Source organism: Methylobacterium sp. Leaf465 (assembly GCF_001424705.1).
In the GTDB taxonomy this organism is placed as follows: Bacteria; Pseudomonadota; Alphaproteobacteria; order Rhizobiales; family Beijerinckiaceae; genus Methylobacterium.
This window is the reverse complement of the sequence record NZ_LMRA01000003.1, coordinates 1-56,102: the sequence shown is the minus strand read 5'-3', so window position 1 is coordinate 56,102 and position 56,102 is coordinate 1. Positions and strand designations below refer to the sequence as shown.

Genomic DNA, 56,102 nt, shown 5'->3' with positions numbered 1-56,102 from the left:
ACGCGTGGCGGCACCGACTATGGAATCGGGCGGACGCGGGCGCGGGGCTGCGCCCGAAGGCGGCAGGGTGCGACGCGCTCAGGCCGGGGGAGCGCCTCGGATGAGCGCCCGGACGCGGTCCGGCCCGGCGGTTCCGATGGTCGGCGATGCGAAGGTCATGGTGTCACGGTCCCGCGTCTTGGCAGGACGGATCGGACGCGGGCCGCACGCGCTGGCCGCATCTGCCGTCCGGTAGACCCCTCGGGCGTTACAACCGGATCGGAACCGCTGCGTTCCATAGTTTTCGCAGAGCCTCCGGTCCGGAACGGCGAACGTTGGCCAGGCTCACGCCTGCAGGCGGGCATGCGCGACGGGACCCTGACAGGTCAGCCGACGTCCCAGCTAGGCACCGTGCCGGTCTGAGCGCCCTTCCGCCGCGATCAGGAAACGCAATCGTTCCTTTTCGCGACCATCCTCAGCAGGCCGCGACGTTCACCGCGAGGCCGCCCAGCGAGGTCTCCTTGTACTTCGCCTGCATGTCGTGGCCGGTCTGGCGCATGGTCTCGATGACCTCGTCGAGGCTGACGCGGTGAATGCCATCGCCGCGCAGGGCCAGGGACGCGGCCACCACCGCCTTGTTGGCCCCGAAGGCGTTGCGCTCGATGCAGGGGATCTGCACCAGCCCGCCGATGGGATCGCAGGTCATGCCGAGATGGTGCTCCATCGCGATCTCGGCGGCGTTCTCCACCTGGGCCGGGCTGCCGCCGAGGAAGGCCGCGAGGCCCGCCGCTGCCATCGCGGCCGCCGAACCGACCTCCCCCTGGCAGCCGACCTCGGCGCCCGAGATCGACGCGCGGGTCTTGATCAGGCCGCCCACCGCCGCGGCCGTGAGCAGGAATTCCCGGGCGCGGGCCTCCGACCAGTCGGGGCAGAAGTCCCGGGCGTAGCGCAGGACGGCCGGCACGATCCCCGCCGCGCCGTTGGTGGGCGCCGTCACCACCCGTCCGCCCGCCGCGTTCTCCTCGTTCACCGCCAGCGCGTAGAGGCTGATCCAGTCCACGATCTCGTGGGCGGCGCGCGCATTGCGCAGGCGCCCGGCGGTGAGGTCCTCGTGCAGCCGCTTGGCCCGCCGGCGCACCTTGAGGCCGCCGGGCAACTCGCCGTCCTGGCGCAGACCCCGGTCGATGCAGGCGAACATCGCGTCGCGGATGTCGTCGAGGCCGGCCTCCACGGCATCGGGCGTGCGAGTGCCGCACTCGTTGGCGAACTGCACCTCGGCGATGGTCCGGCCCTCGGCGACACAGAGGGCGAGGAGGCCGGCGGCACTGGCATAGGGCAGGGGGCAATCCGCCTCCGCGCCCGCCCCCCCTTGCGCCTCCGCCTCCGTCACCACGAACCCGCCGCCGATCGAGTAATAGATCTCGCTGTCGCGGATCGCCCCGGCGGCATCGAGGGCGCGAAAGCGCAGGCCGTTGGTGTGCAGGGGCAGCACGTCGGTAAAGTTGAACGCGAGGTCCGCGGCCGGGTCGAAGGCCGGGCCCGCGGGGGCCAGCCGCTTCTCCGCACCGAGGGCCGCGACGAGGCCGGCCACCCCGTCCGGGTCGACGGATCGGGGGTCGTGGCCGAGGAGCCCGAGGAAGATCGCCGTGTCGGTGCCGTGCCCGCGTCCCGTCCAGGCCAGGGAGCCGAAGATCTCCGCCTGGATGCGGGCGAGCCCGGGCAACCCCGCGGTCCGGGCGCGGAAGCGGAGCGCGGCCAGCATCGGGCCGACGGTGTGCGAGCTCGACGGGCCGATCCCGATCTTGAAGAGGTCGAAGGCGCTGATCATCGGCTCTCGCGTTCCGGATGGGACCGACGCCCGGGCAGGAACGCCGCCACCGCTCTTCCACGCTGCGGGCGGGCGCCGGCCGGGAGGCGGCGCCCCGCCTGATACACCGCCGGGCCCGGGCCGCGCATCCTGAATTCGCGCCGCCGCCGACCCAGGGCGGCGCGGTGGAATCCCGGCGGATCAGGCCGCGGCGCGGTCGAAATCGGTCCGGTCGGCGGCCGAGGCCAGGAGCTCGGCGACCAGGGCGACGAGTTGATGCCCGTGATAGGGCGTGCGCAGGCGCAGGGCCCCCGGCTCCAGGGCCTCGCCGTCGAGCTGGCGCAGGGAGCGGGCGGTGTAGACGACGCCCACCGCCGGATCGAGACAGCGGGCCACGCCGGCGAGCGAAAGGCCGTCCACCGTGTCGCGCACGTCGGCATCGGTCACCAGCACGTCGACGCGGCGCTCGCCGGTCTGGGCGAGGAGCAGGCTCTCGACCTCGCCGGCCGTGCGCGCGCCGAGCACCGCGTAGCCCGACATCTCCAGGCAGCTCGTGGTGATGGAGCGGGTCAACTCGTCTCCGGCAAGGAGAACCACGAGCGGTTGGCGGAACGCGGGCATCATGCGTGAACTTCCTGGGTAAACCGATCTCGCGCGCTTCGGCTTTCAAGTGGACGGTGGTTCGACGGTAGGATCGATCAATTAACGCGTCCTTAAACGACCGGTTTCACGAGGCAATATCGATTTTCTCGACAAGCACACAAGTTCGGCAATTTGGAGGAAATGCCCGCCTTATCAGCATCGACCTGCCTGAAAAGATAGCGCCCCAAGCAGGTCGGCCGCATCGACTGGATTTTACACCCGATGGCCGCCTGGAATCAGGGCATCGCCGGGGTGAAAACCGGACGGCTCCGCTCTCCGCAGGCCTCCGCTTGCCCCAGACCCGGGCCGGGCGGGCAATCCCGCCTCGCGCTCGGGCCCACGACGCAAACCTTCGGCCAGCGCCCGCGATCGGGGAAGGAGCTTTTCCGTCCGGGCCGAAAAAAGCCGTTTGCTTCCTTTGACGCGCGATCAATACCAAGCAATCCTAAGAACAGAACGACGAACCCAAACACAGATCTGGGTAAGACCAGCATTCACGAGCATGTGAACGCTCTGGTTTTCGTATTCAGTCCGTCAACCGATCGACATCGGGTGCACTCCGTGCGCCCTGCCGGAACGCGCGGCCCGATCAACGCAGGGGTGGGAACATGGCCTTTCAAACGGGAACTCGCGACGGCAGCGAGCCGATCCGCTTCGCCTACTGGGTGCCCAACGTCTCGGGGGGCCTCGTCATCAGCAAGATCGCCCAGCGCACGAGCTGGGACGCGCCCTATAACCGACGCCTCGCGCAGATCGCGGAGGAGGCCGGGTTCGACTACGCCCTCACGCAGATCCGCTTCACGGCCGGCTACGGTGCCGAGTACCAGCACGAATCCGTCGCCTTCAGCCACGCCCTGCTGGCGGCCACCTCCCGGCTGAAGGTGATCGCCGCCCTCCTGCCCGGGCCCTGGAACCCGACGCTCGCCGCCAAGCAGATCGCCACCATCAGCCAGATCACGGAGGGGCGCATCGCCATCAACGTGGTCTCGGGCTGGTTCTCGGGCGAGTTCCGCGCCATCGGCGAGCCATGGCTCGACCATGACGAGCGCTACCGCCGCTCGGAGGAGTTCATCCGTGCCCTGCGGGGAATCTGGACCCAGGACAACTTCACCTTCCGGGGCGATTTCTACCGCTACAGCGACTACACCCTGAAGCCGAAACCCGCCGATCCGCAGCCCGAGATCTTCCAGGGCGGCTCGTCCCGGGCGGCGCGCGACATGGCGGCCCGCGTCTCGGACTGGTACTTCACCAACGGCAACACGCCCGAGGGCATCCGGGCCCAGGTCGACGACGTCCAAGCCAAGGCGCGCGCCAACGGCCACGCGGTGAAGGTGGGCGTCAACGCCTTCGTCATCGCCCGCGACACCGAGGAAGAGGCCCGCGCCGTCCTCCAGGAGATCATCGACCAGGCCGACCCGGACGCCGTGAAGGCCTTCGGGCACGAGGCGAAGAACGCCGGCAAGGCCTCGCCGGAGGGCGAGGGCAACTGGGCCAAATCGAGCTTCGCGGACCTCGTCCAGTACAACGACGGCTTCAAGACCAATCTGATCGGCACGCCGGATCAGATCGCCGAGCGCATCGTGGCGCTGAAGGCGGTCGGCGTCGACCTCGCCCTGCTGGCCTTCCTGCACTTCCAGGAGGAGGTCGCGTATTTCGGCGAACACGTCATTCCGCGCGTCCGCGCCCTGGAGGCGGCGCGCCGCGAACAGGCGCAGGCGGCCTGAGCCGAGCCGGTCCCCGAACGCGCCCCCTGATCCGGAGACACCCCATGAACATCGCCGTCAGTCCGCCCCCGCGGGACACCGATCGCTGGCCCGCCGGGGCACCCGGCCCCGAGCGCCCGGCCGCGCCGGCCCACGTCATCCGCGACGCGGCCGAGGCCCTGCGCGTCGCCCACGCCCTGGCGGCGACGTTCCGGGTCGGCGCCTCCGAGCGCGACCGCACGGGGCGCCGACCCCTGGCCGAGCTCGACGCGTTCTCGCAGAGCGGCCTGTGGTCCATCAACGTGCCGCGGGCCCATGGCGGGCCGGGGCTGTCCTACGGGACCTTGGCGCAGGTCATCGCCATCGTCTCGGCCGCCGACCCGTCGATTGGGCAGATCGCCCAGAACCACCTCGGCATCGTGGCGGCCATCGACACGGTCTCGGACGAGGCTCAGAAGGCCCTGCTGTTCGGCCTCGTCCTGGCCGGCACCCGGTTCGGCAACGCCTTCTCGGAGATCGGCACGCCGCGCGCCGCCGACTTCGAGACCCACTTCGTGGAGGATGGCGACCACGTGGTGGTGCACGGCACCAAGTTCTACGCCACCGGCGCGCTGCTGGCCCACCTCGTGCCCATCGTGGCCCTCGATGGCGAGGGCCGGGCCTGGTACGCCATTGCCGAGCGCAACGCGCCGGGACTCACGGTGATCGACGACTGGTCGAGCTTCGGCCAGCGCACCACCGCGAGCGGCACCGTGCGAATCGACGGCGTGCGCGTGCCGAAAACCCACCTGGTGCCGGCCTGGAAGGGCTACGCGCAGCCGAGCGCCGACGGGGCGATCTTCCAGATCATCCAGGCGGCCGTGGATGCGGGCATCGCCCGGGCGGCGCTCGCCGAGACCATCGACTTCGTGCGCACCAAGTCGCGCCCCTAGGTCGACAGCGGCCTGGCGCGCGCCTCCGACGACCCCCACACCATCCGCATCGTCGGCGACCTCACGATCCGCCTGCACGCCGCAGAGGCGCTGCTCGACCGGGCCGGCCTCGCCCTCGACGCCGCCGTGGCGGCGCCGGATGCCGAGACGGTGGCGGCCGCGCAGCTCGCGGTGGCGGAAGCCAAGGTGCTCACCACCGAGGTGGCGCTCGGCGCCAGCAACACCCTGTTCGAGCTCGCCGGCACCCGCGCGACACTGGCCGAGCACAATCTCGACCGGCACTGGCGCAACGCCCGCACCCACACGCTCCACGACCCCGTGCGCTGGAAATACGCGATCGTCGGCAACCACGCGCTCAATGGGGTGAACCCGCCCTTCCACGCGTGGAGCTGAGGCGGGACGCCGACACGCACCCTCCTCGACGACGCCCCCCCGACGCCCGATTCGGTGCGCCGGAGCGCGGACCGGGACGCGGGGTCCACCGGGTGTCCGGCCCCGCACGCATGGGACCCGCCGGCACCCCATCGCGGACATCGTCCGCTCCGGGGGCGGGGTCCCTCAGGCGGAGCGCCGCGCCGCGGCCCCTTCCTCCGGATCGGGCGTCTGCCCAAGGCGGGCCTCAAGGGCCTCCAGGGTCCGGTCCAGGAGCGGCGACAGGCCGGCGATCTCCGCGTCCGTCGGGAGGACGGCGCTGGAGCGAGCCCTGCTCTCGATCTCTCCCAGCACCAGGCCCAGGGCCCGGCCACCGATGTTCAGGCTCATCGACTTCAGGCTGTGCGCCGCGCGCGCGATCGCCTCGGCATCGCCGCGGCTTGCCGCCGCCCGGAGGTCCGCGAGGGCCTTGGGCGCGTGGTCCCGATAGAGGCCGAGCACGCGGGCACTGAAATCGCCGCCGGCCCGGGCCGCCATGTCGATCAACCCCGCGAGCACGTCCTCGTCCAAGAGGCCGTCCGCCTCCGGCTGGGGCGCGGCGTCGGGCGAGGGACGTCGCGGCGCGACCGCGGTCTCAGTCTCGGCCTCGGGCACGAGGAAGGCCGCCAGCGTGTCGGCGAGGGCCGCCAGGGTGAAGGGCTTGGCGAGCTTGGCATCCATGCCGGCCTCGCGCCACGCCTCGGCGCCGGCCCCCACCACGTGGGCCGTGAGGGCCACGATGGGCGTGCGGACGCGGCCCTGCGCGATGGCCTCGGCCCGAATGGCCTCGGCCGCCGCGTAGCCGTCGAGGACCGGCATGCTGCCGTCCATCAGGATGAGGTCGAACGCCCGGTCGCGACAGGCTTCGAGGGCCGCACGGCCGTCCTCGACCAGGGTGAGGGCGGTGACGCCGCAGCGAGCCAGGGCCTCGCGGGCGACCTCGCGGTTCACCGGGCTATCGTCGGCCAGGAGGATGCGCGCGGCGGGGAATTGCGGCAGGCGCGTGCGGGCGGACAGGCGGGGGCCGGAGACGAACGGCGTCCCGCCGGCCAGCGCGTCCAGGGCGCCGCGCCACTCCTCCTGGACGACCGGCCAGCCGAGGAGGTGGTCGGCCCAGCCCGCCTCCAGGACCGGCGCCGCGGCGGCATCGCCGAGGCGCGCCAGGGCCAGGACCCGGCCCGGCCCGCTCGGGCGACGGCCCAGGGCCAGGATCGTGGCCGCATCCGCGATCCAGTGCGCCGCCCCGGCCTCGGCGGCCTCCGCCGGAAGGCAGGTGAACCCGGCCTCGGCGAGGCGGAGCCCGAGGCACTCCCGCGTGGCGTCGCCCGACAGCGCGAGCACGATCCCGGCTCCGACCGCGTCGGTGCGCCGGACGAGGGTCGGCGCATCGGCGTCGCCCGCCTCCAGGGGCAGCTCGGCCCAGAAGGTCGAGCCGGCGCCGATCTCGCTCTCGACGCCCATGCGGCCGCCCATGGCGAGGGCGAGGCGATGGGCGATCGAGAGGCCGAGGCCAGTGCCGCCGAAGCGCCGGGTGGTCGACTGATCGGCCTGCGCGAAGGCCGAGAACAGGGTGCCGACCTTGTCGGCCGGGATGCCGACGCCGGTATCCCGGACGCTGAGGCGCAGCATGCCGGCCGCGCCGCGCTCCAGCCGCACCAGGACCGAGCCGGACGGGGTGAACTTCAGGGCATTGTTGACGAAGTTGCTGAGGATCTGGCCGAGGCGCACCGGATCGCCGATCACGTGGCGCGGCACGTCCGGCGCCACGTAGGCGGCAAGGTCGAGGCCGTTCTCGACGGCCTTCTCGGCGAAGAGCGAGACCACGGTGTCGACGACCTCGGACGGATCGACGGCGATCCGCTCCAGATCGAGCTTGCCCGCCTCCACCTTCGCGAAGTCGAGGATGTCGTTGATGATCGCCAGCAGGCTCTGCCCGGAGCGGGCGACCACCTCGGCGTAGCGCTGCTGCCGCTGCGGCAGGTCGGAGGCCGCCAGGAGTTCGGCCATCACCAGCATGCCGTTGAGCGGCGTGCGGATCTCGTGGCTCATGGTGGCCAGGAACGTCGACTTGGCGGCGTTGGCGGCCTCGGCCGCCTGCTTGGCCTCGTGCAGGTCGGCGGTCCGTTCCGCCACGTCGGCCTCCAGGCGCTGCATGTGCTGCGCCAGGCGGGCATCGCGCTCCCGCACGGTGTCGAGGAGCGCGTTGAACGAGCGCGCCAGCACGCCGACCTCGTCGTCGCGCGCGATCACCGCGCCTTGCGTGTAGTCCTGCTCGATGCGGACGCGGTCCATGGTGCCGGCGAGCGCCGCGATCGGCTGGGTGATCCCCCGCTGGATCGCGTAGGAGATCGCGAAGCCCAGGACCATGACGAGGCTCGAGATCAAGGCCGAGGTCCGGAGCAGCGCCAGCAGACGGTCGTTGAGGTCGGCCAGGTCGGAGACGAGGATGAGATTGCCCACCGTCCGGCCCGCCTCCTCGACGGTCACCGCCACCAGGGCGGTCCGGCTGCCGAGGAGGGCCAGGGGCGACTGCCCCTTCCGAAGGTCGAAATCGTCGGTGAGGCGGGCCGTGAGGCCCCGGTCCGCCAGGATCGAGCCGTCGGGCCGCTCGATGGCCGCATAGACCAGCTCGCTCCGCTCGGCCGCTCCGGGACTGCCGTCCGGGGTCTCGCCGTCGTTCGTCTCGCCGTTGAGGATCCTGGCGTCGCGGGTCTTGCCGATGGCGTTCAGGACGCGGGCCGCCGCCGCCTCGTCCCCGGCCGCCGTGGCCCCCGCGCTCGCCGCCGCGAGCACGTTGGCGATGGCGACGAGGGCATCCCGCTTGTCGTCGGCGTAGCGGTTCACCTCCTGCCAGAGCGAGAGCAGCGTTCCGGCCAGGAAGGCGATCGCCACGGAAGCGCACATCGCCAGGGCCAGGCGTCCGGCCAGGGTGCGCTGCCGACCCGGACGCCGGGCGGACGGACGGGTTTCGCGGGACGGGTCGGGCGCGTGCCGGGAATCGGTCATGGTCGCGCCAGCGTACCGGCTGTTGGTTGGAAGGGTCTTAATCGTCCACCGAGCGCACAGTCGCGTCACGGCCGGAACGGGCCCAGAGGCACGAATTCGGCCAACCCCATCCGCAACCAGTGCGAGCACCGAAAGTCCAGCAGCGCTCAGGCGCTGAACCTCTGCTTCCGGATTCGGTCATCGGGAGAGACGATCCCTCACAAACTCCCGGTGGTGCGGCGGCGAATGCGTCGATGCATTCAGGGCGGGAAACCTTTTAGGCTGGCTTGCCGGAATCTTAAGGGCTCGGCGCTAGACCAGGGCAGGGCTGCCGACGCCCCCTCGAACGCGTTCCGATCGGCCGCCCGATCCGTATGCCGCCCCTCCCCATGTGCGATCCCGCGAAACCCGAACCTGCAAATTCCGAACTCGCAAATGTCGAACTCGCAGGTCCTGATCGCGCGAGTCCTGAGCCCGCGAGTCCTGAGCTCGCAAATCCCGAGCTCGCAAATCCCGAGTTCGCAAGTCCCGAGCTCCCAAGTCCCGATCGCGTCGTCGCGGGTCCCGGCCGCTCACCCGGCGACGGAGGCGGGAGGCGCCTGCGCATCGTCCCGGCACGATCCGGTCCGCAGCGGTTCGGGCAGGATCAGTCGGGCGCCATGGCGGTCGAATTCGCCCTGGTCCTGTTTCCGCTCTGCATCCTGATCTTCTTCGTCCTCGAGAACGCGCTGGTGTTCTGGGTCACGTCCGCGCTGGACAACGGCCTCGATGCCTCGATGCGCCAGTTCTACGTCCAGTCCGGCGCCTCGGCGACCTCGCTCCTCGACGCCGTGCGCAGCGAGGTCTGCCGCCAGGTCAATCCGTTCGTCCGCTGCGAGAACCTGAAGATCGACATCGGAGTCTACGACAGCTTCACCCGGATCGACCGGACCAGCCCCATCGACCCCGCCTCGGGAACCTGGCGGGCGAATTTCGGCACCCAGCACGGCTGTCTCACGAAGGGCAGCGTGGTGGTGGTCCAGGCCGCCTTCGCGCAGCACACGTTCCAGAAGTTCGGCGTCGTGAAGACCCAGTTTCAGGACGGAAGCTGGCTCATCAACGCCACGTCCGTGCTGCAGCTGGAGGGTAATTCCACCGGCGGCAGCGGCTGTTGAGCCATGCTGGCCACGCGCCTCCGCTCCGCGATCGCGATCCGTCCGATGGGTGTGCGAGCCGCCGCGGGCTTCGCGCGGGCCGAGGACGGCGTCGCGATCGTCGAATTCGCCCTGATCGTCCCGGTGCTGCTGCTCATCTACTTCGGGACCGTGGAGATCACGAGCGTGATGCGCAACGTGCGCAAGGTCGACATCCTGTCCCGCACCATCGGCGACACGCTCTCCCAGCGCACGATGCCGACGGCGGATGAGGTGAACGACGTGTTCCAGGTGGGACCCATCGTGCTCGCTCCCTTCGATGGCACCGGGCTGCAGATGACGGTGAGCGCGGTCGGGGTGGTGGGCGACACCGAGACGGGCCCGCTGCAGATCTGTTCCAGCGTGGCCGCGGCGGGATCGCCGGTCCGCACCGCCGGGGCGCCGGCCCCCGTCGCCGTCGCCGACAGCCTGCAGCCGAAGGGGACGCGCCTGCTGCTCGTGGAGATCAGCGTCCCCTACAGGCCGGTGACCGGCTCCTCCCTGTTCAGCGATGGCGGCCCGGGCTTCGTCATCACCCGCAGGACCCTATGGCCGGTCCGGTACGGACGGCGCTACGCGAGCATGAGCCCCGAGGTCGTCCTGGGCAACGGCGCCTCCTGCCCGCCGCGCTGAGCGGCCGGCCCGGTCGAGCGCAGGAGCCGGGGGTCGGGAGCCGATGGCGCTCGACCTACTGCGTGAGCTGCGTGTCGGCCGAGCTCGGTCCGACGCCGGCCGGCACGGGCACGTCGGTGCTGCCGTAGCGGGCGTTCAGCATCAGGTTCGGGCCGTCATAGAGATTGATCGTGCGGGCGATGATCACCGTGTAGGCCGACTGGTCGGCCACCGGCTTCTTGGAATCGATGATCAGGCGTCCGAGGGGCAGGTAGATGGTCCCCAGGAGCGTGCGGGCGTTGTCGCTGATGATGCGGTACTCGCGCAGGGCGACGAACCCGCCGGGCGCGGGCTTGGGCTTGCCCTTGCCGCTGAGGGGCGGGGGCAGGGTGGCCGGAATGGTCGCGTTGCGGTCCTCGAAGAACAGCAGCCCCGCCAGGAGGCCGTCCTTCGGCGCGGTGAGGCTGACGACGCTCTTCTCATCGAAGAGCAGGCCGCCGCGCACCCCGGTGAAGTAGAAGCCCGTGTTGACGCCGCTCAGGCTGGCGCCCTTGTCGACGACGAGGGGGCCGTCCTTGAGGATGTAGATCCCGGGCTGCAGCGTTACGGTCGCGCCCTTGGTGAGGTGCAGGCCGCCGCAATAGGTGCCGGGCTGCAGGGTGACGATCCCGCTCACGACGTTGACGCCGTAGGTCGGGTCGTCGATGCCGTCGACGAATTTCTTCGGATCGACGAAGAACCCGAGGCTGACGCAGGAGCCCGGCGTCGGGCCCTGCCGGTCGATCAGGGGATCGCGCAGGGCGGGGCACCCGGTGGCCGGCGGCGGCGTGAAGTTGGCGCCCGACCCGGAATAGCCCCCGGCCGAGCAGGTGGAGAGGGCGGTGGCCACCGCCGCGTTCTCGCCCTGGATGCCCTCCGGGTTGGCGGAGTTCGAGTAGAGCGAGCAGTCGGTGGCGGTGATGCGGGCCGCGCTCTCCAGGTGGAAGGCGCCCATCGCCTGACGATCGAGGGCGAGCAGGCACAGCCGCGTGGTGCCGGCGAGCTTCGCCGTCGAGGTGACGCTCACCTCCAGGCTCGGGGTGTTGAGGAGCTTGCCGAAGGACAGGGCGACCTGCTCGGTGAGCGTGAGGCGGACACCGGAATGGTTGTTGAGCACCTCCGCCGTCACGGCCGGGGGCGCCGCGTTGCCGCTGCGGGCCTGGGCCAGGGCCATGGCCTTGGCGGTGCGGAGCGCCGCCGCGTCGTCGGCATTGGCGAGCTTGAACTAGTTGACGCCCGCGATGCTGCCGCTGTCGGCGGCACGCTGGAGCTCGGCCCGCCGCTTGACCAGGGAGGCGTAATCGATCGCCACGGCGCTCAGGCCGGTCAGGATCGGAAACAGGAGGGCGACCAGAACGAGGACGCCGCCACGTTGGTCCGTGCGGAAACCGGCAGCAAGCTGGGCGGTGTGGAGGGGAGTCATGCTGCTACGCTTACAAGGGACGGGTTACCGACCTCCTGAAACCGTCCCGGAAAAATCACCGTGTTCAGCCGAAGACGGGATCAAGGTTAAGGTCACGGAGTAGAATCCCGGAGTCTTCCTGAAGGTCGGCGCCGCGCCACGACCTGTCCGGTTCAGCGCGTACGAGATTTCAGGAAGGCTTCCACGCAGGCCGGATCGAAATGACGCCCGGCCTCAGCCTGGAGATGGGCCAACGCCTCCGCGTGCGACCACGCCGTCTTGTACGGCCGATCGGAGGTCAGGGCATCGTAGACGTCCGCCACGGCCACGATCCGTCCCGACAGGGGAATGGCCTCCCCGCGGAGGCCGGCCGGATAGCCGCCGCCGTCCCAGCGCTCGTGATGAGTGGCCGCAATCTCCGCCGCGAGGCGGACCAGGCGCGAGTCGCTGCCTTCGAGGATGCGACGACCGCGCTCGGCATGCGCCTCCATCGTCCGGCGCTCGTCCGCGGACAGGCGTCCGGGTTTCAGCAGGATGGAATCCGGAACGCTGAGCTTGCCGATATCGTGCATGGTGGAGGCCAGGCTGAGCTGTTCCACGTCCTCCGCGGCAAGGCCCAATCCCTCGGCGATCCGGGCCACATATTCGGCGACCCGCGCCACGTGGTTGCCGGTCTCCGAGTCGCGATGTTCGACGGCCTTCATCAGCAGGCTGATGATCTCACGCTCGCGGGCGACGATGAGGGCGGTGGCGGCCTTCACCTCGCGATCGAGCCAGGCTGCGCGGTCGATCTGCGCCAGGCGCGCCTGGTTGAGGGCCAGCAGATTCGAGACACGGGCGCGCACTTCGACCGGATCGAAGGGCTTGGCGAGGAAATCGGTAGCGCCGGCGGCCAGAGCGTCCCGGCGCAAGGCGCGCTGGTCCAGGCTCGTCACCATGATCACCGGCACGTGCTCGAAGCCCGGGATGTCGCGGGCGGCGCGGATGAACTCGATGCCGTTCATGCCCGGCATCTCGAAGTCGGAGATGGCAACGCCGATCGCGGCCGGATTCTCGCGGACGAACGCCAGGGCATCGGCGGGCTGGAGGAAATCACGGGCCGTGCCGCCGGGCAGGTCGCGAAGGGCCTCCACCATCAGCATGTTGTTGAGGGGCGCATCATCCAGGATGAGGACGAACATCAGAGCAGCCTTGATTCAACACGCCTCGCGGAGGCCTTCCTTTACCGGAGGGTGTGCCGCCGGACCTTTAACGAAACAGCCCGGGCCGCTCGACCCGTGTCCGGGGGAAGCTTGCTCTGCGGCGCTCGCCCAAGCAATATCCTCTCTCCCCAGTACGATCGCACGCCCCGCGATTCCGGTCGGCGTGACCCGCCGGCCTCGACGGCGGGTCCGCCCCCCCGTGTGCGGCCGCACCAGCCGGACACGGAGCGATGCAGGGCGGCGTTTCGCCGGGCGGGCCTGCGCGGCTCCGGGCCCGAGGCGCGTCTTCGAGACCATCCTCATGGTTTTCGTCGCGGAATGCGACGAGGCGCGACGGTCTTCGAAAACCCGGACCGTGGATGTCGAGACCGTCCAGATGCCGGAGGAGCGGCCCTACCGGTGGCCATCGGCGCCTTCACCCTGGTCACGGTGGGCTGGACCCTGCGGGCCCTGCTGACCGACCTGCGGGCCGGCCGCGGCGAGCGGGCACGGATGTCCGCGGTGGATCGATCCGGGGACGCCAGCGCCCTTCGACGCGGGAAAAATCGGCCGTCTGTGTGCAAACACCGACTGGAGATCGCGCAGGCGTGATCCATGTGCTGGAGATGAACTTCATTCCACCGCATCGGCATCTTCAGGATTGTTCGGAGACCCACGCCGCCCGCATCCAGGCCGCGGCCCGCGCGGTCGCGGACCGCGCGGGCGAACGCGCCGATGCCCTCGACCGGGACGGCGGGTTTCCGGCCGAGGATATCGCCCACGCGCATCGGGCCGGGCTGCTCGCCGCGCCGCTGCCCGTGGCCCTGGGCGGTGCCGGCCTCGATGCCCCCGCGATGGCGCCGGTTCTCGCCGATGTCCTCGCGCAGATCGGGCGGGGCAGTCTCGCCCTGGGTCGCCTCTACGAAGGGCACGTCAACGCCCTCTCCCTGGTCCTGCGCTATGCGGCGCCGGCGGTGATCGAGCGACTGGCCGGGGATGTCCGTGCCGGACACCTGTTCGGCGTGTGGAATACCCAGCCCCAGGCCGGCGGCCTCAGCCTCGAGAAAGTCGGCGGCCTCAGCCTCGAGAACACAGGCGGCCTCAGCCTGGAGAACGCCGGCGGCCTCGCACCCGCCGGGGATGCCTGGATGCTGAGGGGGGTCAAATCCTTCGCCTCCGGAGCCGGCTCGGTCACCCGCCCCCTGGTCACGGCGCGCCGACCCGACGGCCGCCAGCAGATGCTGGTCGCCGATCTCGAGGCCGGGACCCGGGCCGACCTGTCCGGCTGGCAGGCGCAGGGCATGCGGGCCTCGACCTCCGGCCTCCTCGACTTCACCGGCCTGCCCGCCGGCCCCGGTTGCTTCATCGGTGACCCGGACGACTACTTCGCGGAGCCGCACTTCTCCGGCGGCGCCTGGCGCTTCGCCGCGGTGCAACTCGGCGGCATCGAGGCGGTGTTCGACGTCCTGCGGGGGCATCTGCGGTCCACCGGACGCGGCGGCGACCCGCATCAGGCGGCCCGCCTCGGCGAGGCCGCGATCGCGGTGGAGAGCGCCCGCCTCTTCGTGGCCCAGGCCGCCCGCCTCGCCGCCGACCCCGAGGCGGAGCCGGACCGGGTGATCGCCTACGTCAACCTCACCCGCCTCGCGGTGGAGCGGGCCGGCCTCGACGTGCTGGAGCGGGCCCATCGCTCCGTGGGACTGGCGGGCTTCCTCCGTCCGCATCCCCTGGAGCGCCTGGCGCGGGACCTGGCGACCTACCTGCGCCAGCCCGGGCCCGACCGGGCCCTCACCAGCGCGGCGGCTCACGTCCTCGGCGATGTTCGACCGGCGGACCGGCTCTGGCGCGACCTCGCCGGGGCGCCGAGCCCCGACGAGGTTCCGGCCGATCTTTAGGCGGTGACGGTGATGAGACGCTCCCCGCAGACGCTGCCGCCGGATTACTTCACGGATCTCTACGCCGCGAACCCCGATCCGTGGGACTTCACCACCAGTCCCTACGAGCACGCCAAGTACGACGCCACCCTGGCGGCGCTGGGCCGCGAGACCTACCCGGAGGCCCTGGAGGTCGGGTGCTCGATCGGCGTGCTGACCCGCCGGCTGGCCGACCGCTGCGCGGGGCTGCTCGCCCTCGACGTGGCCGAGACGGCCCTCGATGCCGCCCGCGCCCGTTGTGCGGCGTGCCCCCACGTCGCGTTCCGGCGCGCCGCGGTGCCGGCGGAGTGGCCCCCCGGCCGGTTCGACCTCGTGGTGCTCTCGGAGGTGCTGTACTTCTTCACGCCGGACGATCTGGCCCGCATCGCCGAGCGCCTGGTGGCGGCCCTGAAACCGGGGGGCGAGGTCATCCTGGTCCACTGGCTCGGTGAGACGAACTTCCCCTTGAGCGCCGATGCGGCGGTGGAGACGCTGATCGATCTCACCCGCGGCGCCCTCGAACCCGACCGCAGGGGCCGCACCGAGCGCTATCGCCTCGACGTGCTGCGGGCGCCCGCGTGAGCCGGCCCCCGATGGCGGAGGAGCCGCGCCCGTCCCTGGTTCACCGGCACGCCGCCTGGGTGCGCATGACCCATTGGCTCAACGCCGTCGCGTTCCTCGCCCTCCTGGCCAGCGGCATCGCGATCCTGCTGGCCTTGCCGCGGCTGTTCTGGGGCGAGACCGGGGCCAACGGGGCGCCGGCCGCCCTCGAGCTGCCGCTGCCGGTGAACCTCGAGCAGACGGGCTGGGGCCGCAACCTGCACTTCCTCGCCGCCTGGGTGCTCGTCCTCAACGGGATCGTCTACCTCATCGTGGCCTTCGTCGGCGGTCACTTCGCCCGCGACCTCGTGCCGGATCGCGATCAGCTGGCCCCGGGCCACCTCGCCCGCGAGATCGCCGACCACGCCCGCCTCAAGCCGGCGCGCGGGCGCGAGGCCCTGCGCTACAACGCCCTGCAGAAATTCGCCTATCTGGTCGTCCTGTTCGTGCTGTTTCCGCTGATGGTGCTGACCGGGTTGACCATGTCGCCGGGGGTCACGGCGGCCTACCCGGAACTCTTCGCCCTGTTCGGCGGCCGGCAATCGGCGCGCACCCTGCACTTCGCCGTCGCCTGCCTCCTCGTGCTCTTCCTCGTCATCCACGTGGCCCAGGTCTTCGTCGGCGGGGCCGGCAACCTGATGCGGTCGATGATCACCGGACGCTTCCGGGTTCCCCCGGAGAGGGTCCGGGCGACCTTTGCGGAGCCCCCCGATGCGTGACCTCTCGCGCCGCCGCCTCCTCACCGGCTCGGGCAGCCTGATCGGCGCCGGCCTCCTCGGCGGCTGCGACGCCCCGGCGCTGTCGCGGCTCGCCACCCCCTATGACTGGAGCAACGGCCTGACCTTCGCGGTCCAGCGCTGGCTCCAGCGCCACCAGCCCCTGGTGCGCGAGTTCGGGCCGGAGGCGATCTCGGCGGTGTTCCCGACCATCAACACCACCGACCCGGACAACCCCGATTACCAGCGCTCGAAGGCGCTGGGTTTTTCCGACTGGACGCTTCCGGTCACCGGCCTCGTGGCGCGCCCGGGCGCCTTCTCCCTGGCCGACCTGAAGGCGATGCCGGCCCGCACCCAGATCACGCTTCATGCCTGCGAGCAGGGCTGGTCGGCCATCGGCGGCTGGACCGGCGTGCCCCTGGCCCACCTGCTGGCGCAGGTCGGGTTGCGGCCGGAGGCGCGCTTCATCGTGGTGCGCAGCGTCGACGGCTGGTGGGACAGCTACGACCTGTTCGACGCCCTCCACCCGCAGACCATCCTTGCCTATGGCATGAACGGCGACGCCCTGCCGGTGGCGCACGGGGCGCCGGTGCGCCTGCGGGTCGAGCGCCAACTCGGCTACAAGAGCCTGAAGTACATCAGCGCCATCGAGGCCGTGGACCGGGTCGACGTGCTCGGCAAGGGGCGCGGCAGCATGGTCGCCGAGCTCGGCTTCCCCTGGTACGCGGGCATTTGATCTCACGCGGCGCGTGTATCCGGGCGCCACTGGACCGTATAGCGAGTTTCATCGCGCGTTGAACGGACAACCCTGTACGTCATCGCCGAGGCGGCATCGGACATCGGAAACATAACAAAACAGTTATCGTTACTCTCTGCGCCAATCCGATAACGTCGTGTTAAGCACGCAGTTGTTTCCTCCGGTCGGAATGCAAATCCGGACGGTCCCTCAACGATGCGCGTATCCCTGAAATCCATCCTGATCGGTTCGGCAACTCTGCTCGGCGTCGCCGCGGCGGGTCAAGGCGTGGTCAGCGTCGTGAAGCTCAGGGCGATCGAGCGCGAGGTGAACGAGGTCGCGACGAACTGGCTTCCCTCCGTCAACGTCGTGAACACGATCAGCACGGCGACGCGCGACGTGCGGGTGAAGCTGTACCGCTTCGTCGTGGCCTCCGAGACGCCGCAGGCGCTGGCCGAGAACGAGGCGGGCCTGAACACCGCCCTGAAGACCCTCGACGGCCTGCGCCGGACCTACGAGCCGCTGATCAGCTCCGCCGAGGAGAAGGCGCTCTACGACTCCTTCGCGCCCCTGTGGTCGCGCTACACCGAGGGCCAGCAGAAAGTCATTGACCTCATGAAGGCCGGCCGCCAGGCCGACGCCCTGGCGCTCACCACCAGCGCCGCGATGGCCGACCTGAACAACGGCGCCATCCGGGCCCTGCAGCGGGCGGTCGACTTCAACCGGGAGGGCGCCCAGCGCAGCACCGCGCTGAGCATGGCCAGCGCCGGCTCGGCCATGCTCACGGCCTGGATCGCGATGGCGATCTCGGTGGTGGCGGCCCTCGGCGCGATGCTGTTCAGCCTGTTCGGCGTCGCGCGTCCGATCGAGCGCATGACGCGCACCATGGGCAGGCTGGCCGGAGGTGACACCGGCGTGGAGATTCCGTCCCGGACCCGCCGCGACGAGATCGGCGACATGGCCGCCGCCGTGAGCGTGTTCCGGGACAACCTGCTCCAGACCCGCAAGCTCGAGGCGGAGACGGTCCTGGCACGGGCCGGGGCGGAAGCGCAGCGCCAGGCGGCGATGCGGGCGATGGCCGACAGCTTCGAAGGGGCGGTAGGCGGCATCCTCGGCATGGTGACGAGTTCGGCCACCGAGCTGCAGGCCACCGCCCAGAGCATGGCCGGCACCGCCACCCAGACCGCCAACCAGTCCAGCAGCGTGGCCGCGGCCGCCGACGAGGCCGCCGCCAACGTCAACACCGTGGCGGCCGCGGCCGAGGAACTCGGCTCCTCGGTGCAGGAGATCGGCCGCCAGGTCGGCAGCTCGGCCGCCATGGCCCAGACCGCCGTGGCCGAGGCCGCTCAGACCGCCACCTTCGTGCAGACCCTGAACACGGCCGTGGCGCGCATCGGCGACGTGGTCACGATGATCACCTCGATCGCAGGGCAGACCAACCTGCTGGCGCTGAACGCCACCATTGAGGCGGCGCGGGCCGGCGAGGCGGGCCGAGGCTTCGCGGTGGTGGCCGCCGAGGTCAAGGAGCTGGCCAACCAGACGGCGCGGGCCACGCAGGAGATCGGCGAGCACATCAGCCAGATCCAGGGCTCGACGGGCCAGGCGGTGGCGGCCATCGACGGGATCGCGGCGCGCATCCGCGAGATCAGCGGTGTCGCCACCTCGATCTCGGCGGCGGTGGAGGAGCAGGGGGCGGCCACCCAGGAGATCGTACGAAACGTGGCGCAGGCGGCGATGGGCACGGGGGCGGTGACGGCCAACATCGCGGGCGTGGCGGGCGCGGCCGAGGAGACCGGCGCGGCCGCCGCCCAGGTGCTGGGCGCCGCCTCCGAGCTCTCGCGCCAGTCCGAGCACCTCAGCGCCGAGGTCCAGCGCTTCCTGGCCACCGTGCGCGCCGCCTGAGCGGTGCCCACGATCGCCAGGACACGAGAAGGGGCGCGTTCCGGGCCCTTCTTTTTTGTGAGGCTCACGGCACCCGGCTAGCTCAGGCCGCCCGCCTCCACCACGAAGCGCGCGATGGCGTCCGCCCCGTGGCCGTCGCGGAGCGACGAGAACACGTAGGGCCGGGCGCCGCGCATGCGCTTGGTGTCGGATTCCATGATGCCGAGATCGGCGCCCACCAGGGGCGCGAGGTCGGTCTTGTTGACGATGAGGAGGTCCGAGCGGGTGATGCCGGGGCCGCCCTTGCGGGGGATCTTCTCGCCGCCCGCCACGTCGATGACGTAGAGGGTCAGGTCGGCGAGCTCCGGCGAGAAGGTGGCCGCAAGGTTGTCGCCGCCGGACTCGATCAGGATGAGGTCGAGCTTCGGGAAGCGCCGGCGCATCTCCGCCACCGCCGCGAGGTTGATCGAGGCGTCCTCGCGGATCGCCGTGTGCGGGCACCCCCCCGTCTCGACGCCCATGATCCGCTCCTCCGGCAGGGCGCCGGCCACGGTGAGGAGGCGGGCATCCTCCTTCGTATAGATGTCGTTGGTGATCGCGCAGATCTCGTAGGTATCGCGAAAACGCTTGCAGAGCTGCTCCATCAGGGCGGTCTTGCCGGAGCCGACGGGGCCACCGATGCCGACGCGGAGCGGGCCGTTGAGAGCGGAGCCGTTGGCGGAGTTCATGACACGATCCTCAAGAGGGGGCCTCAGGAGCGGAAGATCCGGGAATACTGGGTCTCGTGCCGGAACGAGCCGAGGTCGAGGTTCAGGGTGGCGCTGCCGAGATCGTCGAGCGAGAGGGCCGGAATCGTGGCGGCGAGCGCCGTCACCCGCGGTGTCAGGGCGGCGATGATCCGGGTGCCCGCGCTCTGGCCGATGGGCGCGCAGCGCAGGGCCGCCGAGACGAGGTTCTGCAGGAAGGCGAGACCGAAGCCGGCGAGCACCGGGACCAACGCCATGCGGTGGGCCCCGGCCGCGAGCCCGACGGCCACCGGGTAGGCGACCGCACCGGTCAGGCCCGCGGCGAGCCGGTCGAGGCCGGGCGTACCCCAGGCCGCCACGGTGGCGTCGAGGAAACTGCGGCCCTGCTGGCTCGTCTCCAGGTGCAGCTCTCGCGATGGGGCGAGGGCCAGGGCGAGGTCGTTGACCTCGCTGAGCCCGGCGGCGTCGTCCGCGCGCGCCGCCGCATGGGCGTGCGCCGCCAGGATCAGGTCGTTGCGGCCCGAGCCGTGTTCGAGCACGTCGGCGAGCCAGGCCGTCAGCGAGGCCTCGTCGCCGACCTCACCGCTCTCCACCGCGCCCTCGAGCCCGTGCGAGTAGGCATAGGCCCCCACCGGGTAGCCCGGCGACAGCCACGCCATCAGGCGCAGGGCCTCAATCATGGTCGTGCGGATGGTCGTGGTGATGGCCGTCGTGGTGATGGGAGTGGCCGTGATGGGGGTGGACTGCGGCCGCGCCCGCATAGGCGCCACCCTCCGGCCGGAACGGGCGTTCCACCGGCTCGGCGCTGCCGCCTAAGCCCCGCACCATCTCGGCGAGCACGTGGTCGAAACCGATATAGACGGCGTCGGCGCCGATCTCGGCGGGGATGTGCCGGTTGCCGATGTGCCAAATCAGGCGCTTGAGGGCGTGGTCGTCGGGGGCCCGGATCTCCAGCAGCGGCTCCGGCGCGGCCTCGACCCAGACCAGCCGCCCGTCCTGCAGCACCAGGGCGTCGCCGTCGTCGAGGACGGTGGGCTCCGGCAGGTCGAGCAGGAAGCGCAGCCCGCCCGCGCTGCGCATCGCCACGCGCCGGCGGTGCCGGTCGCCGTGGTCGAGGACGATGCGGTCGACGATCTCGCCGGCGAGCGCGTCGCGACGCAGGACTTTCGTGGCGCGGATCATGGGGCGTGGGACGATGCGGTGCGGGGGATCACGGGAGCGGCGGGTTTCATCAGGTGAAGCGGGGCTCGATGGGGCCGGGATAGAAGTCATCGTCCAGGATCTGCGCCAGGGTGTAGGGGCACGGCGACGGAAAGGTCTGTTCCGCCAGCCCGGTCTCGCTCGCCGCGCGGACGCGCCCGAGCTGATAGGCCTTGGTCAGGACCGTCTCCGGCCAAGCCCGGAGACTCGGGCTGACCTCGAGGAGCCCCTCGATCTGAAGGCGCGGTTCGACGATCGAGGCACGCCAGCTGTATTTCCGCTGTTCCGGTTGAAGCTCCCACTTCAGCAGGTGCTGCAACAGCACGGCGAGCCGAGCCCGGATCTCGGATTTCTGCGATCCGCCCAAGCTCTCGATCTCCTCGGCGATGTGGTGCCAGTCGATGTCCTGCCGTCGCCCCGCCCGCAGCAGGGCGGCCTGATCCTGCGTCCACAGATAGAGATCAGCCTCGTAGAGTTCGTGCCCCTGGGATGGGCTGAGGGCAGCCTTGGACATGGAAAGCTCCGCGGGCGTCGGCCGCATCCTACCGCAAAACGGAACGGATCGCCTCAAAACAGGAAGTACCGCTGCGCCATCGGCAGGACGTCGGCGGGCTCGCAGACCAGCAATTCGCCGTCGGCGCGGACGTCGTAGGTCTCGGGGTCGACCTCGATGTCGGGGGTGGCGTCGTTGAGGATCATGCTCTTCTTCGAGATGCCGCCGCGCACGTTCTCGACGGCGACGAGGCGCTTCTGCACGCCGAGGCGGTCGCCGAGCCCGTCCTCGATCGCCGCCTTCGACACGAAGGTCAGGGCGGTGGCGAAGGGCACCCGGCCGCAAGCCCCGAACATCGGTCGGTAATGCACCGGCTGCGGCGTCGGGATCGAGGCGTTGGGGTCGCCCATCGGGGCGGTGGCGATGGCGCCGCCCTTGATGACGAGATCGGGCTTCACCCCGAAGAAGGCCGGATTCCACAGGACGAGGTCGGCGAGCTTGCCCGGCTCCACCGAGCCGATATGGGCCGAGACGCCGTGCGCGATGGCGGGGTTGATGGTGTACTTGGCCACGTAGCGGCGGGCGCGCAGGTTGTCGTTGCCGGAGGTGTCCCCGGGCAGGGCGCCGCGCTGGCGCTTCATCTTGTCGGCCGTCTGCCAGGTGCGGATGACGACCTCGCCGACCCGGCCCATGGCCTGGCTGTCCGACGACATCATCGAGAGGGCGCCGATGTCGTGCAGGATGTCCTCGGCCGCGATGGTCTCGCGGCGGATGCGGCTCTCCGCGAAGGCCAGATCCTCGGGGATCGCCGGGTCGAGGTGATGGCACACCATCAGCATGTCGAGATGCTCGTCGATGGTGTTCTTCGTATAGGGGCGCGTCGGATTGGTGGAGGAGGGCAGCACGTTGGCGAGCCCCGCCACCTTGATGATGTCCGGTGCGTGGCCGCCGCCCGCCCCCTCGGTGTGGAAGGCGTGGATGGTCCGCCCCGCGAAGGCCCGGATCGTGTCCTCGACGAAGCCGGATTCGTTGAGGGTGTCGGAGTGGATCATCACCTGCACGTCGTGGAGGTCGGCGACCGTGAGGCAGGTGTCGATGGCCGCGGGGGTGGTGCCCCAGTCCTCGTGGAGCTTGAGGGCGCAGGCGCCGGCGCGGATCATCTCCACCAGGCTCTCGGGCCGGGCGGCGTTGCCCTTGCCCGCGAAGGCGAGGTTCATCGGGAAGGCATCCGCCGCCTCGATCATCCGGGCGAGGTGCCAGGGGCCGGGGGTGCAGGTGGTGGCGAAGGTGCCGTGCGCCGGCCCGGTGCCGCCTCCGAGCATCGTGGTGATGCCCGAGCACAGGGCCTCGTCGATCTGCTGCGGGCAGATGTAGTGGATGTGGCTGTCGAACCCGCCGGCCGTGAGGATCTTGCCTTCGCCGGCGATCACTTCGGTGCCGGGGCCGACCACGATGTCCACGCCGGGCTGGATGTCCGGGTTGCCGGCCTTGCCGAGCCTGGCGATCCGGCCCTTCACGAGGCCGACGTCGCACTTCACCACGCCCCAATGGTCGAGGACCACCGCGTTGGTGATGACGGTGTCGACGGCGCCGTCCTGGTTGGTGACCTGGGATTGCCCCATGCCGTCGCGGATGACCTTGCCGCCGCCGAACTTCACCTCCTCGCCGTAGGTGGTGTGGTCCCGCTCCACCTCGATCACCAGCGACGTATCGGCGAGGCGGATGCGGTCGCCGGTGGTGGGGCCGAACATGTCGGCATAGGCGGCCCGGGGCAGGGCGGCGCGGGGGGGCATGTTGGCCATGGCGTCAGAGCGCTCCCATCACGTCGCCGCGGAAGCCGTACACGGTGCGGCCTCCACCGAGCGGCACCAGCACCACCTCCCGGGTCACGCCGGGCTCGAAGCGCACCGCCGTGCCGGGGGCGATGTCGAGGCGCTGGCCGCGCGCCGCCGCGCGGTCGAAGGTCAGGCCGGGATTGACCTCGTAGAAGTGGTAATGCGAGCCGACCTGGATCGGCCGGTCGCCGACGTTGGACACCGTCACGACCGTGCGGGGCAGATCGGCGTTGAAGACGATCTCGCCGGGCTGCGTGGTCACGGTGCCGGGCACCTCCGCCGAGGCCGCGCCCCGGATCGGGTGGTGCACGGTGACGAGCTTGGTCCCGTCCGGGAAGGTCGCCTCGACCTGGATGTCGTGGATCATCTCGGGGATGCCGTCCATGCACTGCTCGGCGGTGAGCACGTGCCCGCCGGCCTGCATCAGCTCCGAGACCGAGCGCCCGTCCCGGGCGCCCTCGACCACGAAGTCGCTGATCAGCGCCACCGCCTCCGGGTAGTTCAGCTTCACGCCGCGGCCGAGCCGGTTGCGGGCCACCTGCGCGGCCATGGCGAGGAGGAGCTTGTCCTTTTCGCGTGGGGTCAGGAGCACGGGGACCTCGGAGGTTGGGCGCGGACGTCTCGGGCCCGGGAAGGCAAGGACCGTGCGCGGCGGAACCGCGCGCCGGGAACGCGGCGCGCATGGATGCATCCCTGGACAGCGAGCGCAAGCTTGCCGCGGCCCGCCCTCCGGTTGACAGGATGCGGGTCCCCGGCCGAACAGCGGGGGCGATCCTTCTCTCCGTCCCGAGGGCCGGCCGTTGACCTATCCCCGCGACCTCGTCGGCTACGGCCGCACCCCGCCGCACCCGCATTGGCCCGACGGCGCGCGCATCGCGGTGCAGATCGTGCTGAATTACGAGGAGGGGGGCGAGAACTGCATCCTGCACGGGGATGCGGCCTCCGAGGCCTTCCTGTCGGAGATCGTCGGGGCGCAGCCCTGGCCGGGCCAGCGCCACATGAGCCTGGAATCCCTGTTCGAGTACGGCTCGCGGGCCGGGTTCTGGCGCCTCTGGCGGCTGTTCCAATCGCGAAAAATTCCCGTCACCGCCTTCGCGGTCGCCACCGCGCTCGCCCGCCACCCGGACGTCGCCGCGGCGATGCGGGAGGCCGACTGGGAGATCGCCTGCCACGGCCTCAAGTGGATCGACTACCGCGACTTCACCCGCGCCGAGGAGAAGGCGCACATGGAGGAGGCGATCCGCATCCACACCGAGATCACGGGCGCCCGCCCGCGCGGCTGGTACACCGGGCGCTCCTCGCCCCACACCCTCGACCTCGGGATCGAGGCCGGGATGACCTATCTGGCCGATTCCTACGCCGACGACCTGCCGTACTGGATCGACGAGCCCAGCGGCCGGGGCCTGGTGGTGCCCTACACGCTGGACGCCAACGACATGAAATGCGCGGCGATCCAGGGCTTCAACACGGGCGACCACCTCTTCACCTACCTACGCGACACCTTCGACGCGCTCTACGCCGAGGGGGCGGAGGCGCCCAAGATGATGTCGGTGGGCCTGCATTGCCGGCTCGTCGGCCGGCCCGGGCGGATCGGCGCCCTGGTCCGCTTCCTCGACCACATCGCCGCCCACGACCGGGTCTGGATCGCCCGGCGCATCGACATCGCCGAGCACTGGATGCGGACGCACCCGCCCGCCTGAGGGCGGCGCGCCGCAATAGCGCGGGACATGCCGGCTCGCCCCCCTTGCCAGGCGCCGCCGCCGCGGGCTTCGATGCGGGCCATGACAGAGACCAGCCCGGACGCCGCCGTCGCCCCCCCGCCCGCGCGCCGGCGCCGCAAGGACGGCGAGGCGCGCCGCGTGATGATCCTCGATGCGGGGCTCGCCCTGTTTTCGAGCGTCGGGCTGCACGGCGCCAGCGTCGAGGGCATCGCCGAGCGGGCCGGCCTCTCGAAGACCAACCTGCTCTACTACTTCCCCTCCAAGGAGGCGCTCTACGTCGCGGTCCTGCGCCGGGTGCTCGCGGTCTGGCTCGATCCGCTCCAGGCCTTCGACGCCGACAGCGAGCCGGTCGAAGCCTTCCGGCACTACATCCGCGCCAAGCTGACCCTGTCGCGCGACGCGCCCCAGGCCTCGCGCCTGTTCTGCCTGGAGATCGTGCAGGGGGCGCCGCTGCTGCGGCCGGAGCTGGAAGGCCCCTTGCGCGACCTCGTGGAGGCCAAGGCCACCGTCATCCGGAGCTGGAGCGCGCAGGGACGGATCGGCCCACACGACCCCCATCACCTGATCTTCTCGATCTGGGCGATCACCCAGCACTATGCCGACTTCGCCGTGCAGGTGGATGCCGTCACCGGGCGCAGCCTCGACGATCCGGCCTTCTTCGAAGCGGTCGTCGGCAGCACGCAGGAGCTGATCCTGGCGGGCCTCGGCCTGAATCCGAGACCGTAGGGGGCGGAATCCGCCGCCGATCTGGGCAGGGATCGCTCAACCGCTGGGCAAACCGAAGAGACTTTATGCAACCGCCGGAAAAACGCCGAATGGAGTTTGACCATTTGGTCTGAATAGAGTTGGATCGTCGGTGCCGGGGGTGATTCCAGTCTCCCGTCCGGTCCCGACAGGCCCTCGTCTTGCTTTGTCCAGTCCGTGCCTGTTGCGAAGTCTTGTCCTTCAGTCGGGTCCTGCCCGTGCGAGCGAGGTTGCCATGAACGTCGGCGTCTTCATACCGATCGGAAACAACGGCTGGCTCCTGTCGGAGAACGCGCCGCAGTACAAGCCGAGCTTCGAGCTGAACAAGCAGATCGTGCTCAAGGCCGAGGGCTACGGCCTCGACTTCGCGCTGTCGATGATCAAGCTGCGGGGCTTCGGCGGCAAGACCGAGTTCTGGGACCACAACCTCGAATCCTTCACCCTGATGGCGGGCCTGGCGGCCGTCACCAGCCGGATCAAGCTGTTCGCCACGGCCGCCACCCTGTGCATGCCCCCCGCCATCACGGCCCGCATGGCCGCGACCATCGACTCGATCTCGAACGGGCGCTTCGGCCTCAACCTCGTCACCGGCTGGCAGCGGCCGGAATACGCGCAGATGGGCCTGTGGCCCGGGGACGAATACTTCTCCCGCCGGTACGAGTACCTCTCGGAATACGCACAGGTGCTGCGCGACCTGTGGGAGACGGGGGTCTGCGACCGCAAGGGCGAATTCTTCCAGATGGACGATTGCCGCCTGAGCCCGCGCCCGCAGGCCGCGATGAAGATCATCTGCGCCGGCCAGTCCAGCGCCGGCATGGCGTTCACGGCGAAGTACGCCGACTACAATTTCTGCTTCGGCAAGGGCGTGAACACGCCCACGGCCTTCGCCCCCACGGTGGCGCGGCTGGAGGAGGCCAAGGCCACGATGGGGATGGCCGCCACCGGCCGCGACGTCTCCTCCTACGTGCTGTTCATGGTCATCGCCGACGAGACCGACGAGGCCGCCCGCGCCACCTGGGAGCACTACAAGGCCGGCGCCGACCAGGAGGCCATCGCCTGGCTCGGGGTCCAGGGGGCCGCCGACACCAAGTCCGGCACCGACACCAACGTGCGCCAGATGGCGGACCCGACCTCCGCGGTGAACATCAACATGGGCACGCTGGTCGGCTCCTACGCCGAGGTGGCGCGGATGCTCGACGAGGTCGCCACCGTGCCGGGCACCGAGGGCGTGCTCCTGGTGTTCGACGACTTCCTCAAGGGGCTCGACGCCTACGGCACCCGCATCCAGCCCCTGATGAAGAGCCGCGCCCACATCGCGGACGACGCCCCCGCCGCAGGGGACGCCGAGACCATGGTCAAGGTGGCGTGATGGACCAGAGCGCAAGACCAGCCGGCTACACCGACGCAGAGGGGCGCCAGGGCGGCATCACCCTGGCGGCCCGGCCCGAACCCATCGCCTTCGACGGATCCGCCACCGCGCTCATCGTCGTCGACATGCAGAACGCCTACACCAGCCCGGGCGGCTACCTCGATCTCGCCGGCTTCGACGTCTCGGGCACCGGACCGGTGGTGGCGCAGATCGCCCGCGCGGTGACGGCGGCGCGGTCCGCCGGGATCCGGATCGTCTGGTTCCAGAACGGCTGGGACCCGGACTACGTCGAGGCCGGCGGACCGGGTTCGCCGAACTGGCACAAGTCCAACGCCCTCAAGACCATGCGGGCCCAGCCGGGCATGAACGAACGCCTGCTGGCCAAGGGAACCTGGGACTACGCCCTGGTCGACGCCCTCCGGCCCGAGCCCGGCGACATCGTACTGGGCAAGCCGCGCTACAGCGGCTTCTACAACACCCAGCTCGACAGCCTGCTGCGCGCGGCCGGCATCCGCACCCTGGTCTTCACCGGCATCGCCACCAACGTCTGCGTGGAATCGACCCTGCGCGACGGCTTCTTCCTCGAATATTTCGGCATCGTGCTGGCCGACGCCACCCACCAGGCAGGCCCGCCGGCCCTGCAGGCGGGGGCGCTCGCCAACATCGAGACCTTCTTCGGCTGGGTCTCGGACGTCGCCGCCTTCGAGGCGGCCGTCGCACCGGACCTCGATCGCACGGAGGCCGCCGCATAGGGCCGCCGGCGCGAAGCCGGACCCCGTGCCGGACCGCGTTCCCCCTCCCCACGCGGGCAGGAAGACACGTCGGCGCCTCCTGCGCGGAGTCGCCCCGATTCAGATATCCTCCGAGGAGCCCCCGAAGATGCCCAAGACCGCGATCATCCCGCCCGGCACCGGCAAGCCGCTGGCCCCCTACGTTCCCGGCACCCTGGCGGACGGCGTCCTCTACGTCTCGGGCACGCTGCCCCTCGATGCCGAGGCCAACGTCGTGCACGTGGGCGACGCCGCCGCCCAGACCCGGCACGTGCTGGAGACGATCAAGGGCGTGGTCGCCGCCGCCGGGGGCAGCATGGACGACGTCACCTTCAACCACGTCTTCCTCAAGGACTGGGCCGACTACGCTGCCATCAACGGGGTCTATGCCGAGTACTTCCCCGGCGAGAAGCCGGCGCGCTACTGCATCCAGTGCGGCCTGGTGAAGCCCGACGCCCTGGTGGAGATCGCCTCGGTGGCGCATGTGGGCGGGGCCTGAGGCGGCATGGCCGGATCGCTCCACCATGCCGTCCACGGCATCGGCGACCGCACGGTCCTGCTCTCGGCGGGCCTCGGCGGCTCGGCCGCCTACTTCGCGCCGCAGATGGCGGCGCTGACCCAGCGGTTCCGCGTCATCACCTACGACCATCGCGGCACCGGCCGCTCGGGCGGGAGCCTGGAGCCCGGCCACGACATCGCCGCCATGGCCCGGGACGCCCTCGCGGTGATGGAAGCCTGCGGGGTCGAACGCTGCGACGTCGTCGGCCACGCCCTCGGCGGCCTGATCGGCCTCGAACTCGCCCGGACCGCCCCGGAGCGCGTCGGTCGCCTCGCCGTGGTCAACGGCTGGGCGCGGGCGGATTCCGCCACGAAGCGCTGCTTTGCCGCCCGGAAGGTGCTGTTGGCCGAGAGCCCCGAGGCCTATGTCCGCGCCCAGGCGATCTTCCTCTACCCGGCGGAATGGCTGTCCCGGAACGCGGCCCGGGTGGCCGAGGACGAGGCGCACGCCCTGGCGCAGTTCCCCGGGCGCGAGACCGTCCTGGCCCGGATCGCCGCCCTCGAGGCCTTCGACCTGACGGCGGATCTCCCGCACATCCCGCACGAGACGCTGGTGATGGCGGCGGACGACGACGTCCTGGTGCCCTATCTGTGTTCGGAAGACCTTGCGCGCGGCCTGCCGAACGCGCAGCTCGACCGGGTCCCCAGCGGCGGCCACGCGCACAGCGTCACCCGCGCCGACGCCTTCAACCGGACGCTCGTGGCGTTCCTCGACCGACAGGAGTGATCACCGTGAGCCAGACGAGGCCGAGCGACGCGGCGCACCCATCATCCGTCGAGGCCGACACCCTTCCCGTCGAGGCCGACGCCTTCCGCGGCGCCATGGCGCGCGTGGCCGGCGCGGTCCATCTCGTCACCACCGACGGGCCGGGCGGCCGGGCCGGTTTCACCGCCTCGGCGGTGTGCAGCGTGAGCGACGGGCCGCCGACGCTGCTGGTTTGCATCAACCGGTCGTCCTCGGCCTACGCGGCCGTGAGCGCCAACGACGTGCTCTGCGTCAACACCCTGGCGGCGGAGCAATCCGAGATCGCGGCGGCCTTCGGCGGGCGCACCCCGATGGAGACGCGCTTCGCCGCGGCCACCTGGACCACCCTGGTGACCGGAGCGCCGGCCCTCCCCGGGGCGCTCTCCGCCTTCGATTGCCGCATCGTCGGGCGTCACGCGGTCGGCACCCACGACGTGCTCTATTGCGAGGTGGTGGGCCTGGCCGAACCCGGCGACGGGCACGGCCTCGTCTACGCCGATCGACGCTATCACACCGTGCCGCTCGGCGTCGTGGCCCCGCGCGAAGCGGCGGCCTGAACGCCATCCGCCCCGGACCCCTCCGGAAACGGGGGCTCCCGGAACGACGACAGCCGGCGCCCCCGCCTGGGAACACCGGCCGTCGTCGGGATCGGACCGCGCAGGCTTGCCCGCGAGATCGCGTGCCGCTCGGCATCCCGAAGGCGGCGAACGGATCGGACCCGGGACTTACCAGCGGTCGGTGCGGGGGGCGCGGACCGAACCGGTGGTGAGGTCATCGGTGAGGTGCCGCTGCGCGACGGGCTGGCCATGGCTCCGGCGCAACGCGTTCAGGTTGTTGGCGGCGGCCCGACCTTCGAGACCGGCGGGCGCCACGGCCGCCGGGATGCCGGCAGGCGCGGTGTAGCTCTGGGCGAGGGCTCCGGACGCGGACAGGCCCAGGGCGATGGCGAGGGCGGCGGTGAGGTGACGATGGCGCATGGCAGGGATCCTTGATCGGAACACGTCTCGCAAAGACGCGAGGGGGCGTGTTCGAGTTCCTGCAATCTGTGCGCGTATGCCACCGAAAACAACACGGACTGCTCGATGCGCGTGCATCAAGGATGAGCAAAGCAGCATGCGGTCCGGCGCCCATCCCCCAGTGGAAGCACCGGAAAGCTTCGGAATCCTCAGTGATTTCCATGCCTTGGGCGGAGACCGCCCCTCTTTTCGGCAACGTGGCTGCCTTGGCACGATTCCGGACGCCGTGTGCGGATCGGCACGCGCACGGCCAGATTTTCGGGAAGCGGGTTGTGGCGCGCCGGCCCGCCCGGAGGCGGAATCGCCGTGATCCGATCCGTCCGGGGCCGCGTCGCGGCGTCAGGCGCCGCGCGTGAGGGTGGCCTCGATCTGGCCGTGCGGCTCGTCGGTGGGCAGGAAGACCTGGCCCCCGTGGGCGATGCCGAAGGGCGCGAGGTTCATCGGGAGGTAGTGCTTGTTAGGCATCGCGAAGTGGATCTCGGCGATGTCCGGCCGGGCCGCCAGCACCGCCTCGCCCATGCGGTACATGCTGTCCTGCACGCCGGCGCTGTAGGTGGTGGCGAAGACCGTGATCAGCGTGTCGAGCACCGTCGCGTTGGTCGCCACCGGGTCGGTGGGCGGCGCGGTCCAGGTCCAGGTCGCGTCCATGCTGGTGGCGCAGATGCGGTCGTGGGTGTCGGGCAGGGTCCGGAAGGCGTCGTCGACGAAATCGGCCCAGCCGGATTCGGTGGTCTTCATCAGGGTGTAGCCGCGCAGGCCCGATTGCAGCACTGCGCCGGTCCGGTCGGCGACGAGGCGGACGAAGGGCGCGCCGTTGCCGTCGAGGGTGAAGGTGTGGGCGTGCGGCACCCCGTCGACGGTCCGGCGCAGCCAGCGGGTCTCCAGGGCCTCGATGGTGACGGCGGCGACCTGCGCGTAGCGTTCCAGGAACAGGGCGGCGACGTGGCCGACGAAGGCCTCGGTCTCGGCCTCGACGTATTGGGCGGCCGTGACATTGACGATGTTCTTGATGCTGTCGGTGGCGATCACCTGCCGGTTGTCGCCCGCCGTCCAGGCCGCGCCGAAATCGCCTTCCAGCAGCACCGTCAGGGTGAGTTCGCGCACCGCGTGGCGGGCGCTCTCCCGGGCGAGCCGGAGCACCCGCACCCGACCCTTGCCGTAGCGTGCCTTCGTCAGGGCCATGATGGGTCTCCTCCGGTGATGGGACGCCGAGGGTCTCACGCCTCGGCGGCGTGGGCGAGGCGGGCCGCCGCGGCCCGGGCGTCCGCCCGACTGCCGAGCCCGTTGAAGAACAGGTTCAGGCTCACGGCCGACAGGGCGGCGAGGAGGATGCCGGATTCCAGCAGCGGATGCAGCACGTCCGGCATCTGCTTGAAGAAGGCGGGCGCCACCAGGGGGATCAGGCCGAAGCCCACCGACACCGCGACGACGAACAGGTTGTTGCGGTTGGCGGCGAAATCCACCGCCCCGAGGATGCGGGTGCCGGTGGCCGCCACCATGCCGAACATGACGAGCCCGGCCCCGCCGAGGATGCAGGGCGGCACGGCCTCCACCAGGGCGGCGAGCTTCGGGATCAGGCCGAGGACCAGCATCACCACGCCGCCGATCACCGCGACCCAGCGCGAGCGCACGCCGGTGACGCCGACGAGGCCGATGTTCTGCGAGAACGCGGTGTACGGGAAGGTGTTGAAGACCCCGCCCAGCACGGTGCCGAGGCCATCGGCGCGCAGGCCCCGGATCAGGCGCGCCGCGTCCACGGTCTCGCCGGTGATCTCGGCGAGCGCCAGGAACATGCCGGTGGATTCGATCATCACCACCACCATGACGAGGCACAGGGTGAGGCTGGCGACGAGGTCGAAGGTCGGCGCCCCGAAGGCGAAGGGCCGCACCACGTCGAACCACGGCGCCGTGGCCACCCGCGACAGGTCGACGAGGCCGAAGGCTCCCGCCGCGGCCATGCCGACCACGATGCCGATCAGCACGGAGGCCGAGGCGACGAAGCCGCGGGCGTACCGGGTCAGGCCCAGGATGACGAGGAGGACGAACAGCGCGAGGCCGAGATAGAGCAGGGCCCCGTAGCGCGGGTTGCCGAGGCCGCCGGCGGCCCAGTTCACGCCCACCCGCATCAGCGAGATGCCGATGACGAGGATCACCGTGCCGGTCACCACCGGCGGGAACAGGGGCAGGAGACGCCCCACCAGGGGCGCGGCGAGGAGCGCGAACAGGCCCGCGACGATGACGGCGCCGTAGATGCCCGCGAGCCCGAGGGCCGGGTTGGTGCCCAGGGCGATCATCGGCGTCACCGCCGCGAAGGTCACGCCCATCATCACCGGCATGCGGATGCCGATGCCGGGCAGGCCCCAGCTCTGGATCAGGGTGGCGAGGCCGCAGGCGAACAGGTCGGCGCTCACCAGCATCGCCACCTGCTCGGGCGGCAGCCCGAGGGCGCGCCCGACGATGAGCGGCACCGCCACGGCCCCGGCATACATCACCAGGACGTGCTGGAGGGCGAGCAGGCCGAGCGCCACCGGAGGAACCCGGGTGGCCGGGACGATCCGGGCCGGGCTGATCTGAGCAGAACCGTGATCCACGCGTCGGTCCCCCGTCCCGCGAGCCCCGCCGGGCTGCCGGTCCCGAGGTCCGCAAACCACGTGCCATCCGGCCGATCCTCACCCGGCGGCGCGCACGCCCTCGACCGTGGGGCGGTCCGGTGTAAGATCCGGACCAACAGCGCAGCTTGACGCTGGTCGGGCGAGGAACAGGCACATGGTCAGGACCACCGCTCTCGTGGGCGCGCTCCTCTGCGCGGGCCTCGCCCAGCCGGCCCTGGCCCGGGTCACCGCCGTCGAGATCCGGACCGTCGAGCCCTTCGCCGACGGCCAGAGCTTCGGCGAGGCGGGCGCCTACGAACGGGTGATCGGCGTCGTGCGCGGGGAGCTCGACCCGGCCGACCCGCGCAACGCCGGCATTGTCGACCTCATACGGGCGCCCCGAAACACGCGCGGGCTCGTGGAATACAGCACCGACCTGTTCATGCTCCGGCCGAAGGATCCCGCCCGCGCCAGCGGCACGCTGCTCTACGAGGCGCTGAACCGCGGCCGGAAGTTCCTGTTTAACTGGGTCCTCGACGCGCCCCCGCAGGCGGCCCAGGCGGTGAACGATCCGCGCACCGCCCAGGATGCGGGCACCGCCCTGGTCCTGCGCCGGGGTGACACCGTGGTCTGGTCGGGCTGGGAGGCGGAGGCCCTGCGTCAGCTGGGCGGCATGGCGATCGACGTACCGGTAGCCACGCAAGGCGGGGCGCCCATCGTCGAGACCGTGCGGGACGAACTCGTGAGCGCCACCCGGGGGCCGCCCGAGGCGCCGTTCTTCCTCACCTTCAAGGCGGCGAACCCCGACAAGGCCGGCGCCCGCCTCACCGTGCGCCGCCGGGAGGCGGACACGCCGCGCCCCGTCCCGGACGGTGCCTGGACCTTCGCCGGGCCCGGCGAGCTCCGCCTCCTGCCCGCCACCGTCAAGCCGGAGCCGGGCACACTCTACACCCTGACCTATCCGGCCGCGAACCCGAAGGTGCTCGGCATCGGCTTCGCCGCCACCCGGGACGTCGTCGCCCATCTCCGCGGACCGGCCTCGTCCGAGAACCCGGCGGGCGGCGCGATCCGCCACGCGGTCGCCCTCGGCATCTCCCAGAGCGGGCGCTTCCTGCGGGACTACATCCACCAGGGCTTCAATCAGGACGAGGACGGCCGGCGCGTCTTCGACGGGATGCTGCTGCACATCTCCGGCATCGGCGGGGTGTACCTCAATGCCCGCTTCGGCCAGCCCTCGCGCACCAACACCCAGCACGAGGACCACCTCTACCCCGAGAACGCGTTCCCGTTCTCGGCCGCTCCCCAGCACGATCCCGTCACCGGCCGGACCGGCTCGCTGCTGCGCGGGGACGGGTTCGACCCGCTGCTGATGGAGGTCAACACCAGCACCGAGTACTGGCAGAAGGGGGCCTCGCTCCTCACCACCGATTCCCTGGGCCAAACCGACGTCGCCCTGCCGGACACCGCCCGGGCCTATCTCGTCTCCAGCGGATTCCATTACGGGCGCGCCGGCCTGAGTGCGGCCCGCGGGCCGTGCCTCCATCCGCGCAACACCCTGAGCCCCGCCCCGGCCCTGCGCGCCCTCTTGGTCGCCCTGGAGGACTGGGTCGCCCGCGGGGTCGCGCCGCCGCCGAGCCGCGTGCCGAAGCTCGCGGACGGGACGCTGGTGCCCGCCGCGGAGACCGGGTTTCCCTACATCCCGGGCTTGCGCCTGCCGGATGCCCCGAACGCGATCGCGCGCTTCGCCAGCGCCGTCGATCCCCGTCCGGAGGGCGGTTCGCAGTACCGCCCCCTGGTGCCGAAAGTCGATGCCGACGGCCACGAGATCGCCGGCATCCGCCTGCCCGACGTCGCTGCCCCGCTCGCGACCCAGACCGGCTGGAACCTCTACGCCGAGCCATTCCCGGCGGGCGAGCTCTGCGACCGGGAGGGCAGTCGGCTGCCCCTGGCCGAGACCCGGGCCGAGCGCGAGGCGAAGGGGGACCCGCGCCGCTCCCTGGCCGAGCGCTACCCGACCCGGGGCGACCGGACGGCGGCGGTTGCCCGCGCGGCGGACGGCCTGGTGGCGGAGCGGCTGCTCCTGAAGGAGGACGCGGAACGCCTCGTCGCGGCCGCCCGCGCGGCGGAGGCTCAGCCTTGACCGGCGGCCACGCGCGGACCCCGTGAGGCTCCGGCCCGGTCGGCACGGGCCGCGATGTAAGCGGACGCCTCCCGCGGCGGCAGCGGCCGGCTGAACAGGAAGCCCTGGACCTGCGTGCAGCCTTCCCGGCGCACGAGGTCGAGCTGCTCCGGGGTCTCGACGCCCTCGGCGACGATGCCCATGCCGAGGCGCTCGCCGATGCCGACCACCGCCCGCACGATCGCGGCGGCATCAGGATCGGCGATGTCGCGGATGAAGGAACGGTCGATCTTGATCTGGTCGAAGGGAAAGCGGCGCAGGTAGCTCAGCGAGGAGTAGCCGGTGCCGAAATCGTCGAGGGCGATCCGGACGCCGCGGCCCCGCAAACGGTGTAGGCAGGCGAGGACCGCCTCGGCATCCTGCATCAGCATGCTCTCGGTCACCTCCAGCTTGAGGCGGTTCGCCGGGAGGCCGCTCGCGGCCAGGGCCGACAGCACCGTGGCCTCGAGGCCCGGGCGCCGCAATTGCACCGCCGAGACGTTCACCGCGACGCGGATCGGCGCGGGCCAGCCCGCCGCCTCCCGGCAAGCCTCCTGCAGGGCCCAGGCGCCGAGAGGCACGATGAGCCCCGTCTCCTCGGCGAGGGGAATGAAGGCGCCGGGCGCGAGATCGCCCTGCACGGGATGGCGCCAGCGCATCAGGGCCTCGAAGCCCACCACCGTCCCCGTCGCGGCATCGACCACGGGCTGGTAGGCGAGATGGAAGGCATCGCGGCGGATCGCTTCCTTCATGTCGAGGGCGAGGAGACCGCGCGTGGCGATGCGCGCCCCCGCATCCGGCTCGAACTCCCGATGGGTGTTCCGCCCCGCCGCCTTGGCCTCGTAAAGGGCGATGTCGGCGCGCTTGAACAGCTCGTCCGGGTCACAGTCCTGCTCCGTCGCGACGGTCAGGCCGATACTGACGCCGACTTCGACGCTCTGCCCGTCGAGATCGATCGGTTCGCTCACCGCCGCGATCAGCCGCTCCGCGAGGCAGGCCGCTTCCCGCGCGTCATCGAGATAGGTGAGCACGATGGCGAATTCGTCGCCGCCGAGGCGGGCGATGGTATCGTAGGGTCGCAGAGCCGCGCGCATCCGCTCGGCGACGATGCGCAGCAACGCGTCGCCGGCCGGATGGCCGAGACTGTCGTTGACGGCCTTGAAGCGATCGAGGTCGCAGGCCAGCACCGCGAAGCCGGTCCGAACCCGGCGTGCATGGGCGATCGCCTGATCCAGGCGGTCGCGGAACAGCGTCCGGTTCGGCAGTCCGGTCAGGGCGTCGTGCAGCGCCATGTGACGGACCCGCTCCTCGGCCTCACGACGGGCGCTGACGTCGCGCAGGGTCGCCACGTAGGTGATCCGGTCCTCGGCCTGCGCATCCGGCAGGACGCGGACGGAGGCCTCGATCCAGACGTAGTGACCAGCCTTGTGACGATGCCGCAGGCAGGTGACGAACCGCCCCTCCCGACCCGCCTTCAGCTGAGACCAGTGCTCCGTAAGGTCCGCTGCGTCATCAGGGTGGCAGAACTCGGCCGCGGTGGTTCCGATGAGGTCCTCCGGCTCGTAACCGAGGACCGTCCGCACGGCGGGCGAGACGTAGAGGCAGCGCATGGCGATATCGCCGAGGACGATGACGTCGTTGGCATTCTCGGCGAGGAGCCGATAGCGGCCCTCGCTCGCGCGCAGGGCGCTCTCAGCCGCCCGGCGCGCCGTCATGTCGGTGAAGGTCCGCACGAGCCCGCCCCGCGGCAGGGGCAGGGTGCGGACCTGAAGCACGGTCCCGTCGGGGCGGACGCGCTCGTAATCGTAGATGCGGGCCTCCGGTGCACCGTACTCCAGCCAGGCTCGCAAGGCGTCGGGCAGGTGAGCGAACTCGCCGGTCGCCGCCTGGTGGGCCCGGACGGCCGCGAAGGGCGCACCGTCGTAGAGGAGTTCCTCCGGCACACCTATCAGAGTCGCCACGCGGCGATTGAAGATCCGGATCCGGTCCGCGGCATCAGTCATCAGCAGGCCCTGATCCATGCGTTCCAGGGTGGTGCGGAGGAGGGTGTCCGAGGCCTCGGCCCGATGGCGCGCCTGACAGGCCTCCGACTCGGCGGCGCGCCCGCGCAGGGTCGCCTCGACGAAGAGGGCAAGGTCGGACAGGCGCCGGACCTGGGCCGCACTGAAGCCGGTGCGCGGAACGGTGTCGGCAATGCAGACGGTGCCGGCATGGCGGCCGTCACCCAGAGCGATCGACACGCCGGCATAGAAGCGCAGGAACGGGGCTCCCGTGACCAGCGGATTGGCGGCGAAACGTCGATCACGACGGGTATCGAGCACGATCAGGGGCGCATGGGCTTCGCCGCGAATCGTGTGGGCGCAGAACGCGATCTCCCGCTGCGTGCCCGGAAGGATCAGGCCCTCGCGGCCGAGGAACCACTGACAGGCGCCGTCCAGTTGCGAGACGAAGGCGTAGCGAACGCCGAAGAGCGCGGCCGCTGTCCGGCATACGGCGTCCAGCTCCGGGTCCGGCGCAGGTTGGCTCAAGACCTCGACAGCTACTGGCTCACTCCGAGACGGCGACACTCCGGCCATTCTCATCACACCCACGGGTTTCTGGTCCGTGAGATCTGACATGCAACCTTTAATCGACCCGAAACAGCCGATCGCTTGCTATAGAATTGAGCATCGAGCCTTCCTTCATCTCACACAGCAGACTTTCGAATGTATGAATTCATACAGTTCCGCCAAATGCCGATCCCTCCTTCTCCTGAAGTCGGATCGGCAGGCGACGGACGGGAGTCTCCGGCAGGCTTACGGTGCGCGGGGAGGGCCCTTGCGCAGGTCGTCGTAGAGGCGCTGGACCTCCTGGATCGTCGCGTGGGCCCGGCTCCAGTTCGTCTCGCGGACGTTGGTTTCGGTGAAGACGCTGTGCGAGGTGCCGCCGAATCCGTTGAAGACCGTCTCGACCCCGTCCACCCGGTAGTCGATCCGGTAAGAGGGGCTGAGACCCCGGCCCTTGCCCTTCCCGGTCACCCCGATCCGCACCAGGGCGTCGCCGTGCCGTTTCTGACAGAATCGCATGTTCCCGAGGAGCCGGCGTAGGTACTCCTCGGGCTCGGCGAGCTCACCGGCGACTTGGATCAGCGTCGCGTCGGGCGGAAGGTGCGTCTTGCGGATCATGGCTGGCCTCGCTGCCCGTCCGGCATTCATCGATCGAGCGGGAGCGTCGGCCAGACCACATTTTCACGCGCCTGGCGATCCTTGCGCGGCGACGCGCCCGCGCCGGATGGCCCGCTGCCTGCTATGGCTTGCGCGGCCCTCCGACCTGCGCGGGATGGATCCTCGATGCCGACCCTCGACGCCCTGAACCAGGCTTCGCACGGCGATTTCGTTGCCGCCCTCGGGGCCGTGTTCGAGCACGCGCCCTGGGTCACCGAGGCCGCCGCCGCGAAGCGGCCGTTCCCCACCGTCCAGGCCCTGCTCGCCGCCCTGCAGGAGGCAGTCGACGCCGCGCCCGAGGCGGCCCGCCACGCCCTTCTCACCAACCATCCCGAGCTGGCCGGGCGTGCGGCCCACGCCGGCACGATCGCCCCCGACTCCATCGCCGAGCAGGCGGCCGCCGGCCTCGATCGGCTCTCGGAGGCGGAAGAGGCGCGGTTCGCGGCGCTGAATGCGGCCTATGGCCGGACCTTCGGGTTTCCCTTCATCCTCTGCGTCAAGCGCCACGGTCGCGCCTCGTTGCTGCGCACCTTTCAGGCACGCCTCGCCGCCGACCCGGAGAGCGAGCGCCGGACCGCCCTCGCAGAGATGTTCCGCATCGCCGCCCTTCGCCTCGGCACCCTGGTGAGCGGGCCGGGTGCGCCGCGCGTCACGGGCCGGATCTCCACCCACGTCCTCGACACCGTGGCGGGCCGGCCGGCGCCGGGGATCCCGGTGGAGCTCCACGAATGGGTGTCGGAGACCGAGACCGTGCTGGTCGCCCGGACGGTGACGAATGCCGACGGGCGCACCGATGCGCCGCTGATCGGCGGACGCCCCGTTCCGGTGGCCGCCTACGAGCTGCGTTTCCGCATCGGCGATCACTTCCGCGCCACCTGTCCGGGCCTGCCCGAACCGCCTTTCCTCGACATCGTCACGCTGCGCTTCGGGGTCGCCGATCCGGAAGGGCATTACCACGTGCCCCTGGTGGCGAGCCCGTGGAGCTACCAGACCTATCGCGGCAGTTGAGCGGTCCGAGACCGCGGCATCGGCACGATGTGACAAAGCCTTGTGATTTCAGTCCGCTCCGGCATGTCCTTTGCGTGCAACTTGATCGCCCCCGGTTACGTGGGGCGCAGGGAGGATGGGATTTGACGCATCGGCTTTCGGTTCGGACCCTGATGGCGCGCGGTCTTGCCGCGGCGCTGCTCCTGACGGGTCCCCTGATGTTTGCCCCAGCCGCCCGGGCCCAGGGCACCCTGATCGCGCCGGGGGGCCAGCCCCGGGTCACCGCCCCAGGCGGCCTGCGCGGCCGCTCCGCCTTCCGACACCGGCACAAGGCCCGCCACCAGCCGGCGCTCACCCGCCGCCACCGTTGAAACCGCCTCGACCATCCGCTTCCAGGAAACCAGACCGCATGATCCGTGTGCTCAGCCTTCTCAGCCTCTCCCTCGGCCTTGCCGGACCGGTCCTGGCCCAGGGCGTCGGCGCGCCCGCCGGCATGGAGGCTGCCACCGCCCCGGGGGGAACCGAGGGGCGGGCCGGCCCCCGCAACGAGGCGGAGGCGATCCGCAGCGGCGACGCGATCCCGGTTCCGCCCCGGGCCGGCGGCATTCCGATCGAGGAGCGGCCGGTGCACGGGACCGAGGCGCCTTCGACGCCGCCCGGACGTCCCTGAGGCTCAGGACGCGAAGGCGGCGAGGAGTTCGGCCGCCACCAGGGCGGCGATGACCGCGGGGCGCTTGTCGCGCACCCGCGTCCCGCCGATCGGGCAGACGAGGCGAGCCAGCGCTGCCTCGTCCAGGCCCATCGCCCGAAAGGCGCCGAGGAAGGTTGCCCGCTTCGTGGCGGACCCGATCAGACCGAGATACGCGAAGGTGTTCGCCTCCAGCAGGCTGGCGCAGATCAGGCTGTCGAGGGCGTGGCTGTGGGTGACCACCACGTGGGCGGCTCCGGGCAGTGCGGCTTCCGCCGCGGCGCTGGCCGAGCCGACGATCCGCGCGACGCGCGCGCCCGACACCCGTGCGATCTCCTCGGGCCGGTCATCGATGATCCGCGTACGGATGGGCAGCGGATCGAGCGCCAGGGCCAGGGCGCGCCCGACATGGCCCGCGCCGTAGATCATCACCAGGGGCGCCCGTGCGGCGGATTCGGCCTCCGAAGCCCGGAGGGCGGCGAGCGTACCGGCATCGGCCCGGTGGATCACCAGGGTCACGTGCCCGCCGCAGCACTGGCCGGTCTCGGGTCCCAGGGGCCTGCGCAGGATCGCCTCGGCCTCGCCCGCCGCCAGAAGCGCCCGGGCGCGGGCGATGCCCGACCATTCATAGGTGCCGCCCCCGATGGTGCCGGCGACCCGTTCGGGCATCACCAGCATGGCGGTGCCCGCCGCGCGCGGCGTCGAGCCCCGCGCCTCCGACAGGGCGACGAGGGCCGCCGGCTCGCCCGCCGCGAGGGCGGTCGCCAGGGCTTCCGACAGCGCCTCCGACGAATCGGCGCTCACGGCTGCGCAGATTGCGCGTCTGCCAGCGCCCGCATCCGGTCGACGGCGTCGAGGACGCGCTCCGGGGTCGCCGGGGCATCGAGGCGGGGGCAGTACCGGTGGCCGGCGACGCTCGCCACCGCATCCGAGAGGGCGTGCAGGCCGGCGATGCCGAGCATCAGCGGAGGCTCGCCCACCGCTTTCGAACGGTAGATCGTCGCCTCTCGGTTCTGGTTCTCGTAGAGCGCCACGTTGAAGATGCGCGGGCGGTCGCCGCAGGCCGGGATCTTGTAGGTGGAGGGGGCGTGGGTGCCCAAAGCGCCCTTGCCGTCCCACCACAGCTCCTCGGTGGTGAGCCAGCCGAGCCCCTGGATGAAGCCGCCCTCGATCTGGCCCCGGTCCACCGCCGGGTTCAGGGAACGGCCGCAATCGTGCAGGATGTCGGCCCGCTCGATCCGGTACTCGCCGGTCAGGGTGTCCACCGCCGCCTGCACGCAGGCCGCGCCGTAGGCGAAGTAGTAGAACGGGTGGCCCCGGCCCGCCTCCCTGTCCCAATGGATGGTCGGCGTCTTGTAGAAGCCCGTGGCCGAGAGCTGGATGCGGGCGAGGTAGGCCTTGTGGATCAGCGTGGCCCAGGCGATCTCCTGGTTGCCGACCCGGACCCGATTCGGCAGGAACAGCACCGTCTCGGGCGCGACGCTCCAGGCCTCGGCTGCGAAGGCCACGAGGCGGCCCTTCAGGGTCTGGGCGGCGGCGCGGGCCGCCATGCCGTTGAGGTCGGCCCCCGACGAGGCGGCCGTGGCCGAGGTGTTGGGCACCTTGCCCGTCGTGGTCGCGGTGATGCGGACCCGGTCGGCGTCGATCTGGAATTCCTCCGCCACCACCTGCGCGACCTTGACGTAGAGCCCCTGGCCCATCTCGGTGCCGCCGTGATTCAAGCCGACCGAGCCGTCGTTGTAGATGTGCACCAGGGCGCCGGCCTGGTTGTAGGCGGTGGAGGTGAAGGAGATGCCGAACTTCACCGGCGTCAGGGCGAGGCCGCGCTTGATCACCGGGCTGGTTTCGTTCGCCGCATGCAAAGCCGCGCGGCGGGCGGCGTAATCGCAGTCCGCTTCCAGCTTGGCCACCAGATCCCGGATGCAATTGTCGGCAATGGTCTGGTGGTACGGCGTGACGTTGTCGCTCTCGGTGCCGTAGAAGTTGCGCTTGCGCACCTCCAGCGGGTCGAGGCCGCAGGCATAGGCCACCTCCTCGATCACCCGCTCGGCCGCCACCATGCCCTGGGGCCCGCCGAAGCCCCGGAAGGCGGTGTTGGACTGGGTGTTCGTGCGGTAGGGCCGCGAGGTCAGGTGCACCGCCGGGTAGTGGTAGCAGTTGTCGGCGTGGAACAGGGCCCGGTCGGTGACCGGCCCCGACAGGTCGGCGGCCCAGCCGCAGCGGGCGGCGAGCTGCATGTCGACGGCGAGAATCTTCCCGTCCGCGTCGTGCCCCACGAGGTAGTCGACCTCGAAATCGTGGCGCTTGCCGGTGATGACCATGTCGTCGTCGCGGTCGGGCCGGATCTTGGCGGCGCGGCCGGTCGTCTTGGCCACCAGGGCCGCCACGCAGGCGAACAGGTTCGACTGGCTCTCCTTGCCGCCGAAGCCGCCGCCCATCCGACGGACCTCAGCGGTCACGGCCGAATTCACCGTGCCCAGCACCTTGGCGACGAGGGCCTGGGCCTCGGAAGGGTGCTGGGTCGAGGTGTGGACCGTGACCTCGTCGTCCTCACCCGGGATCGCCAGGGCGATCTGGCCCTCGAGGTAGAAGTGTTCCTGGCCGCCGATCGCCATCCGGCCGCGGACGATACCCGGGGCCTCGGCGAGCCCCGCGTCGGAATCGCCGCGCTTCAGGGTCATGGGCGGCCAGACGAGTTTTCCGTCCGCCCGCGCTTGCCGGTAGGTGAGGACGGGGTCGAGATCCTCGTAGGCGATCACGGCCAGGCGGGCGGCGCGGCGGGCCGCATCGCGGGTCAGGGCCGCCACGGCGAAGATCGGCTGGCCGACATACGACACCGTGTCCTCGGCCAGCATCGGCTCGTCGTCCCGGTGCGAGGAGGAGATCTCGTTGACGCCCGGCACGTCGGCGCCGGTGAACACCGCGACCACGCCCTCGGCGCCCCGCACGGGCGCCAGATCCACCGAGACGAGGCGGGCATGAGCGCGTTCGCTCAGCCCCAGGCAGACGTGGAGCAGGCCGGCCGGCTCGGCCATGTCGTCGATGTAGAGGGCCGAGCCACTGACGTGTCGGGCGGCGCTGTCGTGGATGCGCGGCGTGTGGGCGCCGCCCGCGATCCGGTCGTCCACCTTCGGGGCCGGAGGCGTGCGATCAAGCATGGGCCGGCGCTCCGACGGTGGCGAGGCGGGTTTCCGGGGCCTCCGGCGCGGCCTCGTGGATCAGCCGCTCGATGAGGTTGCCAGCGACCTTGAGGCGGTAGGCGGCCGAGGCCCGCATGTCCGAGAGGGGCGTAAAATCCCGGGCCACCGCCGCCTTGAAGGCGGGGATGACGGCCGGGTCGAGGGACTGGCCCAGGAGCGCGGCCTCGGCCTGGACGGCCCGCTTCGGGGTGCTCGCCATGCCGCCGTAGGCGATGCGGGCCTGCCGGGTCGTGCCAGCGTCGACGGTCAGCCGGAAGGCGCCGAGGACGGCGGAGATGTCCTCGTCGAAGCGCTTCGAGATCTTGTAGGCGCGAAAGACCGTCTCCGGGCCGAGCTTCGGCACCCGTACCCCGGCGACGAACTCGCCCGGACGCAGGTCCTGCCGGCCATAGGCGACGAAGAAGTCTTCGAGGGGAATCTCGCGCTCGCTGCCACGGCCGATGAGATGGAGGCTTGCCCCGAGGGCGATCAGGGCCGGCGCCGCGTCGCCGATGGGCGAGCCGTTGGCGATGTTACCGCCGAGGGTGCCGGCATTGCGGGTCTGGGCGGCGCCGTGGCGGCGGAAGAGCTCCCCGAGATCCGGGTGCAGGCCGGCGAGGTGCGTGCCGGCGTCGGAGAGGCTCACGCCGGCTCCGAGATACAGGTGATCGGGGCCCTCGCCCACGACGCGCAGGCTTCGCACCCGCCCGATCCAGATCACCGGGTCGAGGACGCGCAGGCCCTTGGTCACCCAGAGGGCGACGTCGGTGGCCCCGGCCACGATCGTCGCCTGGGGGTGCTCGGCCATGAGATCGACGAGCGCCGGAAGGGTGGCGGGGGCGAAGAAGCGGCCCTTCGGCCCGGAGACCGCCACGGTCTCGTCGTCGCGCAGGGCCAGCAGCCGGGCGAGGGTGGCGTCGTGGGCGGCATCGAAGGTATCCGCTTCCGGTGCGGCCAACGCACGCTCGGCCGCGCGCACGATGGGAGCGTAGCCGGTGCAGCGGCAGAGGTTGCCCGCGAGCGCGTCGTCGATGGGGCTCGCCGAGGTTCGGACCGTGCCGGTCGCGGCGAGCAGGTCCTTGGTAGGAGAATCCTTGGTCATCGCGAACAGCGACATGACGAAGCCCGGCGTGCAGAAGCCGCATTGCGAGCCGTGCTCCTCCACCATCAGGCGCTGGACCGGATGGAGCGTGCCGTCGGCCCCACGCAGGTGCTCCACGGTGAGGAGCTGGCAGCCGTCGAGCATCCCCAGGAAGGTGATGCAGGCATCCACCGCGCGGTAGCGCAGGCGCTCGGCGCCGGACGGCCCCTCGGGGCGGACCACCACCACGGTGCAGGCCCCGCAATCCCCCTCGTTGCAGCCCTCCTTGGTCCCGATCAGCCGCTCGGGACCGCGCAGCCAGTCGAGCACCGTTAGAGTCGGGTCGCAGGCCTCGATCGTGCGCGCGTCGGCCCCGAGGAGGAAGCGGATGGCGTGTCTCATGCGACCTCTTCGTCGAACACCGGTCCCTCTCCCCGCGGTGGGAGAGGGCTCTCGAACCCCCTATCGCGGCAGCGTGTCGCTGATGCCCTTCACGTACCAGTTCATGCCGAGGATCATCGGATCGGGAGCGTTCTCGCCGGCCTTCACCGCCTCGCTGCCGTCCTGCTTGAAGACGGGGCCGTGGAAGGGCAGGAGCGTGCCGTCCGCGATCGCCTTCTTGGTGGCCTCGGCCTGGGCCTTCACGTCGTCGGGCATGTTGGCGAAGGGCGCCAGCACGACCATGCCGTCCTTGATGCCGCCCCAGGTGTCGTGGCTCTTCCAGGTGCCGTCGAGGACGGCCTTGGCCTCGCCGACGACGTAGCCGTCCCAGTCGTCGACGATGGAGGTGAGCTGGGCCTTGGGGGCGAAACGCATCTGGTCCGAGGATTGTCCGAAGGCGAGCTTGCCCTGCTTCTCCGCCTCCTGCAACGGCGCGGCGGAATCGGTGTGCTGCGATAGGATGTCGGCGCCCTGGGCCAGCAGCGCCTTGGCGGCCTCCGCCTCCTTGCCCGGGTCGAACCAGGTGTTCACCCAGACGATCTTGATCTTGATGTCGGGGTTCACCGACTGGGCGCCGAGCATGAAGGCGTTGATGCCGCTCACCACCTCGGGGATCGGGAACGAGGCGATGTAGCCCAGCGTGCCCGTCTTCGAGAGGCGCCCGGCGATCACGCCGCAGACGTAGCGGCCCTCGTAGAAGCGGGCCGAGTAGGTCGAGACGTTGGGCGCCCGCTTGTAGCCGGTGGCGTGCTCGAACTTCACCTTCGGGAATTTCTTGGCGACCTTGAGGGTCGGCTCCATGAAGCCGAACGAGGTGGTGAAGATCAGGCCGTAGCCGGAGCGCGCGAAGCTCTCGATGGAGCGCTCGCTGTCGGCCTCCGGCACGTTCTCGAGGAAGCTGGTCTCGACCTCGTCGCCCAGCGCCGCGGCGAGCGCCTTGCGGCTCTGGTCGTGCTGGTACGAGTAGCCGTAATCGGCCACCGGGCCGACATAGACGAAGCCGACCTTCAGCTTCTCGCCGGGCTTCTTCTCCTGCGCCTGCGCGCCCCCGAGTCCGAGGGCGAGAACGGCCACCAGGGCCCCCTGCACGATCCGCATCGTTCAAAGATCCTTCGAGAGTGCGCGCCTACCGGTGCGGGGTGAAGACCCGGCCGAGGGCCGCCGGGGCGAGGGAGCCGCCCCGGCGCCTGCCGAGGGAGAGCAAGACCAGGGCCAGGATGGTGGCAAGGTAGGGCAGCGCGGAGAGCGCCTGCCCCGGCAGGCCGAGGCCGGCGGCCTGGGCGTTGAGCTGAAGCACCGTGGCGCCGCCGAACAGCAGGGCGCCGGCCAGCACCCGGAACGGGCGCCACGAGGCGAAGACCACGAGGGCCAGGGCGATCCAGCCGCGCCCGGCCGTCATCGCGGGCGCCCAGAACGGGGTGTAGGACAGCGACAGGTAGGCCCCGGCCAGACCCGCGCAGGCGCCGCCGAACAGCACCGCGCGGAAGCGCACCCTGCGCACCTGCAGGCCCAGCGCGTGGGTGGCGGTGTGGTCGTCGCCGATGGCCCGCAGGATCAGGCCGGCGCGGGTGCGCCACAGGAACCACGACACCCCGGCCGCCAGCGCGAAGGCGAGATAGACGAAGCCGTCCTGCCCGAAGAGCAGGCGGCCGAGGCCGGGCAGGTCAGTGAGGCCGGGCAGGGCGAGATGCGGCGCCGGATCGCGCTTGAGGCCGACATAGGAGGCCCCGACGAGGCCCGAGAGCCCGAGACCCAGGATCGTCATGGCGAGTCCGGAGGCGACCTGGTTGGCGCTCAGCACCACCGTGAGGAGGCCGAACAGGGCCGAGAGGGCGAGGCCCGCCCCGGCGCCGGCCACCGCGCCGACGAAGGTCGAGCCGGTCTCCACCGCCACCGCGAAACCGGCGGCGGCGCCCAGCACCATCATGCCCTCGACGCCGAGGTTGAGCACGCCCGCGCGCTCGGCCACGAGTTCGCCGAGCGCCGCGATCATCAGCGGGGTGGCGGCGGCCACGATGGTGACGAGCACCATCTGGACGATGTCGAGGGTCAGGCCATGAACGGTCACGCGGTCGCTCCCGGCACGAAGCGGACCCTGTAGCGCGACAGCGCGTCGGCCCCGAGCACCAGGGCGAGCAGCAGGCCCTGGAAGGCCCGGGTCAGGTCGAGGGGGAGTTTCAGGTCGATCTGCGCGCCCTCGCCCCCGATGGTGGTCAGGGCGATGACCAGAGCCGCCACCAGGATCCCCATCGGCGAGAGCCGTCCCAGGAAGGCCACGATGATGGCGGTGAAGCCGTAGCCCGGCGAGATCGAGGGCTGGAGCTGGCCGATCCGGCCCGCCACCTCGCTGATGCCGGCCAGCCCCGCGGCGGCGCCGGAGACGGCGAAGACCGCGAGCGTCAGGCGTGCGTCGCCGAAGCCGGCGAAGCGGGCCGCGCGCGGGCTCGCCCCCACCACCCGCACGGCGAAGCCGAACAGGGTGCGGCCGAGCACCAGGGTGGCGAGGACCACGACCGCCACCGCGAGGGCGACGCCGGCATGCAGGGTGCCGCCCTCCATCAGGTAGGGCAGGTGGGCAGCGTCGTCGAAGGTGACGCTCTGGGGGAAGTTGAAGCCCGCCGGATCGCGCAAGGGGCCGCGCGCCATGTAGTCGAGCAGCAGTTCGGCCACGTAGACCAGCATCAGGCTGGTGAGGATCTCGGAGACGCCGAGGTGCACCTTGAGGAGGGCGGGGATCAGCCCGTAGACCATGCCGGCCCCCGTGCCGACGAGTAGCATCAGGGGCAGCACCCAGAGGGGGTCGCCGGGGATCCCGTGCGCGGCGACGCCGATCCAGCCGCCGAACAGGCCGCCGACGACGAACTGCCCTTCGGCCCCGATATTCCAGATGTTGGCGCGGTAGCAGAAGGCGAGGCCGGTGGCGATGAGGGCGAGCGGCGCGGCCTTGATGGCCACCTCCTGCAGCGACCAGACCTCGCTCAGGGGCGCCATGAAGTAGGTGACGAAGGCGGCGGCCGGCGAGCGGCCCAGGGCGGCCACGACGAGCCCGCCGATCACCAGCGCGGCCAGGAAGGCCAGGATGGGCGAGAGCGCGTCCATCAGGGCCGACCGGCCGGTGCGCGGCGTCAGGTCAATGCGCATGGGCCGCCTCCCGGGCGTGGTCCGGCGCGCCCGTCACCGGATCCTCGGCCGGCGCCGCCCCGCCCATGCGCAGCCCCAGGGCCTCGCGGGTGGTCTCGGCGGCCGGCGCCGCCGGCGACAGGGTGCCGTGATGCAGCACGGCGATGCGGCCGGTGATCGCGAACAGTTCGTCGAGGTCCTGGCTGATCACCAGCACGGCGGCGCCGCGGGCCGCGAGGTCGAGCAGCGCCTGCCGGATATGGGCGGCCGCCAGGGCGTCGACGCCCCAGGTCGGCTGGTTGACCACGAGGATGCCGGGCTCGGCCAGGATCTCGCGTCCCATCAGGTATTTCTGCAGGTTGCCGCCCGACAGGGTGCCGGCGGCGGGATCGGGGCCCGCCTTGCGCACGTCGAAGGCCGCGACCACGTCCCGGGCCAGGGCCTTGGCGGCCGCGCGGCGCAGGACGCCGAAGCGGCTCAGGCGCGCCGTGGCGTGGCGCGACAGGATCGCGTTGGCGGACAGGCTCAGGGTCGGCACGGCGCCATGGCCGTTGCGCTCCTCGGGTACGAAGCCGGCGCCGCCCCGCCGCCGGGCGGTGATGCCGAGGCGCCCGGATTCGACGCCGTCGAACCGCACCATGCCGGGTTCCGGCGCCAGGGTCTCGCCCGAAAGGGCGTCGAACAGCTCCGCCTGCCCGTTGCCGGCGATCCCGGCGAGGCCGACGATCTCGCCGCCGCGCACGCTCAGCGAGATGCCATCGAGGGCGGTGCCGTGCAGGCCGGGGGCGGGGAGGGTGAGCCCGGACAGGACCAGGCGCTCCGGCCCGGTCGCCACGCCGGCGGGCGCCGTCACCGCGCCTACCTGTGCCCCCACCATCAGGGCGGCGAGAGAGCGGGCGGTCTCGGCGCGGGGATCGCAGGCCCCCACCACCCGGCCGCCGCGCAGGATGGTGGCGCGCGAGCACAGCCGGCGCACCTCGTCGAGGCGGTGCGAGATGTAGAGCAGCGCCCGGCCCTCGTCGCGCAGGCGCTCCAGAACGGTGAACAGCAATTCGGCCTCGCCCGGGGTGAGCACCGAGGTCGGCTCGTCGAGGATCACGAGCTTGGGGTCCTGCAGCAGGCAGCGGATGATCTCGATGCGCTGGCGCTCGCCGGCCGAGAGCGACCAGACTGGCCGGTCGGGGTCGAGGTGCAGGCCGTAGGTCGTCCCGACCGCCGCGATCCGGGCCTTCAGGGCTCGGCCGCCCAGGCCCTTGGGCATCACCAGGGCGATGTTCTCGGCGACCGTCAGGTTCTCGCAGAGCGAAAAATGCTGGAACACCATGCCGATGCCGAGGGCGCGGGCGGTCTCCGGATGGGCGAGGCGCACGACATCGCCCCGATGGGTGACGACCCCTTCGGTGGGCTCCAGGAGCCCGTAGAGGATCTTCATCAGGGTCGACTTGCCGGCGCCGTTCTCGCCCAGCAGGGCGTGAATCTCGCCGGCCCGGATCTCGAGATCGACCCCGTCATTGGCCGTGAAGGCGCCGAAGCGCTTGACGATGCCGTACGCGCCGAAGAGAGGCGTCGGCCCCTCCGTGCGGGCAGGGGGGACGACGGGGGCCACGCTAGAGCGTCCCGAACAGCGCGTGGGCGAGGCGGGTATGGGCCTCGCGCAGCTGGCCGGTCTCCATCCCGAGAGGCTGGCCGTCGACCACCCGCCACGACCCCGCCACCATCACCCGGTCGGCCCGGTGAGCGCCGCAGAGCACCAGGGCGGCCAGCGGATCGTGCGCGCCGGAGAAGCGCAGTTCGTCGAGGGTGAAAAGAGCCAGGTCCGCCTCGCACCCCTCCGCGATCCGTCCGATGTCGCTCCGACCGAGGCAGGCCGCGGACCCCTCCGTCGCCCAGCGCAGAGCGTCGAGATGGGTCACGGCCTCGGCCCCGTAGGTCAGACGGTTGATCATCAGGGCGTGACGGACGCCCTCCATCAGGTTCGAGCTGTCGTTCGAGGCCGACCCGTCGACGCCGAGGCCGACGGGGCTGCCGGCGGCCTCCAGCTCACAGGTCCGGCACTGGCCGGAGGCCAGGGTCATGTTCGAGGTCGGGCAGTGGCAGACGCCGACGCCGGCCGCGCCGAGACGCTTCACCTCGGCGTCGTTGAAGTGGATGCCGTGGGCGAGCCAGGTGCGCGGGCCCATCCAGCCGACCTCCTCGAGGTAGTCCACCGGGCGCTGGCCGAACATTTCGACGCAGTAGCGGTCCTCGTCCAGCGTCTCGCCGAGATGGGTGTGCAGGCGGCAATCGTGGCGCTCGGCCAGCGCCGCGCTCTCGCGCATCAGCCGCTTCGTCACGTTGAAGGGCGAGCAGGGGGCCAGCCCGATCTGCACCATCGCGCCGGGCTTGGGGTCGTGGAACAGGCGCAGCACCCGTTCGCTGTCAGCCAGGATGGTGTCGTCGTCCTGGGTCAGGCATTCGGGCGGCAGGCCGCCGTCGCGCTCGGACAGGCTCATCGAGCCGCGGGTGACGAAGGCGCGGATCCCGACAGGCCCGGCCTCCTCCACCTGAATGTCGACGGAGGATTCCAGCCCCTTGGGGAAGAGGTAATGGTGATCGCCGGCCGTGGTGCAGCCGGAGAGCAGCAGCTCGGTGTAGGCGAGACGCGTCGCCAGCCGGAACGCCTCGGGGGTGACCCTATCCCAGACCGTGTAGAGCGCCTTCAGCCAGGGAAAGAGCGGCTTGTTGATCGCCGCCGGATGGGCGCGGGTGAGCGTCTGGAAGAAGTGGTGATGGGTGTTGACGAGGCCCGGGACGACCACGTGGCGGCCGGCGTCGAAGGTCTCGTCGACGGGCGCGGCGGGCATGCCTCCCGCGGGCACCCGCTCGACGATGCGGGAGCCCGCGACGACGAGGCCCCCGGCGGAATCCGGCGCCAGGATCGCCAGCGGGTTGCGGATCCAGAGACGTCGCGTCGCGGGGGTCTCGACCATGCTGAACCGGTGTTCCCTCGATGTGGACCGGCCATCACCATGGCCCGTCCGGAAATCCGGAGGCCGGATGGAAATCCGGCCTCGTCATGCAGACCATCGCTTGCGTGGATGGTCGTTCCGGGCAAGGAGCCCGTCGTGAGAACAGGTGCCAGCCCTCAGAAGACGTGGAAGGAGACGCCGGCCAGGAAGCTCTTCTCTTCGGTCCCCTTGAAGTTGGCGCGCTCGATGTTGCCGAACTTGTTGAGCCAGTACTGGAAGCCGATGAAGACGTCGACCCGGTTCGGCTGGTCGTAGATCAGCTTGCCGACATCGAGGACGAGGTTGGTCCGCGACAGGAATTCGAGACCCGTCTTCGGGTTGGTGGCGAAGGCGGACGGATCGTTCACACCGCGCCCCTTGGGCAGGACGATGTTGTTGAAGCCCGCGATGCTGAGCGGCAGACCCGTGAAGGCGAGCGGGAAGCTGTAGACGATCTCGAATTCCGGGACCGTGTTGAAACTGGTATCCCGGTTCGGAGCGACGTTGAAGCCGTTGCGATTCCACTCCTTGTAGGCATGGACCGAGGCGCTGAGGAACCCGGCCGGGACGTCGAATGCAAAGTTCAGACCGCCGACCACGTCGCGCTTCTTGGAACCGAAGGCATCGTTCTGGGCATTGGCGTCGAAGCCGTAGGCGAGCGACACGTCCTTGATGATGCCGGGCACCACGAAGGCCTTCGTCCCGGTCAGGGCGTTCAGGCTCAGGGTTCCGCGGTAGAGGCCGTAGGCCTCGGTGTTCCCGTAATCGTAGAAGGTCGGCACGCCGAAGCCGTCGGTGGTGCCCGCCGAAAATTGCGACCCCGACTTGAGGATGTCGAGGGTGAAGAAATTGGTGCCGTAGGCCCAGGCATCGGCGTGCGAGATGTTGAGGATGTGCTTCGGCGCGTCCTGGTTGCGGAAGCTGCCGTCGGCGCGCTGGATCTGGGAGCCGGGCCTGGCGGCCGGGAACTGGTAGCGGTAGCTGATCTGCGTGTCGGAGAACAGGAAGAACCCGGAGGGCACCTCCACGGGTGCGACCGGCGCCTTCTCCTTGGCGAGGTCCGCGGCCAGGGCCGGCATCAGGGTGGCGAGGCTCAGAGCGGCGGCCACCAGCGGTCGTGTGAATGTCGCGATCATCGATAAAGTCCCCCCGGGTTTAAGCACCCGTTGGGGAAAATGACCGCAACCGATGTGCCACCCGCCCGGCCTTCCCGCACAACCAGACGGGGTGATGCATGGACGCAACATTGCCTCGGTTCGCCATGCTGGAACGACCCTTCGCGGGCTTGAACATCGGCAGGCGCGCGACGGGGAAGCGCCACAGGACGAATACGAGTTAGACCATATGGTCTAATTTCTAGCCAGGGTTGCATCGTTGTTGGGCATCGCGGCGTCCATCTTCCACGGCGCCGCTGCCCCGGGTCACGCGCCCCGGACCGCCGATTCCGCGCCTTCGCGGCCGAGTGGTCCTGGCGGCCATACACCGCCCGGTCTCTCGCGTCCGACGGGACGCGACCGCTTGGGAAACGCGACATGGGTGCGTCCCGTCCGGAAATCGGTCCTGCCTCCCGGCGGGCAAGCCTCGTTGCGCCCGAGGCGCCGAGGCGCGGGCCGGCCCAACCTGCATGGGAAGGATGCAGCGCCGCGCATCATTTGGGCGTGTCTCCGGCCGACCCTGCATTCATGATTACCGAAGATTCGGGATCGGGGCGGAACGCGACGCCGTCCCTCCCGGGTCGCGCGCCCTCCGGCCCGGTGCCCCGAGCATGCTTCCCGTCATAGCGGCCGACCCCGCCCCTCTGACCTTCGATCCGGCGACCACCGCACTGGTCATCATCGACATGCAGCGCGACTTCCTGGAGCCGGGCGGCTTCGGCGAGACCCTCGGCAACGACGTCACCCTGCTGCAGACGGCGGTGCCCCCGATCCGGGCGGTGCTGGCGGCGGCGCGGAGTGCCGGCCTTCTCATCGTGCACACGCGGGAGGGCCACAAGCCCGACCTCTCCGATGCGCCGCCGGCCAAGCTGGAGCGAGGGACGCCCACCGCGCGCATCGGCGCGCCGGGTCCGATGGGGCGCATCCTGATCCGCGGCGAACCGGGCCACGCCATCGTTCCCGAACTGGCGCCGATCCGGGGCGAGGTGGTCATCGACAAGCCCGGGAAGGGCGCCTTCTACGCCACCGATCTCGGCGCGGTCCTCTCCGCCCGCCGCATCGCGACCCTGCTGGTCTGCGGGGTGACCACCGAGGTCTGCGTGCACACGACGATCCGCGAGGCCAACGACCGCGGCTACCGCTGCGTGGCGATCGGGGATGGCTGCGCCTCCTACCGCCCCGAGTTCCACCGGGTCGGCCTCGCGATGATCGCCGCCCAGGGCGGCATCTTCGGCTGGGTCTCCTCCTCGGCGGCGGTGGTCGAAGCCCTCGGCGGCGCACGCTAAGGGCGGGTGCCGCGGCCTGCGCTGTTCGGCCCCCATCGTTTCCGGCTTTCCGCACAGGCCTGCGGTGACGCCCGGCCTGGCGCTTGCTTACACCCGGGTGGCCGGGCAGCTCGTTGGGGCCGCGCGGGCGGCGGCCATAGCGCCGCGAATCCCGCCCTCGACCCACGCCGCCCTGCCGGCAGAAGAACTCCCCGCCACGCCGCCGGCGTTCCGGTCGCGCGGAGGGACATCACTGGGAGAAAGCCCATGTCGGAGCGCAACGACCCGTCCACCGGCGGCCTCGACGCCTACATCGAAGCGGCAGCTGGGCTGCTCGCGATTCCCCTCGATCCGGCCTGGATCGGCGCCATCGGCAGCAATCTCGCCGTCCTGCGCGCGGCCGCCGCGCATGTGGCCGAGTTTTCCCTGCCCGACGAGGCGGAAGCCGCCCCGGTCTACGAAGCATGAGCGGTCCGGACACGATGCACGATCCGAGCACGATGACGGCTGAGGCGCTGGCGACGGCGTTTCGGGAAGGGACCACCAGCGCCTGCGCGAACGTCGCCGCGACCCTGGCGCGCATCGCGCGGGTCGACGGCGTGGTGAACGCCTTCACGGACATTCTCGCCGCGCGTGCCCAGGCCCGCGCCGAGGCCCTGGATGCGGCCCGGGGCCGGGGCGAGCCCCTGGGGCCGCTGGCTGGCGTTCCCTTTGCGGTCAAGAATCTGTTCGACATCGCCGGTCTGCCGACCCGGGCCGGCGCGAAGATCAACCGCGATCGGGCCCCGGCGGAGCGCGATGCCGCCCTGGTGCGCCGCATGGAGGCGGCGGGCGCGATCCTCGTCGGAGGCCTCAACATGGGCGAGTACGCCTACGATTTCACCGGCGAGAACGTCCATGACGGACCGACCCGGAACCCGCACGATCTCGGCCACATGTCCGGCGGCTCGTCCGGAGGCTCGGGAGGGGCCGTCGGGGCCGGGCTGGTGCCGATCGCCCTCGGCTCCGACACCAACGGCTCGATCCGCGTCCCCTCCACCTTCTGCGGCTGCTTCGGCCTCAAACCCACCTACGGCCGCCTGACCCGGGCGGGCAGCTTTCCCTTCGTGGGCAGCCTCGACCATGTCGGGCCCATGGCGCGCAGCGTCACGGACCTCGCCCTGAGCTACGACGCCATGCAGGGGCCGGACCCGGACGACCCGGTGGCCACGACGCGCCCCGCAGAGCCGGCCCTGTCTCACCTCACCGACGGGCTCGGGAACCTGCGCGTCGCGGTGGCGGGCGGCTACTTCGCGCGCGGTGGCGACGCCGAGGCGTTCGCGGCGGTGGCCGCCATCGCCCGGGCCCTCGGCGTCACGCGCAGCGTCGCGATTCCGGAGGCGGCCCGCGCCCGGGCGGCGGCCTACCTCATCACGGCAGCCGAAGGAGCTGCCCTCCATCTCGACCGCCTCCGGACCCGGGGGGAGGATTTTGATCCGGCCGTACGCGACCGGCTGATCGCCGGGGCGATGATCCCGGCCCCGCTGGTCGAGCGTGCGCAGCGCTTCCGCCGCTGGTACCGGTCCGCCGTCCTTGATCTGTTCCGCGAGGTCGACGTGATCCTGGCGCCCGCCACGCCTTGCCGCGCGCCCCGTTCGGGCCAGGCCACCTTCGTCCTCGACGGGGTGACTCTGCCGGTGCGGGCCAATATCGGGGTGTTCACCCAGCCGATATCCTTCATCGGCCTGCCGGTGGTGGCGGTGCCCGTGCGCCTGGACGACGGCCTGCCCCTCGGCGTTCAGGTCATCGCCGCCCCCTGGCGCGAGGACCACGCCCTGCGCGTGGCGCACCAGTTGGAGCGGGACGGCGTCGTCCGAGCCCCCGTGGCGAACCTGTGAGCGAGACCGCGATGATCATCGATGATCCGCCTGTGAAGGCCGAGGTGGAGGCCGCCTTCGCGGCCTACGAGGCAGCCCTGGTGGGCAACGACGTGCCGACGCTGGAGGCCCTGTTCCACGATGATCCGCGCACGATCCGCTACGGCGGGGCCGAGAACCTCTACGGGATGGAGGCAATCCGCGCCTTCCGTCGGGCGCGGTCGCCCGAGGGCCTGGCCCGCGACCTGAGCGAAACGGTGATAACCACCTACGGATCCGATACCGGAATCGCCATGACGCTGTTCACCCGGTCGAGCACCCCGGGGCGCATCGGACGCCAGAGCCAGACATGGATCCGCTTCCCCGACGGCTGGAGGGTCGTTGCGGCCCATGTGAGCATCATCACGGGCTGATCTCCTTCCCTCGCGGCGGATCAGGCGCGGTCGAGTGCCTTGGACAGGCGGCGCACGCGGCCTCCGCGCTTCTCATAGGCGAAGAGGGAGGCCAGGGTCTGCCCATCGGGGACGGACGCGTCGATCGAGGCGGCCTCGCCCTCCGCCTCTTCGGGCATCTGGAGCTGGGTCTCGGCCGGCGGTACTGCCGGGCGGGATGGAGGCAGGCGCAGGCTGGCGCGCTGCACCACCTCCCGGTCCCGCTCGATCTGCGCGGCCGTCTCGGCATCGGTCCGGACCAGAGCGTGGACCCCGTCCCGGAATCGAAGCTCGACGGACCAGGCCGGCCGCGCGTTGCCCCCGAGGACGTCGAGGCCGGCGTGCATGAAGGAGGCGGCGAGGCCGAGCGGATTCGGCAGGGGACCGGTGGCCGTCAAGGCCTGCCGCAATCCCTGGACGATACCGGTGCGCCGTGGCACCGCCTGCTCCGGCGGCGCGAGCGTCAAGGCCTCCAAGTCCTCGACTCCGCGCAGGCTTCCATCGGGCAGCCCGAAGACGCCGAATTCGTAAGATCCCGGCCCGGCGCCGAACGTTCCGGATATGATCTGAATGGCGATCATCGATACTTTCCGTCCGGACCATCCCCCGCGCTGAGGAGGAGGTCCGTCAACATCAAACGCCGTCTCCTGTCGCGAAGTCCTGTGTCGGAAACAGGGCCGCGAGCTCGGGACGGCTCCGACGCATCGCGGCCCCTTTGAAAATCCCCTCTGATCCTTGACAGGCCGGGATCCAAACTTGCCAAGGACGTCCAGCTTCCCGATCTTGAGGTCCCCCGAGCATGCAGGTGATTGAGACAGAGATTCCGGCGGTCCGGCGGGTGGTGCCGACGCGCTTCGGCGATGCGCGGGGCTGGTTTTGCGAGACCTACCGGGCGGACATCCTGGCGCGCGCCGGCATTGCGGATGTCTTCATCCAGGACAACCAGTCCTTCTCCGCCCCGCGCGGCACGGTGCGGGGCCTGCACTTCCAGCGCCCTCCCATGGCCCAGGCGAAGCTCATCCGGGTGCTCGCGGGTGCCATCCTGGATGTCGC

51 protein-coding genes and 2 pseudogenes are annotated in these 56,102 nt (G+C 71.0%); 26 read left to right on the top strand and 27 right to left on the bottom strand.

The features are described from left to right. Positions 1-454: 454 nt before the first annotated feature. Positions 455-1,807: an L-serine ammonia-lyase gene (locus tag ASG51_RS03840; RefSeq protein ID WP_056379215.1), complete on the bottom strand. Its 1,353-nt coding sequence runs from the start codon at positions 1,805-1,807 to the stop codon at positions 455-457. A 180-nt stretch (positions 1,808-1,987) separates the two neighbouring features. Beyond that, positions 1,988-2,410 (bottom strand): hypothetical protein, encoded by a 423-nt coding sequence (locus ASG51_RS03835; RefSeq protein ID WP_056348977.1) that lies wholly within the window; start codon positions 2,408-2,410, stop codon positions 1,988-1,990. A gap of 626 nt (positions 2,411-3,036) precedes the next feature. On the opposite strand from ASG51_RS03835, the gene sfnG reads away from it, so the two are divergent. Together sfnG and ASG51_RS03825 are read left to right on the top strand one after the other, a co-directional pair. Next, complete coding sequence (sfnG, locus tag ASG51_RS03830; RefSeq protein WP_056215470.1) at positions 3,037-4,152, top strand: dimethylsulfone monooxygenase SfnG; 1,116 nt, start codon at positions 3,037-3,039, stop codon at positions 4,150-4,152. 44 nt (positions 4,153-4,196) lie between these two features. Then, a pseudogene (locus tag ASG51_RS03825) lies at positions 4,197-5,456 on the top strand (SfnB family sulfur acquisition oxidoreductase). A 165-nt stretch (positions 5,457-5,621) separates the two neighbouring features. Here the strand turns inward: ASG51_RS03825 and ASG51_RS03820 are convergent. Further along, positions 5,622-8,480, bottom strand: coding sequence for an ATP-binding protein (locus ASG51_RS03820; RefSeq protein ID WP_082513862.1), 2,859 nt, complete (start codon positions 8,478-8,480; stop codon positions 5,622-5,624). A gap of 638 nt (positions 8,481-9,118) precedes the next feature. Between ASG51_RS03820 and ASG51_RS23835 the strand changes: the two genes are divergently transcribed. Then, positions 9,119-9,613: a TadE family protein gene (locus ASG51_RS23835; protein ID WP_056215463.1), complete on the top strand. Its 495-nt coding sequence runs from the start codon at positions 9,119-9,121 to the stop codon at positions 9,611-9,613. Between the two features lie 45 nt (positions 9,614-9,658). Further along, positions 9,659-10,264: a TadE/TadG family type IV pilus assembly protein gene (locus tag ASG51_RS03810; protein ID WP_162248639.1), complete on the top strand. Its 606-nt coding sequence runs from the start codon at positions 9,659-9,661 to the stop codon at positions 10,262-10,264. A 55-nt stretch (positions 10,265-10,319) separates the two neighbouring features. Here the strand turns inward: ASG51_RS03810 and ASG51_RS03805 are convergent, their stop codons facing one another. From ASG51_RS03805 to ASG51_RS03795, 3 genes are all read right to left on the bottom strand, one after another. Continuing rightward, positions 10,320-11,456 (bottom strand): hypothetical protein, encoded by a 1,137-nt coding sequence (locus ASG51_RS03805; RefSeq protein ID WP_056379212.1) that lies wholly within the window; start codon positions 11,454-11,456, stop codon positions 10,320-10,322. 51 nt (positions 11,457-11,507) lie between these two features. Next, on the bottom strand, positions 11,508-11,705 hold the full coding sequence (locus ASG51_RS24880) for a pilus assembly protein TadG-related protein (RefSeq protein ID WP_056379208.1): 198 nt from the start codon (positions 11,703-11,705) through the stop codon (positions 11,508-11,510). Between the two features lie 152 nt (positions 11,706-11,857). Then, a complete protein-coding gene (locus ASG51_RS03795; protein ID WP_056270193.1) occupies positions 11,858-12,865 on the bottom strand; it encodes an HD domain-containing phosphohydrolase in 1,008 nt (335 codons plus the stop codon). Positions 12,866-13,285: 420 nt separating this feature from the next. On the opposite strand from ASG51_RS03795, the gene ASG51_RS03790 reads away from it, so the two are divergent. From ASG51_RS03790 to ASG51_RS03765, 6 genes are all read left to right on the top strand, one after another. Then, entirely contained in the window at positions 13,286-13,477 is a 192-nt protein-coding gene (locus tag ASG51_RS03790; RefSeq protein ID WP_056379206.1) for a hypothetical protein, read from the top strand. Beyond that, positions 13,474-14,760 (top strand): acyl-CoA dehydrogenase family protein, encoded by a 1,287-nt coding sequence (locus ASG51_RS03785; RefSeq protein WP_244479650.1) that lies wholly within the window; start codon positions 13,474-13,476, stop codon positions 14,758-14,760. The genes ASG51_RS03790 and ASG51_RS03785 overlap by 4 nt, the downstream gene beginning before the upstream one ends. Before the next feature lie 12 nt (positions 14,761-14,772). Beyond that, on the top strand, positions 14,773-15,360 hold the full coding sequence (locus ASG51_RS03780; protein ID WP_056215686.1) for a class I SAM-dependent methyltransferase: 588 nt from the start codon (positions 14,773-14,775) through the stop codon (positions 15,358-15,360). Between the two features lie 11 nt (positions 15,361-15,371). Beyond that, entirely contained in the window at positions 15,372-16,097 is a 726-nt protein-coding gene (locus tag ASG51_RS03775) for a cytochrome b/b6 domain-containing protein (protein ID WP_056379204.1), read from the top strand. After that, a complete protein-coding gene (locus tag ASG51_RS03770; protein WP_056379202.1) occupies positions 16,090-16,830 on the top strand; it encodes a molybdopterin-dependent oxidoreductase in 741 nt (246 codons plus the stop codon). Before ASG51_RS03775 ends, ASG51_RS03770 begins: the two co-directional genes overlap by 8 nt. Positions 16,831-17,046: 216 nt before the next feature. Further along, positions 17,047-18,732 (top strand): methyl-accepting chemotaxis protein, encoded by a 1,686-nt coding sequence (locus ASG51_RS03765; RefSeq protein ID WP_056379199.1) that lies wholly within the window; start codon positions 17,047-17,049, stop codon positions 18,730-18,732. Positions 18,733-18,809: 77 nt separating this feature from the next. Here ASG51_RS03765 and ureG read toward each other — a convergent pair whose 3' ends face one another. From ureG to ASG51_RS03735, 6 genes are read right to left on the bottom strand one after another with little or no spacing between them, the layout of a single operon-like run. Beyond that, entirely contained in the window at positions 18,810-19,439 is a 630-nt protein-coding gene (gene ureG / locus ASG51_RS03760; RefSeq protein ID WP_056216663.1) for an urease accessory protein UreG, read from the bottom strand. Between the two features lie 23 nt (positions 19,440-19,462). Further along, the gene (locus ASG51_RS03755) at positions 19,463-20,137 is read right to left on the bottom strand and encodes an urease accessory UreF family protein (RefSeq protein ID WP_056216666.1); all 675 of its coding nucleotides are present in this window, start codon (positions 20,135-20,137) and stop codon (positions 19,463-19,465) included. Beyond that, positions 20,130-20,639 carry an urease accessory protein UreE gene (locus tag ASG51_RS03750; protein ID WP_056379196.1) on the bottom strand — a complete coding sequence of 170 codons (510 nt, stop codon included), beginning with the start codon at positions 20,637-20,639 and terminating at the stop codon, positions 20,130-20,132. Before ASG51_RS03750 ends, ASG51_RS03755 begins: the two co-directional genes overlap by 8 nt. Positions 20,640-20,688: 49 nt before the next feature. After that, a complete protein-coding gene (locus ASG51_RS03745) occupies positions 20,689-21,171 on the bottom strand; it encodes a DUF29 domain-containing protein (RefSeq protein WP_056379194.1) in 483 nt (160 codons plus the stop codon). A 53-nt stretch (positions 21,172-21,224) separates the two neighbouring features. Continuing rightward, positions 21,225-22,952: an urease subunit alpha gene (ureC, locus tag ASG51_RS03740; RefSeq protein ID WP_056379192.1), complete on the bottom strand. Its 1,728-nt coding sequence runs from the start codon at positions 22,950-22,952 to the stop codon at positions 21,225-21,227. Positions 22,953-22,956: 4 nt separating this feature from the next. Further along, the gene (locus ASG51_RS03735) at positions 22,957-23,577 is read right to left on the bottom strand and encodes an urease subunit gamma (RefSeq protein WP_056216674.1); all 621 of its coding nucleotides are present in this window, start codon (positions 23,575-23,577) and stop codon (positions 22,957-22,959) included. Positions 23,578-23,785: 208 nt separating this feature from the next. On the opposite strand from ASG51_RS03735, the pseudogene puuE reads away from it, so the two are divergent. The 7 genes and pseudogenes from puuE to ASG51_RS03700 all read left to right on the top strand — a co-directional run. Continuing rightward, a pseudogene (puuE, locus tag ASG51_RS03730) lies at positions 23,786-24,679 on the top strand (allantoinase PuuE); the annotation flags it as partial. An 87-nt stretch (positions 24,680-24,766) separates the two neighbouring features. Then, on the top strand, positions 24,767-25,432 hold the full coding sequence (rutR, locus tag ASG51_RS03725) for an HTH-type transcriptional regulator RutR (RefSeq protein WP_056379190.1): 666 nt from the start codon (positions 24,767-24,769) through the stop codon (positions 25,430-25,432). A gap of 253 nt (positions 25,433-25,685) precedes the next feature. Continuing rightward, positions 25,686-26,819: a pyrimidine utilization protein A gene (rutA, locus tag ASG51_RS03720; protein ID WP_056216680.1), complete on the top strand. Its 1,134-nt coding sequence runs from the start codon at positions 25,686-25,688 to the stop codon at positions 26,817-26,819. Next, positions 26,819-27,571 (top strand): pyrimidine utilization protein B, encoded by a 753-nt coding sequence (rutB, locus tag ASG51_RS03715; protein ID WP_056216682.1) that lies wholly within the window; start codon positions 26,819-26,821, stop codon positions 27,569-27,571. Before rutA ends, rutB begins: the two co-directional genes overlap by 1 nt. Before the next feature lie 127 nt (positions 27,572-27,698). Then, complete coding sequence (gene rutC / locus ASG51_RS03710; RefSeq protein ID WP_056216684.1) at positions 27,699-28,088, top strand: pyrimidine utilization protein C; 390 nt, start codon at positions 27,699-27,701, stop codon at positions 28,086-28,088. A 6-nt stretch (positions 28,089-28,094) separates the two neighbouring features. Beyond that, the gene (gene rutD / locus ASG51_RS03705; protein WP_056379188.1) at positions 28,095-28,874 is read left to right on the top strand and encodes a pyrimidine utilization protein D; all 780 of its coding nucleotides are present in this window, start codon (positions 28,095-28,097) and stop codon (positions 28,872-28,874) included. Positions 28,875-28,969: 95 nt separating this feature from the next. Then, positions 28,970-29,449 carry a flavin reductase gene (locus ASG51_RS03700; RefSeq protein ID WP_056379327.1) on the top strand — a complete coding sequence of 160 codons (480 nt, stop codon included), beginning with the start codon at positions 28,970-28,972 and terminating at the stop codon, positions 29,447-29,449. A 168-nt stretch (positions 29,450-29,617) separates the two neighbouring features. Here ASG51_RS03700 and ASG51_RS03695 read toward each other — a convergent pair whose 3' ends face one another. The 3 genes from ASG51_RS03695 to ASG51_RS03685 form a co-directional block, all read right to left on the bottom strand. Further along, positions 29,618-29,869, bottom strand: a complete 252-nt coding sequence (locus ASG51_RS03695) for a hypothetical protein (protein WP_056348942.1) — start codon at positions 29,867-29,869, stop codon at positions 29,618-29,620. Positions 29,870-30,247: 378 nt separating this feature from the next. Continuing rightward, the gene (gene pucL / locus ASG51_RS03690; RefSeq protein ID WP_056270220.1) at positions 30,248-31,090 is read right to left on the bottom strand and encodes a factor-independent urate hydroxylase; all 843 of its coding nucleotides are present in this window, start codon (positions 31,088-31,090) and stop codon (positions 30,248-30,250) included. A gap of 35 nt (positions 31,091-31,125) precedes the next feature. Then, a complete protein-coding gene (locus tag ASG51_RS03685; protein ID WP_056492252.1) occupies positions 31,126-32,463 on the bottom strand; it encodes a nucleobase:cation symporter-2 family protein in 1,338 nt (445 codons plus the stop codon). Between the two features lie 211 nt (positions 32,464-32,674). Between ASG51_RS03685 and ASG51_RS03680 the strand changes: the two genes are divergently transcribed. Then, positions 32,675-34,639: an alpha/beta hydrolase domain-containing protein gene (locus ASG51_RS03680; RefSeq protein WP_056379186.1), complete on the top strand. Its 1,965-nt coding sequence runs from the start codon at positions 32,675-32,677 to the stop codon at positions 34,637-34,639. Here the strand turns inward: ASG51_RS03680 and ASG51_RS03675 are convergent. Both ASG51_RS03675 and ASG51_RS03670 read right to left on the bottom strand, forming a co-directional pair. Next, positions 34,630-37,185 carry an EAL domain-containing protein gene (locus tag ASG51_RS03675; RefSeq protein WP_056379183.1) on the bottom strand — a complete coding sequence of 852 codons (2,556 nt, stop codon included), beginning with the start codon at positions 37,183-37,185 and terminating at the stop codon, positions 34,630-34,632. The two genes, ASG51_RS03680 and ASG51_RS03675, sit on opposite strands and share 10 nt — an antisense overlap. Before the next feature lie 267 nt (positions 37,186-37,452). Further along, on the bottom strand, positions 37,453-37,821 hold the full coding sequence (locus ASG51_RS03670) for a hypothetical protein (protein WP_056379182.1): 369 nt from the start codon (positions 37,819-37,821) through the stop codon (positions 37,453-37,455). A 165-nt stretch (positions 37,822-37,986) separates the two neighbouring features. On the opposite strand from ASG51_RS03670, the gene uraD reads away from it, so the two are divergent. The 3 genes from uraD to ASG51_RS03655 all read left to right on the top strand — a co-directional run bounded on the left by uraD (position 37,987) and on the right by ASG51_RS03655 (position 39,517). Then, positions 37,987-38,868 carry a 2-oxo-4-hydroxy-4-carboxy-5-ureidoimidazoline decarboxylase gene (gene uraD, locus ASG51_RS03665; protein ID WP_056379180.1) on the top strand — a complete coding sequence of 294 codons (882 nt, stop codon included), beginning with the start codon at positions 37,987-37,989 and terminating at the stop codon, positions 38,866-38,868. 152 nt (positions 38,869-39,020) lie between these two features. After that, on the top strand, positions 39,021-39,218 hold the full coding sequence (locus tag ASG51_RS03660; protein ID WP_056216702.1) for a hypothetical protein: 198 nt from the start codon (positions 39,021-39,023) through the stop codon (positions 39,216-39,218). A gap of 38 nt (positions 39,219-39,256) precedes the next feature. Then, positions 39,257-39,517 carry a hypothetical protein gene (locus ASG51_RS03655; protein ID WP_056379178.1) on the top strand — a complete coding sequence of 87 codons (261 nt, stop codon included), beginning with the start codon at positions 39,257-39,259 and terminating at the stop codon, positions 39,515-39,517. Between the two features lie 3 nt (positions 39,518-39,520). On the opposite strand, the gene xdhC is transcribed toward ASG51_RS03655, so the two are convergent. From xdhC to ASG51_RS03610, 9 genes are all read right to left on the bottom strand, one after another. Then, a complete protein-coding gene (gene xdhC / locus ASG51_RS03650) occupies positions 39,521-40,339 on the bottom strand; it encodes a xanthine dehydrogenase accessory protein XdhC (RefSeq protein WP_082513859.1) in 819 nt (272 codons plus the stop codon). Continuing rightward, positions 40,336-42,693: a xanthine dehydrogenase molybdopterin binding subunit gene (gene xdhB, locus ASG51_RS03645; protein WP_056216705.1), complete on the bottom strand. Its 2,358-nt coding sequence runs from the start codon at positions 42,691-42,693 to the stop codon at positions 40,336-40,338. Before xdhB ends, xdhC begins: the two co-directional genes overlap by 4 nt. Then, the gene (gene xdhA / locus ASG51_RS03640; RefSeq protein WP_056379176.1) at positions 42,686-44,197 is read right to left on the bottom strand and encodes a xanthine dehydrogenase small subunit; all 1,512 of its coding nucleotides are present in this window, start codon (positions 44,195-44,197) and stop codon (positions 42,686-42,688) included. The genes xdhB and xdhA overlap by 8 nt, the downstream gene beginning before the upstream one ends. Before the next feature lie 60 nt (positions 44,198-44,257). Beyond that, entirely contained in the window at positions 44,258-45,334 is a 1,077-nt protein-coding gene (locus tag ASG51_RS03635) for a BMP family ABC transporter substrate-binding protein (RefSeq protein ID WP_056379174.1), read from the bottom strand. Between the two features lie 28 nt (positions 45,335-45,362). After that, entirely contained in the window at positions 45,363-46,289 is a 927-nt protein-coding gene (locus ASG51_RS03630; RefSeq protein WP_056216727.1) for an ABC transporter permease, read from the bottom strand. 11 nt (positions 46,290-46,300) lie between these two features. Beyond that, positions 46,301-47,377 (bottom strand): ABC transporter permease, encoded by a 1,077-nt coding sequence (locus ASG51_RS03625; RefSeq protein WP_056379172.1) that lies wholly within the window; start codon positions 47,375-47,377, stop codon positions 46,301-46,303. Continuing rightward, a complete protein-coding gene (locus ASG51_RS03620; protein WP_056379169.1) occupies positions 47,367-48,962 on the bottom strand; it encodes an ABC transporter ATP-binding protein in 1,596 nt (531 codons plus the stop codon). The genes ASG51_RS03625 and ASG51_RS03620 overlap by 11 nt, the downstream gene beginning before the upstream one ends. A gap of 1 nt (position 48,963) precedes the next feature. Then, positions 48,964-50,325, bottom strand: coding sequence for an 8-oxoguanine deaminase (locus ASG51_RS03615; protein ID WP_056379166.1), 1,362 nt, complete (start codon positions 50,323-50,325; stop codon positions 48,964-48,966). Positions 50,326-50,480: 155 nt separating this feature from the next. Next, positions 50,481-51,479, bottom strand: a complete 999-nt coding sequence (locus ASG51_RS03610) for a hypothetical protein (protein WP_156389557.1) — start codon at positions 51,477-51,479, stop codon at positions 50,481-50,483. A gap of 629 nt (positions 51,480-52,108) precedes the next feature. On the opposite strand from ASG51_RS03610, the gene ASG51_RS03605 reads away from it, so the two are divergent. The 4 genes from ASG51_RS03605 to hpxZ all read left to right on the top strand — a co-directional run bounded on the left by ASG51_RS03605 (position 52,109) and on the right by hpxZ (position 55,031). Then, positions 52,109-52,783 (top strand): isochorismatase family cysteine hydrolase, encoded by a 675-nt coding sequence (locus ASG51_RS03605; RefSeq protein WP_056348901.1) that lies wholly within the window; start codon positions 52,109-52,111, stop codon positions 52,781-52,783. Between the two features lie 246 nt (positions 52,784-53,029). Then, on the top strand, positions 53,030-53,230 hold the full coding sequence (locus ASG51_RS03600) for a DUF4089 domain-containing protein (protein WP_056379165.1): 201 nt from the start codon (positions 53,030-53,032) through the stop codon (positions 53,228-53,230). Between the two features lie 32 nt (positions 53,231-53,262). Beyond that, entirely contained in the window at positions 53,263-54,639 is a 1,377-nt protein-coding gene (locus ASG51_RS03595; RefSeq protein ID WP_244480058.1) for an AtzE family amidohydrolase, read from the top strand. 11 nt (positions 54,640-54,650) lie between these two features. Beyond that, positions 54,651-55,031, top strand: coding sequence for an oxalurate catabolism protein HpxZ (hpxZ, locus tag ASG51_RS03590; RefSeq protein ID WP_056379323.1), 381 nt, complete (start codon positions 54,651-54,653; stop codon positions 55,029-55,031). 20 nt (positions 55,032-55,051) lie between these two features. Here the strand turns inward: hpxZ and ASG51_RS03585 are convergent, their stop codons facing one another. Next, entirely contained in the window at positions 55,052-55,630 is a 579-nt protein-coding gene (locus ASG51_RS03585) for a hypothetical protein (protein ID WP_056379161.1), read from the bottom strand. A gap of 218 nt (positions 55,631-55,848) precedes the next feature. Between ASG51_RS03585 and ASG51_RS03580 the strand changes: the two genes are divergently transcribed. After that, on the top strand, positions 55,849-56,102 hold a 254-nt coding region (locus ASG51_RS03580; protein ID WP_162245231.1), incomplete at its 3' end, for a dTDP-4-dehydrorhamnose 3,5-epimerase family protein.

Bases quoted from the DNA above. Each gene is read 5' to 3' on its own strand.
- ASG51_RS03840 (WP_056379215.1), bottom strand. From the start codon at position 1,807: ATGATCAGCGCCTTCGACCTCTTCAAGATCGGGATCGGCCCGTCGAGC.
- ASG51_RS03835 (WP_056348977.1), bottom strand. From the start codon at position 2,410: ATGATGCCCGCGTTCCGCCAACCGCTCGTGGTTCTCCTTGCCGGAGAC.
- sfnG (WP_056215470.1), top strand. From the start codon at position 3,037: ATGGCCTTTCAAACGGGAACTCGCGACGGCAGCGAGCCGATCCGCTTC.
- ASG51_RS03820 (WP_082513862.1), bottom strand. From the start codon at position 8,480: ATGACCGATTCCCGGCACGCGCCCGACCCGTCCCGCGAAACCCGTCCG.
- ASG51_RS23835 (WP_056215463.1), top strand. From the start codon at position 9,119: ATGGCGGTCGAATTCGCCCTGGTCCTGTTTCCGCTCTGCATCCTGATC.
- ASG51_RS03810 (WP_162248639.1), top strand. From the start codon at position 9,659: ATGGGTGTGCGAGCCGCCGCGGGCTTCGCGCGGGCCGAGGACGGCGTC.
- ASG51_RS03805 (WP_056379212.1), bottom strand. From the start codon at position 11,456: ATGGCCCTGGCCCAGGCCCGCAGCGGCAACGCGGCGCCCCCGGCCGTG.
- ASG51_RS24880 (WP_056379208.1), bottom strand. From the start codon at position 11,705: ATGACTCCCCTCCACACCGCCCAGCTTGCTGCCGGTTTCCGCACGGAC.
- ASG51_RS03795 (WP_056270193.1), bottom strand. From the start codon at position 12,865: ATGTTCGTCCTCATCCTGGATGATGCGCCCCTCAACAACATGCTGATG.
- ASG51_RS03780 (WP_056215686.1), top strand. From the start codon at position 14,773: ATGAGACGCTCCCCGCAGACGCTGCCGCCGGATTACTTCACGGATCTC.
- ASG51_RS03775 (WP_056379204.1), top strand. From the start codon at position 15,372: ATGGCGGAGGAGCCGCGCCCGTCCCTGGTTCACCGGCACGCCGCCTGG.
- ASG51_RS03770 (WP_056379202.1), top strand. From the start codon at position 16,090: ATGCGTGACCTCTCGCGCCGCCGCCTCCTCACCGGCTCGGGCAGCCTG.
- ASG51_RS03765 (WP_056379199.1), top strand. From the start codon at position 17,047: ATGCGCGTATCCCTGAAATCCATCCTGATCGGTTCGGCAACTCTGCTC.
- ureG (WP_056216663.1), bottom strand. From the start codon at position 19,439: ATGAACTCCGCCAACGGCTCCGCTCTCAACGGCCCGCTCCGCGTCGGC.
- ASG51_RS03755 (WP_056216666.1), bottom strand. From the start codon at position 20,137: ATGATTGAGGCCCTGCGCCTGATGGCGTGGCTGTCGCCGGGCTACCCG.
- ASG51_RS03750 (WP_056379196.1), bottom strand. From the start codon at position 20,639: ATGATCCGCGCCACGAAAGTCCTGCGTCGCGACGCGCTCGCCGGCGAG.
- ASG51_RS03745 (WP_056379194.1), bottom strand. From the start codon at position 21,171: ATGTCCAAGGCTGCCCTCAGCCCATCCCAGGGGCACGAACTCTACGAG.
- ureC (WP_056379192.1), bottom strand. From the start codon at position 22,952: ATGGCCAACATGCCCCCCCGCGCCGCCCTGCCCCGGGCCGCCTATGCC.
- rutR (WP_056379190.1), top strand. From the start codon at position 24,767: ATGACAGAGACCAGCCCGGACGCCGCCGTCGCCCCCCCGCCCGCGCGC.
- rutA (WP_056216680.1), top strand. From the start codon at position 25,686: ATGAACGTCGGCGTCTTCATACCGATCGGAAACAACGGCTGGCTCCTG.
- rutB (WP_056216682.1), top strand. From the start codon at position 26,819: ATGGACCAGAGCGCAAGACCAGCCGGCTACACCGACGCAGAGGGGCGC.
- rutC (WP_056216684.1), top strand. From the start codon at position 27,699: ATGCCCAAGACCGCGATCATCCCGCCCGGCACCGGCAAGCCGCTGGCC.
- rutD (WP_056379188.1), top strand. From the start codon at position 28,095: ATGGCCGGATCGCTCCACCATGCCGTCCACGGCATCGGCGACCGCACG.
- ASG51_RS03700 (WP_056379327.1), top strand. From the start codon at position 28,970: ATGGCGCGCGTGGCCGGCGCGGTCCATCTCGTCACCACCGACGGGCCG.
- ASG51_RS03695 (WP_056348942.1), bottom strand. From the start codon at position 29,869: ATGCGCCATCGTCACCTCACCGCCGCCCTCGCCATCGCCCTGGGCCTG.
- pucL (WP_056270220.1), bottom strand. From the start codon at position 31,090: ATGGCCCTGACGAAGGCACGCTACGGCAAGGGTCGGGTGCGGGTGCTC.
- ASG51_RS03680 (WP_056379186.1), top strand. From the start codon at position 32,675: ATGGTCAGGACCACCGCTCTCGTGGGCGCGCTCCTCTGCGCGGGCCTC.
- ASG51_RS03670 (WP_056379182.1), bottom strand. From the start codon at position 37,821: ATGATCCGCAAGACGCACCTTCCGCCCGACGCGACGCTGATCCAAGTC.
- uraD (WP_056379180.1), top strand. From the start codon at position 37,987: ATGCCGACCCTCGACGCCCTGAACCAGGCTTCGCACGGCGATTTCGTT.
- ASG51_RS03660 (WP_056216702.1), top strand. From the start codon at position 39,021: ATGGCGCGCGGTCTTGCCGCGGCGCTGCTCCTGACGGGTCCCCTGATG.
- ASG51_RS03655 (WP_056379178.1), top strand. From the start codon at position 39,257: ATGATCCGTGTGCTCAGCCTTCTCAGCCTCTCCCTCGGCCTTGCCGGA.
- xdhB (WP_056216705.1), bottom strand. From the start codon at position 42,693: ATGCTTGATCGCACGCCTCCGGCCCCGAAGGTGGACGACCGGATCGCG.
- xdhA (WP_056379176.1), bottom strand. From the start codon at position 44,197: ATGAGACACGCCATCCGCTTCCTCCTCGGGGCCGACGCGCGCACGATC.
- ASG51_RS03635 (WP_056379174.1), bottom strand. From the start codon at position 45,334: ATGCGGATCGTGCAGGGGGCCCTGGTGGCCGTTCTCGCCCTCGGACTC.
- ASG51_RS03625 (WP_056379172.1), bottom strand. From the start codon at position 47,377: ATGCGCATTGACCTGACGCCGCGCACCGGCCGGTCGGCCCTGATGGAC.
- ASG51_RS03615 (WP_056379166.1), bottom strand. From the start codon at position 50,325: ATGGTCGAGACCCCCGCGACGCGACGTCTCTGGATCCGCAACCCGCTG.
- ASG51_RS03610 (WP_156389557.1), bottom strand. From the start codon at position 51,479: ATGATCGCGACATTCACACGACCGCTGGTGGCCGCCGCTCTGAGCCTC.
- ASG51_RS03605 (WP_056348901.1), top strand. From the start codon at position 52,109: ATGCTTCCCGTCATAGCGGCCGACCCCGCCCCTCTGACCTTCGATCCG.
- ASG51_RS03600 (WP_056379165.1), top strand. From the start codon at position 53,030: ATGTCGGAGCGCAACGACCCGTCCACCGGCGGCCTCGACGCCTACATC.
- ASG51_RS03595 (WP_244480058.1), top strand. From the start codon at position 53,263: ATGACGGCTGAGGCGCTGGCGACGGCGTTTCGGGAAGGGACCACCAGC.
- hpxZ (WP_056379323.1), top strand. From the start codon at position 54,651: ATGATCATCGATGATCCGCCTGTGAAGGCCGAGGTGGAGGCCGCCTTC.
- ASG51_RS03585 (WP_056379161.1), bottom strand. From the start codon at position 55,630: ATGATCGCCATTCAGATCATATCCGGAACGTTCGGCGCCGGGCCGGGA.